Here is a 45,746-nt window from a genome sequence, read left to right on the forward strand (position 1 = left end):
AAATGACCCGAAATTGCCTCAAGTGTGAGAAATCCGCGTGGAAGACAGCAAACCCGCAGGCTGGCATGCTGACACTAAAGGCAAAACCCATGCCTGGACCAACGGTAACGCCGTTCTGCCCTTGGGCGATCTGCTGACCACTGACACCATGGCGCTCCTCTCCCTGAGCATTCACGCCGCAGGCCCGTATCTTGTGGAACCAGACGCTCAGACCACAATGATGAACCAATACGCCTGATCCCTCAGGCTTTCTGACGGGGCGTTCCTGCCTGCCAATGTATTTTATTGGGCTGAAGCAGGAATGCCTTTTTCAAGCCTTTATAAAAAGGAGGGTCCTCGAAACCCTCCTTTTTTGTCCCATCAGAATCACACCTCATTGAGAGTGCCGCGGATAGAAAAGGCGCGCTGGAGGCTTTTAACTCCCCTCCGGGTCAAGCTCATCATCTGAGCAATACCGATCACTTGCTTCCCTGCCCCCTCCGAAAAGGACTGCTTGGAAAATAGGTCCCGCGCCCTGATTGACTTTGGGGCTTGGGGCTACGCGGAGCGCATCTTCTCCCTGACAGCAAGCGTCATCCAAACAAAAACAGGGCCGGAACTGTGTCCGGCCCTGCTGAGCAAACCGTGGGATAAAAGCCGCTTTATCAGCTTTCCTGCGCGGCGCTGCGGCGGGCTTCCACTTCTTTTTTCATGGCTGCCTGCACTTTTTCAAAGGCCCGCACTTCAATCTGGCGCACCCGTTCACGGGAGATGCCATATTCATGCGCAAGGTCTTCCAGCGTAGACGGTTCATCCTTCAGGCGGCGTTCCGTGAAGATATGTTTTTCACGGTCATTCAGCGTGTCCATGGCAGAAGCCAGAAGCGCCTTGCGGCCTGAAAGCTCCTCGTTCTCGGCGTAGACTTCTTCCTGATTGTGCTGATCATCAACCAGACGGTCCTGCCACTCGCTGCTTTCATCCGTGCGCATGGGGGCGTTCAGGCTGTGATCGGGTGCCGCCATGCGGCGGTTCATGTTCACCACATCCTGCTCGGGCACGCCCAGCGTGGTGGCGATCTTGTTCACCTGTTCCGGCTGAAGATCCCCATCATCAATGGCCTGCATCTGCCCTTTCAGGCGGCGCAGATTGAAGAACAGTTTTTTCTGCGCGGCAGTGGTGCCCATTTTGACCAGAGACCAGCTATGCAGGATGTATTCCTGAATGGCGGCACGAATCCACCACATGGCGTAGGTGGCAAGGCGGAAGCCCTTGTCCGGATCAAACCGGCGCACGGCCTGCATCATGCCCACATTGCCTTCGCTGATAAGCTCGTTCACCGGCAGGCCGTAGCCGCGATAACCCATGGCGATCTTGGCAACCAGACGCAGATGAGATGTGACCAGCTTGTGCGCGGCGGTCACATCTCCTTTGTCCTTCCACAGATGGGAAAGACGGAGTTCTTCTTCCGGTGTGAGGATAGGGTACTTACGAATATCCTGAAGGTATCTTGACAGATTGTTTTCAGGACGAACATTGATAACAGAAGAAACCATGGGTCAGCACTCCCTTGAACCGGAAAGCTCCCTGCGGTGCAGTGGACTGGGGGCAGCCCATTAAAGAACCGTTTGGAAAGAGGCGAGTTCCGGCCAACAAGTGAAAAAGACTTACATCCTCTTCCTTCGCCCCCCGAAATGAGCAGCACGAGGGAAGAGACGCCCGCTCCGGCACCTATGATAGACGCACGGGAATGGTGAGCTAGGGTGCGCCCGAATCACCACACTGTCAAGAAAATCGGACGATCCTGTTTGATTAACGCAAATGTGAGCTATGCGTTTCCTGCCTGACCACGCGGGACTCGTGGCCGCAGAAAGACTTCTCTTTGCCTGCTCGCTCTTCCAGCTTTTCAGCGGCTGCTTGACCCTTCAGCCTACGGGGCTGACAAGGGATGAGTGGCCTGAAAAAACAGGCTTGGGAGCGCGTGAGGAAAAGCCATCAGGCTGCGAAACCAAACCTCCGCCTGCATTCCCAGACTCGCCCGACCAGCCTTTCAGAGTTTTCACACCGCCTTTTTCAGCGGTGTCATGCCCAGGGCTTCGCCCAGCGCCTGCATGTCCTCCGGCATGGGGGCTTCAAACAGCAGGGCCTCGCCTGTGCGCGGGTGCGTAAAGCCCAGACGGGTGGCGTGCAGCGCCTGCCGGGGGAAATCCAGCGCGGCGGCACGGCCTTCCGGCGTGAGCAGTTTGGCAGCGGCAGGAACGCGGCGCAGATAGACCGGGTCCCCTATCAGCGGGTGCCCGTTGGCTGAAAAATGCACCCGGATCTGATGGGTGCGGCCCGTGGCCAGTTTGCAGGTGACAAGGGCGGCCCCCATCTCAAACGCCTGCAAGGTGCGGTAATGCGTCAGCGCCCATTTGCCGCCGTGGGTAGTGATGGTCATGCGTTTGCGGTCGCGCTTGTCCCGCCCGATATCCCCTTCATAATCGCCCTCCGCAGGGTTGGGGCAGCCCCAGCAGAACGCCAGATAGGCGCGGTCTATGCGGCGGGCTGCAAAATCATCCGAAAGGGCAAGATGTGCCTTTTCTGTTTTGGCAGCCACCATCAGGCCGGATGTATCCTTGTCCAGCCGGTGCACAATGCCGGGCCTGCGCTCCCCGCCAATGCCCTTCAGGCTCTCGCCACAATGGGCGATCAGGCCGTTCACCAATGTGCCGGTTTCATTGCCCGGCGCAGGATGAACCACCAGCCCGGCAGGTTTGTTGAGCACAATGAGATCATCATCTTCATAAAAGATCTCGAACGGCACCGCTTCGCCCTGCGGTACGGCGGGGGTAGCGGGGGGAATGTGCAGCACCAGTTCCATACCGGCCCGCACGCTTTCCGCTGGTTCCGTAATCTGTTTTGCGCCGCACTGGAGATGGCCGCTTTCTATCAGCCCCTTCACACGGGAACGCGAGAGTGTGCCGGACTGTGCGGACACATAGCGGTCCACACGCTCGCCTGCCTGTTCGGGCTGCACGACAATTGTAAGCATAGACCCACCCGCCGGATGGGGAGCATGGCTGGCGCGTGACGGTGGCGCATCTTGCGGCGGGGCGCCCTCTTCCTGTGATTGAGAAGCTGGCTGGCTGGTTTCGGCTCGGGCGGGGGCCTCGCGCTTTGCGTCCTTGCCGCCTTTTTTGCTCCGGCCTGCTTTTCTGGGGCCGGGCATGCCTGCATCTGCATTATCATCCTCTGCCTGCACGTGCGTACGCCGCCGGGATGACCGTGCGCCGCCGGGTGCGGGCTGCGCCGCCCCGGCAGGGTGAGAGGCCTTTGTCTTATCGGGTGTCTGGTCTGGCGTGGGAGCAGGCGTGCCGGGGTTCTTCAAAAACTCATCCTGTCCTAAGGAGCAAGCGGGAGTCCTGCACAAAGCCTACTCACTTGGGCGACGTCAAGCATTTGCGGCAGGGGGCTATGGCTGGGCCATGTCTGATGGGATACACTCCCGGCATGAGTGATCTGCCCACCCCCACCCCTGCCGTTGCCCCGCCTGACCCGGTGGAAGCCCTGCAGGTGGCCTATGCCGCCATGGTGCGCAGGCGCGTGCTGCTGCTGGCGGTATTGGCGGTAGCCATTCTCGTCTCTCTGGCGCTGGATTTCTCGGTGGGGCCTTCTGGCCTGAGCCCGTGGCATCTGCTGCATATTCTGCTGCACCCGGAGGCTGCGCCGCCCATGGAGCGGGTGATTGTGTGGCAGATCAGGCTGCCTTACGCACTGATGGCGGTATGTGTGGGCGCGGCCCTTGGGCTGGCGGGGGCGGAAATGCAGACCGTGGTGGCCAATCCCCTTGCCAGCCCCTTTACGCTGGGTGTTTCGGCTGCCGCCGCATTCGGTGCATCGCTGGCCATTGTGCTGGGCTGGCATCTACCCGGTGTGGGAGAAAGCTGGCTGATTGCCACCAATGCCTTTGTGTTTGCTGTTGGCTCCGTAGGGTTACTGGATGTGGTGAGCCACCGCCGCCACGCCAGCACGGGCACGGTGGTGCTGTTTGGCATTGCGCTGGTGTTCACCTTTCAGGCGCTGGTCTCCCTTATTCAGTTTGTCGCCAATGAGGACGCGTTGCAGGAGCTGGTCTTCTGGACCATGGGCAATCTGACACGCACCACATGGCCCAAACTCGGCCTGCTGGCAGGCGTGGGCGCGGTGGTGGCTGTCTTCTCCTTTCGCTCCGCATGGAGCCTGACCACCCTGCGCATGGGGGAAGAACGGGCAGCCAGCCTTGGCGTGAACGTGCCCCAGATCCGCCGGGCGGCGCTATTGCGCATCAGTCTGCTTTCCGCGCTGGCCGTGGCGTTTGTGGGGATTATCGGGTTTGTGGGGCTGGTTGCCCCGCATATCGCCCGCCGTCTGCTGGGGGAAGACCACAGATTTTACCTGCCGGGCAGCATGCTGGCGGGGGCCCTTATTCTCTCGCTATCTTCCACTGTGGCGCGGGTGTTGGCACCGGGGGTTGTGGTGCCTACCGGCATTGTGACGGCACTGGTGGGCATTCCTTTTTTTGTGGCCATTGTGCTGCGTCGGCAGGGGATGTCCTGATCATGCGTCCTTCCCCGGAACATCCGCCCGCGCCCAGGCAATCATCCTCCCGCTCGCCAGAAACTGGGGCTGGGGGCGAGGAGAACTGTCAGGCCGCTCTCTCCGCCCCTGCTGCGTTCACGTCTGCTGAGGCACAGCCGGGCACAGCACACAGCGCGAGCACCTCGCCAAACACTGGCGACGCTGCCACAGCAAACGTGGATACGGCACGCCCGAACTCGGAAGGACCAGAGGCTGGGGCACCAGAGACGGGGGCATCAGACCGCAATGGGCTTGAAGCGCGGAATGTGACCGTGCGGTTTGGCAGGCGCACTGTGCTGCATGATGTTACGGCGGGACCCTTCACACGCGGCACCATTCACGCCCTGCTTGGGCCTAATGGCAGTGGTAAATCCACCCTGCTGCGCGCCATGGCTGGGCTGTTGCCGTCTTCTGCCTGCGTGACGTTGAATGGCGAGGACCTTTCTGCCATGTCCCTCACCGCACGCACGCGCAAATGTCTGTATCTGCCGCAGGATCTGCCAGCCCCCGTGCATTTGCCGGTGCTGGAAGCGTTGATGGCCGCCAGCCATACCGGCGGCGGGTTTCAGGCCCCACAGCACGATGATGCCGTGCGGGACGCGCTGGACCGGCTGACCCAGTTTGGCATTGCACCGCTGGCGTTACGCCCGCTGGATGAGCTTTCTGGTGGGCAGAGGCAACTGGTGGGGCTGGCGCAGGCGTTCAGCCGCACTCCGGAAGCGGTGTTACTGGATGAACCGCTGAGCGCGCTTGATCTGCACCATCAGTTTGCCGTGATGACCGTTTTGCGGCGGGAGACCACCGCCCGCCAGCTTGTAACGGTTATTGTGCTGCACGACCTGAATATTGCACTGAACCTGACAGATACCGTAACGGTTTTACACGAGGGGCACATCATGGCCTCCGGCCCGCCAGCGGATGTGCTGACCCCTGCCCTGCTGCGCGAGACCTATCGCATCCGTGCCCGGATTGAGCACGGTACGGATGAGCGCAGCTTTGTCAGCGTGGACGGCATTGCGTAAGGCTGAAAAAGCAACCTACGTGCCGCAGAAGGTATGGCGCACGCGCTCGGCAGGTTTTGCAGGCAGGGCGTAGCGTTCCCGGCCCGGCTGCTCCTGATAGGGATTGGCCAGCACGCTCTGCAATGTCTCAAACAGGGTGTAATCGTCCTCGGTAACAGCCTGCACAATCATTTCTTCCACCAGATGATTGCGCGGAATGTAGCAGGGATTCACCCGCCGCATGGTGGCGGCGCGTTGCGCTGGCGTGCATGACGGTTCCTGTTCCAGCCGGGCCTGCCACTGTTTGAGCCACGCGCCCAGCGGGGTGAGCGTATCGGGCAGCAACACGGCATCTGGCGTATTGGCCAACCCTTCCTGAAGCTCTGTCTGGCTGAGTGCGCGGAAAGTCTGGGTGAAATCAAGCTGGTCGTTCTTCATGGTTTCCAACAGAGTGCGCGCGAGGGCGATATCCCCTTCCTGCTCTGTCTTCAGCCCCAGCTTGGCGCGCAGGCCAGCCAGATAGGCGGTCTGGAACTGCGGTTCAAAAGCCCCCAGCGCGGTCTGGGCTATCTCGACCGCCGTGTCATCATTTTCAGCCAGAAGAGGCAGCAGGGCTTCAGCCAGACGGGTCAGGTTCCACAGCGCCATGCTGGGTTGGTTGCCGTAAGCGTAGCGGCCCCGTTCATCAATAAAGCTGAACACGGTTGAGGTATCATACTGCTCCATAAAGGCGCAGGGGCCGTAATCAATCGTCTCGCCAGAGATGGACATGTTGTCCGTGTTCATCACGCCATGAATGAAGCCCACCAGCATCCACTGCGCCACAAGCCGGGCCTGTGCAGCAATCACGCTTTCCAGCAGGGCCAGATACGGGTTTTCAGCCTGCGCGGCATCAGAATAATGGCGGCCAATGGCGTAATCCGCCAGCAGGCGCAGGCCGGCCTCATCCTCCCGCGCGGCAAAAAACTGGAAGGTGCCAACACGGATATGGCTGGCGGCAACACGGGTCAGCACCGCGCCGGGCAATGGTGTTTCGCGCAGCACGGTCTCGCCCGTGCGCACGGCGGCAAGAGAGCGCGTGGTGGGAATGCCCAGCACAGCCATGGCCTCGCTCACCACATATTCACGCAGCACGGGGCCCAGAGCCGCGCGGCCATCCCCCCGGCGGGAAAACGGGGTGCGGCCGGAGCCTTTAAGCTGGATCTCCCATGTTTTGCCTGCGCTATCCGTGACATCCCCCAGCAGCAGGGCGCGACCATCCCCCAGCCGGGGCACAAAGTTACCGAACTGATGGCCCGCATAGGCCAGCGCCACCGGCTGCACGCCTTCCGGCATGGCCTGCCCCGCCAGCATGGCGATACCCGCCGGGCTGGCCAGCCATGCGGTATCCAGCCCCAGCGCCTCCGCCAGTTTTTCATTCAGCTTTATAAGCTGTGGCGCTGCCACGGGGGAAAGTTCTACCTGAGCGTAAAACCGCTCCGGCAGGCTGGCGTACGTTTGTTCGAGAGAAAAATTGTTCATGACTCTGACCACCCAGCGTTGTGTCCTGCTTGCACGCACCCTTGGGCTGCACAGCCTCTACCCTACTGCCGCAACGCCTGCCCTGAAACCCCGAACGCACGAGATGCGCCTATGTTTGAACTGCGGGTTTTTGCTGATGCTCTCATCTCAGCCTCCTCCGCTGGTGCGTGACAGCGCGCAGCGTGATGACACGCAGACAATTTTTCAGCCAGACACCAGTTGAGGAATAGAAAAGCGATACCCGGTACACCGTTGGCGCACAGCAACGCAGACGTTATCCGTGCTGACAGATGTAAGTGCTGCCACTGGTTTGGCATTATGGATCGATCCATAATGCCTCATGCGGGTAATCAATCGTAATACGGAAGCGCCCGCAGATAATAGCATCATCTTTTTTATTTTTATGTCTAAATATAATTTTTGATTATGATAAATATTTTATCATATTGTATTCTTATATTTTCTTTTTTATATACTCATATATTATGTTGAAGTCTTATCGATCAAACATATGATTTGTATCTATGGAATAAGCCTCCCCATAAGGAGCAATATAACTCCCAGTTTGATGATCATGTCTATCATCTCCATTTCCTAGTCGGATATTAACATCACCGATAATGGGAAATTTAACATTTTTTCCATTTTCGTTATAATTATCGTGATAATTTTCATATTCATAATATTTTTTTCTTTTCCCATAAACATCAATGGTCTCAGGATCATGGGTAATAAAGTTTAGATCATTCATAATTTTTTCTTTTCTAAAAAAAGAATTGTAGTAATCTTTATTTTTAGGGGCTGCATTAATATCTGTTGTTGTTACTGTAAATGAGAAAAAAAAATATCATTATGACATGATGCGTTTTCATTTTGATTTCATGTGCCCAAATTTTTACGATCAGCCCCATCTACAGTGACCTAGGCCATACTGTAGTTAAGGTTGCTTTTAGGTTATCATAGTAAACGAGGAAAAGGCGAGCCTTGCATTAGGTGTTTAGTCCCGGGATTTGACGGGTTGGATTGATAATGAATTTTTCTGGCTCTGAAGTCCAGATTTGGCAGACATATTCGTAGGGCGTGAGGCCACTTAGGCTCTTGAGCCTTTGCCCCCGCAGCACCTACTACCGTCTACCCCATCCAGAGGCTCATCCTTTCCAGCCCGAAATTTCTATCAGGCCGTTCCGTAAACCACACAGGGCCAACGCGCTGTGTGCCCAATGTGATTTCCGGCACCTCAATCAGGCGCGTCCCCTGTATCAGGCTGTCACCGTTCTCGACAATCCGCCATTCTGGATGATGGGCATGCCATTTTTCAAAAACACTTTTTATAATATATGATTTTACACCCTCTCCTTTTACGGTGGGGATATGCTGTGCAGTCAGCCCGGCAGGTGTGGGAAACGCTGTTGCTCCCGTATCAAACAACAGAGGAACGGGTTCGCCATCTATCATGAGAGTCACCTCAGGAAAATCACTGCCACGCTCACCGTTCTGATTATGCACAAACGAGAGGGGAACACGCACTGCATGCGGATCTGGGTGCCAGTCTTGTGGTTCGAGCAGAATTTTTTTGGCGGGATAGTCAAATGTCCAGATAAAATGGGAAAGATAGCCCGCCCCAAGCATACCATCCGCAGCCTTCACGCCTGCATCAGCATCAAGAATAACAGCATCTGCCCCGCAAGGACGCGGCTGCGTTACGGAGGGCAAACCGGCACCTGTGCGAAATGAAATTCCGCCGACAAGACCCACCTTGAAATCAGGCTGTTTGCAGGTTGTTACTGTCCCGCCAAGACGGGAGACAATGTCTCTACGAAGAGCATACAGGCCGCCAAATCCGGCCCCTCCCGTATCCACAATCAACCGGGGTGTGTAGCCCGTCCGCGCAGTCGGTGTAACATAGAAATGTCCGGCTTCAAACATTGTGGGCACAAGCACTTCTTTTGTCTGAGCGTGCGCCATTGCAGCAAACATGCAGCCACAAAACACCAAGAAAACCTTTGATAATAAATGCGTCATTTGCAAACAGAGCTGCCTATAACTTTCACAATCCTGAGATGGGTCTGGCATGTTATCGTCCCCTGCCAACAGGCACCACATATGAAAAATTCATGGCTTTTGAAGCAGACTTTCCGCGCACCGTATTTCTTCACATTCCTTCAAAAAATCATAAGTTTATATTGTTATTTATTGACGAAAATGATTTATTTCTTCCGTCAAGGTAACACAGATGGACACCTTCTATAACACCAATATTTTGTTTCTTCCGCTCACATATGACCACTCTAGTATTCTTAGAGGTCGTTCCAATTCTGCTCCTCTCACCAACACCGAGTAAAATATGAAACTTAGTCAGAGTATCGCACGTCATGGAGCTGAGGCAGTTAAAACATATCGCACTGTCTCTGGGATCAGGCAGGACAACGAGGTTCCTGAGATATTTCTCGGCGGACAAATTGCGATTGGACTGAACCGTGATTTAAATTTTCAGGCTCACGTCGAAAGACCATATCTCACAATTATTAAAGAGCTAGGGGGCACAATAGACGACCAGTGCATTGAGAGTATGGGTAGTTTAAGAGCAGACGTTGCACTCTATCAGGAAGAAAAACCAATTGCTATCGTTGAGCTAAAGATTTGCGACGAAAGAGATCGCCGCGGATGGAAAGTGCTCGCTGATCTTGAAAAAATGAATCGATTATCGGAACAGACAAGAATTGCAATGTACCTTGGCGTTCTGCTCACCGACACGCACCAAGAGTGCAAAGATCGCAGGAAAAGTCTCGAGACGATACTAGGGCAAAAATTTGAAGCGGACTCAGGTCTCGAAGCTGCAGGCAAAGATGCCAAATGGAACTGGCAATTTATAGCTGGAAAATTTACGTGAAATCTAATGTTTTTATATATCCCATCATCGTTCATTGCTTCCACCGGGAAAGATTTTACAATCCTGCTCCGGTATTGAGTTAATGTTCGCAGACAGCCGCCTCCCTCCAGCCCCACAATGCCCGTCAACTTTCTTCATAGTGAACGGGTAGAACATCCTGTCATCCGAGTTCCTTCACGTTTTTTCTCAGTTTTCTGAAAATAGTCATAAACCTTCTTAAATCCATTCAGGCGAACAAGCTCCCTTATCCCGTCATTTGATTACCGCATAGCTCCGCTTTGTAGAGCCGCAACAAAAAGCCCCCTCAGTTATCTTGTAAGCGCAAGGGCGTGACGGATGGGGGCAAGATATCCTATTATATCTTGCAGAAGCGGACGGTGCATACTGCCACGTAGTGGACGCAAAAGATAACGCAAGGATGGTCATGGAAAATCAGGTTCATTCAATCTGGTCGCAACTGAATGGGTTGCTGCCTATTGTGTTGGGTTACGTCAGTCAGTTTGCGCTGGCGCTGCTTGTTCTTTTTGTTGGCTGGAAACTTGTCAACGCGGTCACGCGCGCCATGGGCCGCATGATGGAGGCAAGCCATATCGAACCCACACTCCGCGGGTTTTTGCTGAGTGTTGTGGGGCTGTTCCTCAAGGCCCTGCTGCTGATCAGCGTGGCCTCCATGGTCGGGATTGCGACAACATCCTTTGTTGCTGTTCTGGGTGCCGCTGGTCTGGCCGTGGGCATGGCGTTGCAGGGTAGCCTTGCCAACTTTGCGGGCGGTGTGCTGATCCTGCTGTTCCGTCCCTTCAAGGTTGGGGATTCCATTACAGCGGGTGGCAGTTCAGGCACCGTGACATCCATTGAAATGTTCCGCACTGTTCTGCGTGATGCAAATAATGAGATCATTTATGTTCCCAACGGAACATTATCAAACAACATTGTGGTCAACAGTTCTGAAACTGACAGGCTTCTGGGTTCGGTCACACTGCTGATTGATTACAATGATGATATTGATAAAGCCCGAGCCCTGCTGCTTGGCCTGACAGAGCAGGATGAACTGGTTCTTAAAAGCCCCGCCCCCTCTGTTTCCTTTTTACCAAAAGCTGCAAATATTCAGGTAACACTTGGGTTCTGGTGCGCCCCCGGAAACGTTGCCCCTCTGGTCGCAAAATATTCAGAGGCAGCCATCAAAGTGCTTCAGAAAGAAGGCTATCGCCTTGGGGTAACCGCACGCACGGCGGCATGATCCACCCGGGTTTCAGGACAAGCTCCTGAAACCCACCCCTCTTTCAGGTGGGCATGATTTGTGCAAGAAACATCTGAAAATACTTTCGCTTTCAAAAAAATTTAGAATATTCTCTTCCTGACACACACAATCATGCAGGAAGCAATACTCTTCAAATATTGCCTCTTACGAGGCACGTGACACCCTCATAAATTGATCACACGGGCATAGTTGATACGCGACTTTAAGCAAGGCTAAAGCACGCACGCTTCTTTACGGAAATATTCCTCCCTTCCAGAGGAAGCTCACACCTTTCAAAGAGCTCCGCACCACGCGGCATGGTTTACATCTTTTTTATGGGCTGAAGACACTCAGACCAACACTGCGAATGTGCGTATTGGCTCCGCAGACTCAACACCATTTCCCGAAGACATTCTCTAAAAAATAACTAAAAATAATATAGTTATCAATATCCATCTCACTTCAGGTTCTTGCATCCCTGACTTTTTACCCCATTCTGCCACACCACACAGACACGCATTTGTGACTCCATCCGGGTCTCCTAGCCTGTCACTTTAGCGCGGTATGCGTTGTTCTCATCTGAGTGCTGCTTATGATCCCTGTTCAGTTTGATCATGCAGGCGCTACTGGATGGGATCGTTCTCCCTTTCAAGCGGCCCGGCGAGCAGGGAGAGTGATTTTTATGACCACCTTTGAACTGGTCGATGCCCATCAGCGCGAGAGGGTAGGGTCATTCCCCTCCTTTGACCCTGCGCGAGGAGATCTGGAGGTCTTCCGGCGTGATCTTGCGGAAGGCACAACTGCTCTGTTGGGGTCTGATACTGTGGCGTATGAAGAAAGGGTGATACCCGGCCCCGCCAATGCCCCTGCGGTGCGGGTTCTGATCTTCCGGCCGCCCGAGGCCAATGGTCCCGCGCCGGTCATTCTGTACGTGCATGGGGGCGGCATGATTGCGGGTACGCCGGACATGCAGGCTGGCACCCATGCCAGAGTGGCCGCCGCAACAGGGGCGTTGATTGTGTCCGTTGATTATCGGCTCGCACCTGAAACGCCTTTTCCCGGCGGGCTGGAGGATGTGTATGCAGCGCTCCTGTGGCTGTCTGCCCATGCCACGGACCTAGGGGGAGACTCCAGCCGTATCAGCATCATGGGGGATAGCGGAGGCGGATGTCTGGCTGCCGCTACAGCGCTTCTGGCGCGGGACCGGAAACAGGTGCCGCTGCGGGCGCAGATCCTGATCTATCCCATGCTGGACCTGCGCACGGGCGGCCCGGACGCCCTAACGGATGACCCGACAACAGGCGAGTTTGTCTGGACACGAGCCCAGAACCAGCATGCGTGGTCTGCGGTGCGGGGCACACTGGCAGCGGATGATCCGGCATTTGGTTATCTCTCTCCCGCCTTCATGCGTAATCTGTCCGGCCTGCCGCCAACCTTCCTGATAACGGGAGCGCTTGATCTGTTCAGGGATGAGGACGTGACGTTTGCGCAGCGGTTATGGCAGGCTGGTGTTCCGACAGATCTGATTGTGTACGCCAATGCCGTGCATGCGTTTGATCTACTCCCCTCACCTTTGGCTGAGCGGGTGCAGCGGGACGTTGTGGAAGCCATCCGCCGCCTGACCTGAAAGGCTGGGATGAGATAAGGAAGGACACATGGTTTCTGAACACACTGAAACCAAGCCAACGCCACGCGCTGCATGGTTTGCCCCCAAACGCTTCGGCTATGGCGCAGGCACCCCTATTACATGGCAGGGATGGGCTACCCTGGGCCTTTTTCTTGCCGTGACGCTGGGTTCCTCTTTTGCGCTTCCTTTCCTGCCCTTCCGCCACACGACCTCCTTACTGGTTGGCGTTATTTTGCTTGATATTATTGCAACGGCCCTCTTTTTCTGGGTCTGTCGCTCCCACACGCAAGGGGGATGGCGCTGGAGATGGGGCGAGTCTGACTGACGGCGCGTGCTCTGGCCCTGTCTGTGCGAACATGGTAGGTAAATGCCCACTTTGAACGCAGCCGCGCAGGTTTGTTTCTTACCCGCCTGATTTTTGCCCGTAAGCAACACGCCTGCACGACACAGACCCAGACGGACACCACACGTCCAGCACACCAAGGCCGCGGAGACGCCAGAACTTATGAGCACGACGAGAGAGACAGTCTTCCAGATCACCCCTAAGACCGATGCTGTCAGCCCGGAAGAACGCGCTGCCTTGCTGGCGAACCCCGGCTTTGGTCGTGTCTTTTCTGACCATATGGCCGTTGTGACCTACACCGAGGGCAAGGGCTGGCACACGCCGCAGATTCTGCCCCGCCAGCCGCTGGTGCTGGACCCCGCTGCTTCTGTGCTGCACTACGCGCAGGAAATTTTTGAGGGTATGAAGGCCTACCGCGCCCCCAACGGGGATGCGCAACTGTTCCGCCCGGACGCCAACGCCCGCCGCTTCCGCAAATCTGCCGAGCGCATGGCCATGGCGGAAGTGCCGGAAGAACTGTTTCTGGACGCCGTGAACCAGCTTGTGAAAATTGATGCTGGCTGGATTCCGGACCCGGAAGTGGGCACGCTGTATCTGCGCCCCTTCATGATTGCCACGGAAGCCGCGCTGGGTGTGAAGCCCGCTTCTGAATACAAGTTTATTGTGATTGCCTGCGCTGCTGGGGAATATTTCTCCAAAGATGCGGGGCCAGTAAGCGTGTGGGTTGAAGAACGCACGGTGCGCGCCTCTCGTGGCGGCACGGGTGAAGCCAAATGTGGTGGCAACTATGCCGCCAGCCTGACCGCCCAGCAGGAAGCCAAGGAACACGGCTGCCATCAGGTGCTGTTTCTGGATGCCGCAGAACGCAAGTGGATTGAAGAAATGGGCGGCATGAACATCATGGCCGTTCTGGATGATGGCACCCTGCAGACCCCGCCGCTGGAAGGCACCATTCTGCCCGGCATCACCCGTGATTCCCTGCTGACACTGGCACGGGACAAGGGGCTGACGGTGAAGGAAGAACCCTACGCCATTGACCAGCTTTACGCGGATGCCAAATCTGGCCGCCTGCGTGAACTGTTTGCCTGTGGCACCGCAGCCGTGGTCACGCCCATCGGTACGTTGAAAAGCGCCGAAGGCACGCATGTGATCAACGGCCAGACGGGCGATGTGACGGCTGACCTGCGCAAGACGCTGTGTGATATTCAGTTTGGCCGTGCGCCAGACCCACATGGCTGGGTGCACAAAGTCGGCTGAGGCGGCTAGCTACTCTCAACAGCAGACCAGAATGAAAAATGTGCGCAATGCTTCTGCCCCATTGGGTAAAGAGGCATTGCTCACACCATTTGAATGATCTGAAAAATCGACTTCAACGCACACATTTCGTCAGGTGAAATAACTGAATATCCGGGCGAATGCGCCCTTTAGGCAGCAGGATATTTTCAAGATCAGTCACAATAACCGCATCTGGCGCTGGTTTCCGTTTTTCCGGCGTAAAAGCTGTAATATGCAGCCCGTCTTTCAGAAATATGAGCTCTGTGAACGCTTTTTTATCGGGCAGGGAATACGCAAAAACTCTCCCGCTTGATCCCTGATCGAGAATCAGGATTTTCCTGTTCCCATCTTTTTCATAGAGTTCTATCTCGTTGTAGTATCCTGATTGGGTGATACTTTGAGGCACCACCTTAAGACCGATATTTTCTGTGCCCTCAGACGAATAAACAGCATTCTCCCAATGACAATCTGCGGCCTCTGAATGGTTCAAAACTAAAAATGAAAACACCAGAAAATATAAGATTATGATTTTTATATTTTTTAATTTGAAAACGAAATTATCTTTCTTCTGTTTCACAAAAAAATACCTTCTATTTTCAATAAATCTTCCGCAAGAACGTTTTCTTTCACCATTATAGGCCTGTACCCTGAAAGGTTCTAGGGAACTGGCAGGCTTTGAATGATAGGACGGACTGCATAGCTGTTTGTGATGAACTGGAGACAGTCGGAACCCTATTGACCAGACTCACGAAAGTGCGGGCTGTTGCCACACGATCATTTTATCCCATTTACTCACGTAATGTCCCGTCATAATAATTTAAGGAGAGATTTAATGAGCTTTAGAACGAAGTGGAAAGCACGAGAGCTACAGGCTCGTCATACACGTGGAAGCGAGCGTGATTATGATTGGCTTGGCGAAGCTCACAGAAAATATCCAGAAGCCTTTGAAAAAACCATGTCGTTTATTAGCTCTGTAGAGAGTGATGCCCAGAAGGTGGGGATTGAGTCAGGAAAGATTATTTCTTTATCCAATGGTGGCATGCTGTTTTTGATAGTCTTTGCGATAAGTAGCTGGACGACACATCATGCAGGAGATGACTGGCTTACCTCTCGTATCGTATGGGTCGATCGTGCATTTGGTCTGGTTTTTTGCGGGAGTGTGATGTTTGTCATATTGGAAATGGTACGCTTTTTTGCCAACACAACCGCAACTTTCAATCCGCAAATAATGGATCGGACAAAAGAAAAATGGGATGAAATATTATCAAGAAAACCAGCAAAAGACTTTGTTTCAAAGCAGATAGATCTTTTTATAGCACGCGAACGAGCTAAAAATGTGCGTCTATTGACCAGCAATGCGTCTGGCAACTGGACAGGCAGCAAGTTTTTTGTGGCACTCCAGTGCGCTTGCGTTGTGATGTCTACCATTGGTGGTTTTGTATTACTTGAAGCGAATGTCGCAACCTCACGACAGGTCGCTAAAGAAAAACCAGCTCAAGAAATGATGTGCCGACCAGTGGAAAACACGCCTTAGAACCGCTGAAAAGCCCCTCACCCTATGAATAATAATATGGACTTATAAAAATTTATCACCGGTCCCGTTTCTTATTATACCACCAGTCCTTCCACAGGGAGACGGCTGATATTTTCTAGAGAGGAATGGCGGCGTCTAGCGTTATAAAATCTGTTTACGTGCTGAAAATGGAGAAGCGCCCCCAAACCGTCTCCGCCATTACAGCGGAGAGTGAATGGCGGCTTCGTGCTCAATCTCGCACTGCTTTGTATCGGGCTTAGGGGCCGTGGCGCGCAGGGCGGCCAGTTCCGCGCGGGCGGCGTCCATATCGGCGCGAAAAGCGGCGCTGCCATGCATGGCCGCGACCTCGGCGGCCCCTGCCAGATAGCCTTCCTGCACATCGCTCTCCCAATGCACACCGCACACAATGCGGCTTTCACCAAATACGCGGCCGCGTTGCAGAATGGCGGTGCTGCGGTCTGGCAGCAATTCGGTCAACACAAGGGCAAGGCTCCACCCCAGCATGGTATGGCCGGAAGGATAAGCGCCGGTCTTGGCAATATCTTCCCGATCCTCTTCCGTGCAGATGGCGTTATCCGTGCCCACAAAGGGGCGGGTGCGCCGCCAGTAATCCTTGCCTTTCCACATATCGGGCACTTCCGTATTGCCCATATTCCGCAGCAGCGCGACCAGATGCGGCGCTTTGGCGGCATCAATCACAAAGCCTGCCGCACAGGAAAAACTGTTGAGCAGATCAGGAAGCTGCAATTTTGCATCGGAGGCTGCCAGCGCCCAACGCGCATCATTCTTCCAACCACGGGTGACAGCAAAAGCTTTTTCGTCCGTCTGATGCCGCAGGCTCCCCGGCTGAGGCGGCGGCGGCAGATACTGTGTGGGGTCCGGCTGCGTATCTGGCGTGAGATACGGCGAGGACCGCGATGCCTGCGGCTGTGAGTGCGCGGCGCCATGCCCGTGCGGAAGCGCAGTGTGCGTCTGCCGTGTGACTGGTGACGGGTGAGGCTGTGCGGAATGCAGAGAATCTGCCTGTGCCGGGACGAAAGTGCACAAGGGCGCTCCCAGAGAAACCAGAGAAAGAATAAGAACCCTTGCCCTGACACCGTGACCTTGCACCACGCTAAAAAGAGTCTGCCTGACTGGCACGGGGGCTGACTGTCCGTTTCCTGTTCTCAAAACCGCGCTTCCTCTTCTACCGCCCTGCGGCTGATCCTGCCGGGGCAGTACGGGCAGCCGTTTGAACGTCTCACATCCTTTATCTGCCGCCCTCCCATCATTTCCGAACCCCTTGGGGTTCATACATGCAGGGTGTGTGGCGAAAGGATTTTACAGCATGTGAACGCGCCCTCTATGTGAAAGTTTTGAGACAGGTGCCCCTTTCTTCACGTTATGCCGGATTATCCACCCTTATCTTGTGCGCCAGATACTGGTAAAATCTGACTGGCTTTTAGAGACTTCAGGACACAGCCGGTCTGACCCACAGCAATCAGGTGCAACGCAGAGTATGACAATTGTTATCATGACCGTTGGCACGGAAGGGGATGTGCGCCCCCACATTGCCCTTGGTGAAGGGCTTCTGGCCCGTGGACATGCCGTAAGGCTGGCGGCGGACCCCGGTTTCAAGGCCAACATTACCAAGGCAGGGCTGGAGTTTGCTCCCCTGACCGCCGATTTTGCCGGAATGATGCGCCATAACCCTCAGGCTCTGGATGGCCGCAGCGGCCTGGCGGCGGCACGTGTAGTCGTGGCTGAAACACGCCGCATGGCGCAGGACTGGCCCGCTCAGGGGCTGAAAGCAGCTGAAGGCGCAACCTTGCTGATTGGCTCTGGCAATGTCTCGTTATTAGCCGCCAGTCTGGCCGAGCGGTTGCAGGTACCTTTTGTGCAAACCCAGTTGCAACCGCTGGAAGCCAGCCATGCGCTGCCGCCTGTGTGGTTCAGGCCCCGCCTCCTGCCCGCATCTGTTACGTTTGCGCTGCACCGCACCCTGCGCCAGACAGCGTGGCTTCTGCTGCGCCATACAGCAAATGACATGCGCAAAGCACTGGATTTGCCCCCTTACCCCCTGAAAGGACCATGGCATGACCCCAAGGCCACCGGCGGGCGTATCCTGTTTGGGTTCAGCCCGCATGTGGTGCCACGCCAGCCGGAATGGCCTGCGCGCATTGCCATGCCTGGGTATTTTGTATCTGCAAAAAATGCTGACTATACGCCGGATACAGATCTGGCCCGGTTTTTGCAGGCGGGAGACAAACCCGCCTATATCGGCTTTGGCAGTATGCTGAGCGGAGAAGCTGAAACATTGGCCGCCACAGTGCGGGACGCCGTGCAGCGTGCGGGCCTGCGCGCTGTGGTAGGGAGTGGCTGGTCCAACCTCAGGCGGTTTCTGCCAAATTCCGCACATATTCATGTCGTGGATCATGTTCCGCATGAATGGCTTTTTTCACAAATGCGGCTGGCGGTGCATCATTGCGGAGCAGGCACGGCCGCCGCCGCAGTGCGCGCCGGTATTCCCACCGTGCCCGTACCCTTTGTGGGGGACCAGTATTTCTGGGGCTGGCAATTACACCGCATTGGCGTTGCCACCCCCACGCAGAACCTGCGCAGCCTGACCGCACATACACTGGGTGATGCCATGCTTCAGGCAACATCCCCGCACATGGTGGCCAATGCCAGCCGCCTTGGCACGCAGGTCCGGGCGGAAAATGGTGTGCAGAATGCCATCACACAGCTTGAGAAATGGAATGTTCTATAAGGGTTTTTGAAAAACTCTTCGCCTGTGTGGTTTCACGGCTGACTGTTCAGGCAGCCTTTGGCTCTCCTCTGGTTCTGCTGCTCATGTTCCAGAAAATGCTCTGCAATAAACGCTGCATTTTCTGCGTCCAGCATTGCCATATGGGTGCAGGGCACATCCGTCACAACCAGCCTGCCTGTTATGTAACGCTGCCAGAAAGCGGGATTATCTACCACATCTTCCGCGCCGCGCTGCGTGGCTCGCATAAACAGCAGATCTGCCTGCACCTGTTGGGGCTGCCAGTTGCGCATCATTTCCAGATTATGGCTGACCACATGCCGCATGGCTTGCAGGATGGTTGCAAAGGCCGCATCATCCAACGCAAAAGCCTGTGCTTCCGGCAGCATGATCTCTACAATCCGGTCAGCCAGATCTTCCAGCGTGTTTGGCATAGTCTCAGAAAAATCAAGCCCCAGCATGGCAATAGCATTTTTGACAAGCCATGCATCCTCCATACGGACAAGGCCCTGCCCTGCCTCCAGCGCAGCCAGATCATGCAATGGATACGTATCCAGCATAACCAGCGCGGAAAGGCTCTCGCCTTCTGCCATCAGGCGGGCGGCCACGGCATGCGCCACCAGTCCCCCCATAGACCAGCCGACAAAACTGTACGGCCCGTGCGGCTGAAGAGCGCGGATCTGCTCCAGATAGAGGTCAGCCAGTTGCTGAATGGTTTGAGGAGGATTGAGGCCACGTAAAAGCCCCATATCCTGCAAGCCATAAACGGGTCTTTCAGCAGGAATATGTGGCAGCAGGGCAGTAAAACCCAGAGACACACCCAGAATGGGCGGAAAACAGAACACCGGCTGGCCTGTGCCTTCAGCCCGCAAGGGTACAACTGTTTCCTGAAAAATGTCTTCTACAGCATGCTGTTGCTGCAAAAGGGGAGCCAGCCGCGCAATGGTTGGCGCACCGAACAGGGATGCCACGGGCAGTTCATACCCCTGCTCCGTCAAGGCCGTGGCAACCTGCACGGCAGCAAGACTGTCTCCGCCAAGATCAAAAAAATTTTCGGAAATGCCAAAATCTTTCCGCCCCAGAATTTCAGCCCACAGGGTGAACAGAAGCTGTTCTTCCGCGGTTTGCGGCACTTCCTGCTGCGGCGTATGCGCAGCCTCCTCTGGCTCCGGCAGAGCTTTTCGGTTCAGCTTACCAGAAGCCGTAAGCGGCAGGGCGGAAAGCACCACAAAGCGGGAGGGTACCATCTGCGCAGGCAGACGCCCGTTCAGATGCGTGCGAAACAGAGCGAAATTTCGGGCTTCTTCCTCTGGCGTGATGCTCTCCGCCTGCGCGAAGGCCGCGGGCACCAGATAGGCCACCAGAACCGGTCCCTGTGCACGAGGCCAAACCCGTACTGCGGCCTGTACAATTCCCGGCAACGTGAGCAACGCGGCTTCAATTTCCGCAGGCTCGGCCCGCACGCCTTTTATCTTGATCTGGGCATCTGTGCGCCCCAGCACGGTAATCACGCCATTTGCCTGCCGGATGGCGCGATCTCCGGTAAGATAAAGGCGGCTCTGCAGTGTGTGATGAAAGGGATCTGGCCGGAAAACAGCCTGTGTCAGATCTGGCCGGTGCAGATAGCCGGTGGCCATGCCTGCGCCGCCAATTGCCAGTTGCCCAGCCACACCCACAGGGAGCAGGCTGCCCGCCGGGTCCAGAACATAACACTGCGTATTGGCCAGCGGTCTGCCCGCCGGAATGGGCTGCCCCCGCACGCCATCTTCTGCCGTAACCTCGTGAAGGCTGGACCAGATTGTAGTCTCGGTAGGGCCGTAAACATTATAGACAGAACGCGCCTGTTTCAGAAGTGTTCGGGCCAAGGGAAGAGGCAGAGGTTCACCACCGGAAAGCACCCGCACCTGCGCCAGACTGCCGCCATGCCCTGCCCCCACCAGCATCTGCCACAAGGTTGGCGTTGCCTGCATGAAGGTGATGCCATGCTGTTGCACAGCAGTAGCCAGAAGTGCCGGGTCTGTCACCGTCTCGCGCCTGGCGATAACCAGATGCGCACCGGCCTGAAGCGGCAGCAGCAGTTCCAGAATGGAAATATCAAACGTGACAGAGGTAACGGATAACCAGCACTCCTGCGTGCTGAACGCCAGTTTCTCCTGCATGCTGCACAGCAGGTTGGTCAGCGCTGTCCATGGCACCACAACGCCTTTTGGCGTGCCGGTAGTGCCAGACGTGTAAATGACATAGGCCGTGCCCTGCGCCACCACAGGCACCCGCTGAGTATCTGGCATGGAAAACTGTGTTGCAGGAGAACCATCTTCCGCCAGCCCCAGAACGGCGGCTCCATCGGGCAGGCCTGTTGGCAGACTGTCCTCGGTCAGGAACAGGGCGGGCTGGGCATTGGCAATAATGGCCGCATTACGTTCACGCGGACCACATTTATCAAGCGAAAGCCATGCAGCGCCCGTTATCATGGCGGCAAGCATGCCGATCACCTGTCGGCGGTCTCGGGGCAGCATCAGGCCCACCACATCACCGGGGCCAATGCCGCAGGCCGCCAAACGCTCCGCCACATTCTGCGCGGTTTGTAGCAGAACCGCGTACGGCACGGAGCCCAGCCTGTCTGTTACCGCCGGGGCTGTCGGGGTGTAGGCTGCGTGGCGCGCCAGATCTGCCACCAGAGCCTGCGGCCCCCAGTTGCGGGCCGTTGCGGCCTCATCCGCCAGCAGGGCGGTGCGCTCTGCGGCATCAACCAGAGGATAGGCCCCGATGGGTTGGGTGGGATCTGCAAGAATGGCTTCTATCAAACGCATGATATGCCGCAGATGCTGCGCCAGCATCGGGCCATCATACATCTCCGGGTTGGCATAAAGAGACAGCGCCAGCCCTTGCCCATCCTGACGGTCAAAAACAAAAAATGTCAGATCTTCCATTACCCCGTTGCTGAGGTTACGGTTCCGTGCCGGGCTACCGCCAAAGGAAAGGTGATAGTCAAATGGCTCAATATTGATACCAATACGTGAGAGATGCTGCTGCGTATCATGAAAGCCGAGGCTGCGCCGCAGATCCTCATACCGGAAGGCCTGATGCCGGAGCGCTCCGTGCAAAGCGCGCCGCACCTGAAGCAGAAGATCTGAAAAACCCAGTGTATAAGCCATGGCAAACCGCAACACCACGGCATTTGCGGCCATGCCGGGCACGCGCCGCATTTCACGGTCCGTACGTCCCGTCACCGGCATACCCAGTGTGAGGTCTTCCTGCCCTGTCAGGCGAAAAACATATGTGCTTAGCAGGGCTGTCAGCATTTGCGGCAGGGTCACCCCGGCCTGCTGCGCCAGAGACTGCATCCGCTCCGCCGTGGATGGAGGAATAAGGGCGCTGCGCTCTACAAACCCCAGCCGCTGCAAGGAGGCCTCCGGCGATGCGGGGGGCAAAGGGGACGCCAGCGTAACGGCCTCCGGCGGTGCGGCAAGCTGCTGCTGCCAATAGGCTTGATCTTTCTGCCGGCGCGGACTGGTGCGGTAGGCTGCTTCCTGCGCCACCAGCCGCTCAAGCGGCAGGAACGTGCAGGGCGCGGGCTGTCGTCCGTCCGCCATGGCGCTGTACAGTTCAGCCACGCGCGCCACAATCAGGCCACCTGAAAAACCATCCAGCGCAATATGATGGCAGCAGTGAAACCAGATGAACCTGTCAGCAGAAAGTTTGAACAGAGCACAGGTCCATAACGGATCTTCAGCCAGATCAACCGGCTGGCTGATGCGCTCCATCATCCAGTGTTGCGCCTGGGCAGCAGCATCTGGCCGGGTGGAGAAATCCATAAACGGCAGCGGGCAGCGCAGTGCGGGCAGGATAACCTGATAAGGCCCATCCGCCCCCATGCGGATGCTTACCCGTGTGGTTTCTGCCTCCTGCGCCACCTGTGCAAGGGCTGTGCGAAACAGGGCAGGATCAACCGGGCCGAGAATTTCCACCGCTTCTGCAATGTTGAACGTGCCCCCCTGCGTGCGCAGCAGGCTCCCCATCCAGACGCCGCGCTGGGCTGTGGTAAGGGGCAAACGGGTTTCCGGCACGGTCTTCATGACAGGCTCCCTGTATCAAAACGCAAAGATGCGCACCGGGATCACGCTGTTCTCTCTTTGCTTGGCAGTCACACAGTTGGCGTATCATCCCTTTTTGAAGAGAAAAATCTTTTCTTGGCCAGAATGGTATTTTTTTGAAGCAATAGGCTTATTTGTAAGAAAATTCTTAATTTTCAAGGGCTTTCCCGGTTTTCTCTTCATGGTTTGTTAACCTTTGGCTCTTGTTTGGTTTTAAAACAGGTACCTTGCGTTGAATGGTTCTGGTGTGTATTCAGTAGCTGTCACTGGATACTCAATAAGAGTCGCAGGCCCCATGGGCACGCGGCTCCTGACAGGAAAAGCCGTGGAACCCAACCTTGTTCAATTCAAGAAAGGCGTGCTGGAACTGTGCGTGCTGGCCCTGCTCTCACGCGCAGACTCTTACGGCTATGACATTGCCAGCCGCCTTTCAGACGCCATAGACATGGGGGAAGGCACCATCTACCCCCTTATGCGGCGCATGCAGAAAGATGGTCTTGTTTCAACGTATTTTGTTGAATCATCCTCAGGCCCGCCCCGCAAATACTATACGCTGACAGAAAACGGACGGCACAGCCTTGAAGCACAGCGTTCAGCCTGGGTGACATTTACGCAGGCAGTTTCCGCCATTCTGGCCCCCCTTGCACAGGGGGAACCCACCCCCAATGCAAACAGCGCGGCAGGAAACCAAAATGCTGCTTCTTCCACCCCTGCCGGGACAACCGGACACAGCCCCCTTACCGTACAGAAAACATTCAGGAACACCCAGCCATGATACAGGCACCTACAAGCAAACAGATGTTCCTTGACCAGCTACGGGCCGGGCTGAAAGGCCTGCCGCGCTCCGTGATTGAAGAAACTGTTGCTGATTATGAAGCCCATTTTGAAGCCGGACGCGCCGCAGGCCGCACGGAAGCCGATATTGCCAGCCGCCTTGGTGACCCCGCCCGCCTTGCACGGGAATTACGGGCAGAGGCTGGCGTACGCCGGTGGGAGGATGAACGCAGCCTGAGCAACGCGCTGGGGGCCATTCTGGGCATTATGGGGCTGGCCGCCCTTGATCTGCTGGTAGTCCTGCCCGTTCTGCTGGCTGTTGGCTCCTGCGTGTTTGCATTTGTGATTGCAGGGGCCGCCGTGTGTCTGGCCGGTAGCCTGCTACTGCCTTTTGCCCTGATAGACCTGACCCCGCTTTCCGGAGCGGACTGGTTGCAGGGGGTTCTGCTCAGCCTTGGGCTGGCCTCTGGCGGGGCGTCTGTTGTGGCGTTCTGCGTGTTGCTGACCATTGGCATTGTCAATCTGCTGGTGGGCTATGGCCGCGCCCATTACCGCCTGATTGCCCCCACCCATACCGCCTGAGATATAATATAAGGACAGTTTCCCATGATCCGTGGCCTTACCATGATTGCCGTTGGCGGAGCCGTTGTTTCAGCACTCTGCTTTGGCGTTGCCGCCTCCCGCGGGCCGACAAGCTTTTCCTTTGCGGATATTGAATGGGCCGACAGCGCCCCCCGTGGCCCGCAGATTTCCCGCACGCTTGCGTGGGAGGGCGGGCCGGACCTTACCATCAACCTGCCTGCCAGCATTATCATCCGGCAGGGACCAAAAGCGGGAATTACCGTTAGCGGGTCAGAACGGATGGTAAACCACATTGTGCTGAACGGCACCACGCTGGATACGGATGAGAACACCCCCAACCATCATTACAGATTGCGCGATGCCAAGGTAACGCTGACCATTACCGCGCCAGCCCTGACCAAACTGACCCTGAACGGTTTTGGCTCCGTGGACTGGCAGGGCTATGATCAGAAAACACTGGACCTGATCATTAACGGGGCAGCCCGTGTCAAAACCCATGGTCGGGCGAAAAATGTGACGCTGAGCATTGATGGCGCAGCCTCTGTCAACATGGCGGATATGGACATAACCAATCTTGATCTTTCCATGGATGGTGCGGGCTCTGTAAAAGCTGGCCCCACCGGCCGGGCAAAAATCTCCATTGACGGTGCAGGTTCCGTGAAGCTGACAAAAGTGCCTCAGTCTTTCAGCAAGGAGATTGATGGCATTGGCAGTGTATCTCTGCCCCAAGGCGCGCCGGAACCTCCCACCCCACCCAAGCCGCCACAGCCATCAGACAAAAGTGATCAGAACGAGGAAGACCTCTCCTTCTGAGTGCCCCACCCCACAGGAGATGTTGCCATACCAGTTTCCTGTGGGGATGAGGGCGAGCACCACGCGCAACCCTGTGCCAGCTAAGGAATGACCGTCCACTGTACTGTGAAAATATGGTGGTTTTGCTGAAGGATAAAGAAAGCCGATCACAACGGTACAAAACCGGAAATTAAGATCTTTACAAAAAAGGCATTTTTTATAATAAGCGTAATGCATTACTTTTTAGTAAGGATTTTGCGTCTAAAATGAAGATGTCTTCTGTTGCTGGGTGCCTGTCTGCACTCCTGCTGCTCTCTGCCTGCGCTTCTTCCGGCAATGAGTCCATCAAGAATGAAACGTCGGAAACCGTTGATCAGAAAATCAAGGACGGCGTGACGACCAAGCAGGAAGTCAAAGCCCTGTACGGGGACCCTCTTGAAACCAGTTTCACGGATAGCGGGCACGAAGTCTGGAAATACGTTTTCGCCAAAACCCGCGCGAACGGCACCAACTTCATTCCCTATTACGGCGCATTCGCCTCCGGAACACATGGGAAAGCCAAGACACTGTCCATCATCTTCACGGATCAGGTTGTCTGGCACCACTCCCTTGCGGATTCACAGATCCAGACCCATCAGGGTATTGGTGGCTGATAGCTCTTACAGCAAAAAGGGAAGAGTGGCGTTGCCCTCTTCCCTTTTTTTGTGTCTGCCAGAATAAAAACCTGCCTGATGCGCACGGCAGGCGGGGGCATGATCAGATCTGTGTTGATCTGGAAAACAGATTGATCACCAGCACGCCCAGCATGATCAGAGCGATCCCGATAATGGCGGGCAGATCAAGCGACTGCTTGAAAAAAACAAAGCCTATGGCTGAAATCAGCACAATGCCCACGCCTGACCAGATGGCATAAACCAGCCCGGTGGGAATGGTCCGCATGGTTTGGGAGAGCAGGTAAAAGGCGCAGCAATAGCCCGCAATACTCAGGGCCGCTGGAACCCAGCGGGTAAAGCCATCACACGCCTTGAGGCAGGATGTGGCAAATACCTCGCACACAATGGCGCCCATCAGATACAGGTAAGATTTATCAATCACGCACGCGCCCTCGCTTCGGCCTTATGCTTCCATACAGAGCTGTTGAGACACCCGCCAGACACGCCCGGCATTTTTCAGAACGATATGCGGGAATGCAGGCCGAACACCAGTTCATCCGCCACTTTATGCCCCGGCCATTTCTGGCTTTCCAGCCCGCCGGAGGGGTTGAAAACATACTGGAAATCCGGCTGGAGCACGAACCATGGCTGGACCTCGGCCTGATAGGTGAGTTCCATATGGTTTTCCGTTCCGGGCGCATGCTGGCCCAGTGCGCGGTAATAGGCCCGCGCGCCGGAGCTGGCACGGCCAAGCCCCCAGCCAAGCCCCAGAGTATCATTCTCCCTGCCCGCAAAAGGTGCTTTGAGGTTCACCCCGGCATCCACCGCGTAACTGATCATGTTGCGGTCTCCCCCATTGCCGGTGGCGCGGGCAAAAACGCCCAGCGAGGTGGGTGATTTACGGTACGGGCGCCAGACCATCTGGTCCACAATGCCGTACAGCAGCCAGTTGCCCCGCACCATGCGCGGCTGTGTGACCTCACCTCGCGCATAGGCTGCGCCCAGAGACTGACCCTGCACATCATGCCGCCAATCGGGAAAGCGGGCGGTATCATAATAACCGCCCAGTTTGTACACACCGGGCAGGCCGTGGCCGCTGCGTTTCCGGTTGGGGTGGTCCTCATCCGGTTCCGGGTTCAGGGCGTATTGCACCTCTCCAATCAGCAAAGCGCCGGTGTTCATGTTGAAGCGGCAGCCGCAGGCATCATTGGTGGTCTGGCTGGTGGCGTCATGCACGTTGCCCTGCCCCTGATTCTGCACGGTAAAGGAGTTCCACTGGTTTCCCGGCGGGTTATCATCCGCTGCGGCAAACATCAGCGTCACGTTTTCCGCTGGCCGATAGCGCAGCCTTATGGCGGGCGAGGCCAGAGGCCAGAGGCCAGGATGGCCCCCCGGCATACAGGTTGGATGAAGGCCCCATGGGCCAACTGAAATTGGCGTTCAGATACAATGCGCCATAGGTGGTGATAAGAAACTCGGTATCCAGATCCTGCTGGCCGATCTTGATATCCAGCGTGTCATCCCAGAAGGCCTGCTCATACCACAGTTCAAACAGACGGGTGGAGCGGTCAGCCTCGATGCCGCTTACGGGATTATAGGTGTTCAGGTGATCCTGCGTGATGGAACGCCCATGGATCTGCAACGCGCTTACGTTGAACACAGCATCCTTCAGGCCGATCATCTTCTCCAGATCAACCGTAAGGGTGGGCATGGTTACACCATTGAAGGATGGGCCGGTGCCGGGGCCGCGTTGCCCTGCGCCGGGCACGCCGCCTGTCAGGTTGCCCCACAATTCATCCACTTCCTGCAGATCGAATGTGACACCATACCGGGCCAGCCAAGGGCGCAGCCCGCCCATCCGGCCCAGCAGGTTATCATCCATGTCGGAATCCGTGTCGGTAATCTGGTCATTATCCGTATCGGGCGGTGTGGGTGGCGGCGTAGGCACGGCGTGCTTGCCCCGGCCAATACGCGGGTGCGTGGCCTTGCCAGGCGCCATGCCCACACCACGCTGCGCGCCGGGCTGGCGGCGCATGCGGGTGGAAGCTGGCCCGATGCGCTGCACCATAGGCCCGGAATCCCCCAGCCATTCCTGATCAAGCTGAACCTGAGACGGATCAACCGGCTGCGCCAACGCCTGTGGGACCGAGACAAACAGCGTACTTCCCAACAGGCAGACACCCACGACCGATTTGCAGCCCGCCTTACCCGTACGCCCGAAATATCTGTCTGCCGCCACTCTTATCCCTACCGCTGCCTGTGCCCGGCGGTACTCTACTGCACTTTGCCTTGCCTGTCTTAACGCAGAAGGACGGGGGCTGTTCAGCTTCCTGTCAGGTTGGCGGGGTATGCCTGCCCTGTTGCTTAACCCGCCACAATGGCGGGAAGGCTGCATTTGCTGAGTGAGGTTCAACCCGGACATGAGGCTTTCTGCCTGTTGCTCTGCCCTTATGGTCTCCGTGCCGCTGGTGTGTGTGCCCTTGCAGAACGGGCGGGCACAGGCTCCTTCCCACACAAGCTGGCAGGCGCATACCACACATGCGTTCAACACAACCAACGCTGAGCCTGCGCTGGCGGAGGAGAGCGGGCATGCTGGTGGGGCTTTGCCTTTTCCCTCCGCACTGGCGCTGGCATGGCGGCTGGACCCCAACCGCAATGAACTGACCGTAAACCGCAGAACGGCGGAATCCCGTGCCAAAGCAGCAGGGTCATGGTTTGCGGGGGGGCCGATTGTGTCTGGCTCCTACTTTGATGACCATTTTATTGGCAGCAATGAAGGCTACACGACCTATCAGGGGGAAGTGAGCGTGCCGCTCTGGCTGCCGGGGCAAGGCAGCGCCACGCGATCCGTGGCGCAGGCGGAAGCTGAGGGGGCGGAAAAACAGGCCTCCGTGGCCCATATGGCGCTGGCCGTGCGCCTGCTGGACGCCACAGCCGCCGCCCTGCTGGCCCAGAAACGCGTGGCCACCACCGCCGCCTTCCATACCGCCGCCAGCCGGATCAGCGCCGATGTGGCGCATGCCGCCCGCCTGGGGGAAATGACGCAGGCAGACCAGCAGATGGCGGATGCCACACGGGACACCGCACGGACCGATTACGCCATGGCGCAGGAAGAAGCCCAGAACGCGGCCGCAGCCCTTGAAGCCCTGCTGGGCACCCCGGAAATACCGGACATTCTGGCCTATACCGCAACGGAAAGTGCTGCCCTGCGGCTGGCCAACACCAACGCCGTAGAAGAAAATGACCCCCGCGTGCAGGCAGCCACCAAGGAGCGGGACGCCGCCCGCGCCGCCATGCAGCTTGCCCGCCGCTCCTTCATGCCCAACCCGGAACTGGGGGTTGGGGGTATTCATGAAAAACAGTACGGCAGCCCGTGGGACAACCGCGTAGGCGTGAACTTTACCATGCCCCTGCCCAGCGCCGTGCATAGCGCGCCGTTGCTGGCGGCGGCACGCAACCGGCAGGCAGCAGCGGACAGGCAGGATATTCTGGCCCGCCGGATGGTGCGGCAGGAAGTGGCGCAGGCACGCGCCCGCCTGCAAGCCACGCTCGCTGGCCTGAAAAGCGCTCGTGCCGCCGCGCAGGCGCTGGAAAACCGGGCCACCCTGCTGGAACGCTCCTGGCGGCTGAAGGAAACCCCACTGGATGAAACCATCCGTGCCCGGCAGGCGGCCTATACCGCCGCCATGGCGCGGGATAGAGCAGAAATTCTCTGGCACGCCGCCATTGTCCGCGCCCTGATTGCCACGGGTGATCTGCCGGGGTTGGCGTACGCAAGCGCCACACAGCACCACCTTTCGACCATTGGCGGGGCCATGCCACAGCAGGCAGGTTGGTCCGCGCAAACTTCTGGTGCTGGTGCTGGTGCTGGTGCTGGTGCTGGTGCTGGTGCTGGTGCTGGTGCTGGTGCTGGTGCTGGTGCTGGTGCTGGTGAAAATGATCTCTACGGGGCGGAAAACGCAAGTGGCGTGACGGAAGCTGCGGGCAGCGCCACCCAGCGCAACGGTGGGCTGCGTATTCCCGCTTCTCTGGACACGCCGCAGCCTGATGATGCCGCCGCCCCATGAGTGTTTTCCGTCTGACAATGCCCAACCGGTTCGGCACGATGTGCGGCACACCAGTTCTCATCTTTTCGCCAACGCCAACCTGCTGCCGCACGGTTCCGCGCTTTTTCCATGAACACGGGTTTTTCTGATGTGTGCTTTTCCCCTCGGTGTTTTTCCACTTTTCCGAAGCGGAGCAACGGGCAGACTGTCAGAAGGCCGCACCCCTGACGTTGTTCAACCCGTATGCATTGGCGTCTTGCGTCTTGCACGCCTGTCTTCCTTACGTAACCTACTGCTGCGAGGAAGCGTGTTGCCAGAAAGAAAGCCAGACCCAACAGACGGAACAGGCTGGATGCGTTCTGTTTGTGCCGCCGCCCTGTGCGCCACAGTGTGGCTTGTCGCCCCCATGCCTGCCCATGCTGAAGATGCTCCCACCGCATCAGGCGGAAGCCAAGCCACGCCCAACGCACCCACTGCAACGGAAGATGCCGCCCAAAAACCGCTGACACTCTCTGCCGAGGCTGTCCGGAATGAGGGAATACGCTGTGTTGCCGCTATGCCCGGTACGCTGGCCCATATGCTGCCTGCCATGGCGCGGGTGGTGCCGGATACTACGCATACGGTTGCCATTCATCCGGCGGGCAGCGGCAAAGTTCTCTCCATTGCTGTATTGCCAGGGCAACCCGTGCGAAAAGGGCAGGCGCTGCTCCAGTATCAAAACCATGCGCTGCACATTGCCCGTTTGCAGGAAACCCAGACCCGCACGGCGCTGGTGGCCGCTCTGGCTGCACAGAAGGAAGCTGCTGAAGCCTATGGCCGCGCCCGTGCGCTGGCAGGCACCACCGTTTCCGCCGGAGAAAGCCAGAGGCGGCAGGCTGCCCTGCAACTTGCGCGGGAGAACGTGGCGGCACGGCAGGCGGAACTTGGTGTGCTGGAACACAGGTTTCAGGAAGAATATACCTCCGCTACAGAAGAACATGCGGCACAAGATGAGACATCCACCCTGGTGGCGCCATTTGATGGCACAGTCACCAGCCTGAACGCAGCCATTGCCGCAGATGTGGACCCCACCCTTGTGCTGTTGACGGTCAGTGATACCCAGCATGTCTGGATTGTGTCCGATGTTGCCCCGCAGGATGCAGCCCTACTGGCCACAGGGGGCGTTCAGCACACGCTTCTGCCCGCCCAGGACGGAAGCGAGCCGCCGCCAGCCCTGATCTCCCGTATGGAAACCATTGATACCGGCACAGACCCCGCAACCGGGCTGGTACGGGTGCTCAGCCGTGTGCCGAACACCAACTCCACGCTCCGGCCCGGCATGGTGCTGAACAGCCTGCTGCAAACCACCCAGCAGGCCAGTGGGCTTGTTGTCCCGGCCGAGGCCGTACAGACCCTTGATGGTCAGGACACGGTTTTTGTCAAAACAGCCGAAGGGACATTTCGCCCCACGCCGGTAACGCTTGGCATGGAAGAAAACGGGCAGGCCCTTATACGCTCCGGCCTGAAGGCGGGGGATCAGGTGGTCACCCACGGCAGCATTGCCCTGAAAGGCATGGTGGTTCTGGCTGGCATGGATGCGGACTGATACTGTGAAAAATCTGTTTCATAGCCTATTGAAAGCCCGTTTCCTGCTTTTGATCCTTCTGGTGCTGATTCTGGCTGGTGGCATTGGCGCAACGCTTGGCCTGCCGGTGGAAGCCGTGCCCGATATTTCCCCCCAACAGGTGCTGGTAACCTCCATCGCCCCCGGCCTGGCCACGGAGGAAGTTGAAAAGCTGATTACCTTCCCGGTGGAAAGCAGCATGGCGGGTATTCCGGGCATCAAGGATTTACGGTCAGTTTCTCGCTCTGGCGTGTCTGTTGTTTATGTGCAGTTTGACGATGGCACAGACATCAATCTGGACCGCACCCGTGTAAGTGAACGCATGACGCAAGCCCGTGCGCTGATAAGCATGCCCAACGTGACCCTGAACATGGGGCCACTGACCACGGGCCTTGGCGAGATTTTTCAGTTTGAACTGAAAGGGCGTGGTTATTCCCTGATGGATCTCAACCGTATCCTGACATGGACAGTCGCACCCCAGATCAAACTTGTGCCCGGCGTTGTGGATGTAAACATTGGTGGCGGCGCTGAGGAAACATGGGCCGTAACGCTGGACCCCGCCCGTCTGCTGGCGTATGGGCTTTCCGTTGGAGATGTTTACAAGGCGATTGAGAGCAGCAACGCGGCCTCTGGCGGCGGGTGGATTGAACACCATGCCGAACAGCAGATTGTGGTGGGCCGTGGGCTTTTACGCACGCTGGATGATTTTGGAGCCATTGCCGTTAAAACCAATACGGGTGGCGCGCCCATCCGCCTGCGGGATCTGGGCCGGATCAACCCGCAGCCCCGTACCCGGCTGGGCGCAGTCACCCGTGACGGAAAAGGCGAAATTGTTACAGGCATTGTAATGATGGAGCGCGGCGCGAGTTCCGGCGCAACCTTACGCGCGTTGAACACTGCGCTACCCGGCATTATCCACTCCCTGCCCGCCGGGGTGACACTGGAACCGTTTTACAGCCGCGCCTCCCTCACCCACCGCACCATTGCCACCGTAAAGGAAAATCTGGCTCTGGGGGCAACGCTGGTGGTGATTGTGCTGCTGGCGGTATTGGGCAACCTGCGGGTGGCGCTGCTGATTGCCTCAGTCATTCCATTTGCGCTGCTGTGCGCCATGACAGGCATGCGGCTATTTGGTATTTCCGCCAATCTGCTGAGCCTTGGCGCCATTGATTTCGGCATGATTGTGGATAGCTCCCTTGTGGTGGTGGAGCATATTCTCAGCCGCCGCCAGCGTGAGGGGCATGTTCCGTTTGCTGATCTTGTGGTGTCCGCCACGCGGGAGGTTGCGCGGCCTGTCAGCTTTGCCATTCTGGTGATCATCATGGTGTATCTGCCGGTGCTGACACTGGAAGATATTGAAGGCCACATGTTCCGCCCCATGGCGCAAACGGTGATCATGGCGCTGGCGGCCTCGCTTTTATACTGTCTGCTGTGGGTGCCACTTTTGAGCACTCTGGTTCTCTCCCGCATATCCGTTCCAGCGGAAACGGTGCTTATCCGCCGCCTGCGCGCCCGATACCACCCCCTTTTGCGCCGCTGTCTGCGCAGGCCACGGCTGGTAACGGGCCTGATGCTGGGCACCTGTGGCGCGGCCGCCATTATGGCGTGGCATCTGGGCAGCGAGTTTGTACCCCAACTGGAAGAAGGCGCGCTGGTGGTGCACAGCCTGCGCCTGCCCAGCCTCTCCCTTCCAGCCGCATTGGAAAGTGTGCAACAGGAAGAGCGTATTTTAAAAAGCTTTCCGGAAGTCAAAACCGTTATAAGCAACACGGGGGCAGCCGCCATCCCGACTGACCCCATGGGCCAGAACGAGACAGACACTTTTGTTCTGTTAAAAGAGCATTTTGCGGGCCGAAGCCAAGCTGCATTGGTGGACGCCATGAACACCCGTCTGCAACAGGCTCTGCCAGATGCCCTGTATTCCTGGACGCAACCCGTGCAGATGCGCATGGATGATCTGCTCTCTGGCGTACGTACACAGATTGCTGTTTCCATTTATGGGGAAGATCTGCGCACGCTCTCCCATCTTGGCGAGCTGGTGGTCAAAGCCATGCAGGGCGTACGCGGCGCTGCGGATGTTATGGCCGGGGATGAAGGGAGTGTTCCTTTTGTGCAGGTTCTCATCAACAGGGAAAACGCCGCCCGCCTGAACGTGCGCGAGCAGGATATTCTGGACATGGTGGAAGCCATAGGCGGGCATATTGGCCGTCCTGTTACGCAGGGCAACGCCATGATCGCCACGCAGGTGCGGCTCGCCTCTACGGCAACCGGCTCTCTGGATGCTATAAAGGCGCTCAGACTCCGGCGGGTAGATGGAAAAGGGGATGTCCTGCTCTCACAGGTTGCGGATATTGTGCTGAAGGATGGTCCGCCGCGCATCAGCCGGGATGCCATTCACCGCCGCATGGTGGTGGAAGCCAATGTGCGCGGGCGGGATCTGGCCTCCTTTGTTGCGGAGGCACAGGCAACGGTCAAACGGATTGTTCCGCTGCCCCGTGGTTACACCATTCAGTGGGATGGTCAGTTCAGGAATCTGGAATCTGCCTCCAAAAAGCTGGCGGTGGTGGTGCCCATTTCTCTGGCGCTGATCTTCATTCTGCTGGTAGCGGCCCTTGGCTCCGCACGTTTGGCGGCTCTAGTGTTCTGCAACCTGCCCGTGGCGGCCTCTGGCGGTATTTTTGCGCTGGTGCTGCGGGGCCTGCCGTTCAGTATTTCCGCAGGCATTGGCTTTATTGCACTGTTTGGCGTGGCGGTGCTGAATGGTGTGGTGCTGATCAGCACGGCGGAGGCCATTCGCCGCCGGGGTATCGGCCCTGCCCGTGCAGCCCTGACCGCTGCGCATGAACGCTTCCGCCCGGTTATGGCCACCGCCCTTGTGGCGAGCCTTGGCTTCTTCCCCATGGCGTTTTCTGCCTCCGCCGGGGCGGAGGTGGAGCGGCCACTGGCCAGTGTGGTTATTGGCGGGTTGGTTTCCTCCACAATGCTGACCCTGCTGGTACTGCCTCTGCTTTATGCCCGGTTTGGTCCTGCGGCAGAGAAAACGAGAGCGAAAGAAGGATATTCTGTCGATACTGTGTGACGTTTCCTCAAATGCGTTTCAGGTTTTTGCAAAAAAATGAAGTTCATAAAACCTAATCTGCACATGGAAGCTTTTTTGTCGCGGTATCAGATAAGCTTCCAAATTGGCGCAGGATCACCCGAAAGCCCGCAAAAAACGGCCCGACAAGCCTGCGGAAGACCGATGTGAACATGCCGGTGAGACGACACAGGCAGCCCGGAAGCAGGAAGGGGAATAAGCGGCCACCAGCTTTACGGAAAGGCGGAATATTCTATACTCCGTTGGCCACTTCCTCTTTCCATGCTGCACCGGATCAATGCCCCACCCCTGCCTGAAAAAACTGTTTGCTGCAGCGTTGTGTCTGGTTATCAGTGCGCCGGGGGTGGCGCTGGCTTCTCTGGTTCCTGATATTACGGTCATCCAGCCGAAGATAGCGCCGCACTTTACAACGGGGCATCCGCTGAATGAAGCCGCCATCATGGCGTTTGCGCGGCAGCACCCGGAAAGCTGTCAGGCCATGCTCCGGCAGATTTCTGACCAGCTACCGCCTGATAACCAGATTTTTTTCTATACATCCTTTGTTCAAAAACTGGTGCACCCAGCCAACGAAGATCTGCTTCTGTGCAAATTACGCGCCCTTACCTTTCTGGCCAGCAGACAGGCTCAAGCAGGCACACCGGAGGCCGCACTCGCCAATTATGATGCCATTCTGAAAATGGCCATACCAGCAAAGTCTCTTGCAGGAGAACGGATTGTGCAGGCCACACTGCTGCGCAAAGCGTCTCTCCTTACCCAGACTGGCCAGATGGAACAGGCGCAACGCCTCTTCAACCAGTTGCTTGATGCCCCATTTCCGCAAGACCCGGTAGAAAAGACCCTATGGGTGGAAGCCTTTGAAGGCCAGATGCGCGTTTTTCTGGCACAGAACAACGCGGCAGCAGGTAGCGCAGCGTGTGATAGCGTGATTGCCGCCCCGCACCCTGCCGAGGATGATACCGCACAGGAACGTTATGCCATTGCGCTGTATTACAAAGCCGTTTTTCTGGCCAGACAGGTTGCCCTACTGCACCGCGCCCATACGGATGCTCCGGCGGAACAGGCAGCAAGTACGCAGGCTTTGACCACGCTTGATACGCTACTGACCACCTTCCTGCACACGCACGATCTGGCCATACAGCATACGCTTGCTTTTGCACTGGGCACAAAAGCCTCACTGCTTGTTCTGGAGAAAAAACCTGACCAGGCGGTGGCGGCTCTTGATACCCTCATCACCATTTTTGCCAGCAATCCGGACTCCGCACTCCAGAACGCCGTGGCAGACGCGTATGGCCGGAAAATTTCCCTCCTGAGAAATGCCGGGAAATATCAAGATTCCATAAAGACTTTCTCCGTTTTTGATCGTACCATGGGGCAGAACACCCAGCCATTTGTGCAACAGACACGGCTGGCGGCGGTGGATGCTGCGGCGTGGTCTGAACATGCACTGGGCCATACACAGAGGACGCTGGACCTACTCAATTATGGGTTGGATCTGATGGCCCACGGGGAAGCACCGGAGGATAGAGAAAAGCAGGTTTCCTTCGCGTATGAAAAAACGGAAAACCTGCGCGAACTTGGCCGAAATACCGAGGCTTTTTATCAGAAGATCGACCTTCTCCGCGCCTTTTACAACCGCTTTCCCACCCGCATCAATGTCACGCTTCTCTGGACACTGAAGGATATTTACGAGACCGCATCTGGCACCGATAACTGTAACGCGGCCCAAGCCCTGTTTGATGATCTTCTGGCACAAGGCGAGCAGGATACTGCGCCAACGCGCCACACGCTTTTTCTGCAAACGCTCTATGCCAGAGCGTCACTTTCCTATTTTTGTAACAGAAAAGCGGATGCCTTTCAGCAGTTTGGCAGCTTTATAACCACGTTCAGAGCGCAGCCTGACCAGTTCAGCCAGATTTTGCCTTATCTTGCCCTGCACAGGCAGGGCGTTATTCTGGCACACCAGAACAGGAACGATGCCGCCATGGCCGTTTATGATCAGGCTCTGGCTGACCCCGCCCTACTGGGAACCCCAGAGCTTAGCGTGGCGGCAAACAGAATCCTGCTTGCAAAATCCTTTTTATATTCAAAAGAAAAGCAATGGGAAAAGGTCATACCGCCTCTTGATCTACTGATGGAGCGGGAGGCACAGAAGCCTTCTGCGCGCTCCGATTATCTTCTGGCCGCCAGCAACAGGATGGATGCGCTCAACCATCTGCACAGGCCACAGGATGCTGTCGCCCTTGGGCAGGAGGTTCTGCGCCAAATGCAGCCTGTACGGTTCTCTCCAGACCTCCGCTATCTTGCCTCGGTTCTGGACAATATGGCCGATGCCCAGCAGGCATTGAAACAGCCGGAACAGGCTCTGGCGACATATAACACACTGATAACGCGCTTCTGGTCCATGCATGCCAGCCCGGTGCCCCGCACCATGGCGCGGGTGCTCTACCGCAAAGCCCGGTTGTTACAAACGCTGGGCAAACCTGCCGCGGCAAACGCCACATTGGACAGGCTGATACAGACGTTTCAGTATAGCCCGCAGCCACAGATACAGGCTTGGGTCATCAAGGCGTGGGATGAAACCCACCCTCACCTTTTTCTGCCCTGATGCCGCCTTGCCTGCCGGCACACAGGGCACAATGTGCTCGGACCGTACGGAGACCATCGCCATGCGTATTCTGATTGTGGAAGACGAACCCCATCTGGGCGCTGCCGTGCAGGAGCGCGTGCGGCAGGCAGGCCATACGGTGGACTGGTTTACCACACTGGATGACGCACACGCCGCCCTTGCCGCCGTACGGTATGACTGCCTGCTGCTGGATCTGGGCCTGCCAGACGGCAGCGGCCGCACCCTGCTGCGCGAGATCCGCAACACGCCTTCCCCCATGGCCATTCTGATCACCACGGCGGAAGACCAGATCAGTGACCGGATTGCCGGGCTTTCAGAAGGGGCGGATGATTATCTGGCCAAACCGTATGATCTGGAAGAACTGGTGGCCCGCATTGCCGCCGTGGCACGGCGATACCGGCCACTGGTGGATAACCGGCTGGCGGTGGGAGACATTGAAATTGATCTGGACCGCAAACGCCTGACCCGCGCTGGCCAGACCATAGATCTGACCGCACGGGAATGGGCCCTGCTGGAACTGCTGGCCCGCAGGCCGGGGGCCATCTGCTCCCGCGAGCGGATAGAAGATGCGCTGTACAGTCTGGAAGAAGAAGTGGGCAGCAACACCATTGAAGTGTTTGTCAGCCGGGTGCGCAAAAAACTGGGGGCGGACCTGATCCGCACCGTGCGCGGACGCGGTTACTGCCTTGAACCATCACAAACAGCATGACGCACGCCATGCCCCCTTCCTCTGCCGCCACCACGCCAGCCTCCGTGCGCCAATGGCGGCTTTCAACCCGGCTGGTGCGTGGCGTTATTGGTGTGGTGATTGGCTGCCTTGCCATTGTTGTGCTTCTGACCGGGGCTTTTACAAAATTCGAGATTACCGAACGGCTGGATGACTCCCTTCAGGAAGTGGCGGAGCGGTTGCAGTTTGCCGTTCTGGTGCTCAACCAGCAGGGCAGCGGGCATGATGTCGCCCATCTTTCCAACATCATGCCCACTTCTCTGGCATATCAGATTACGGATGCGCAGGGCCATGTGCTGCTGCGCTCCTCCAACGCGCCGGAGAGCGGATTTGTCACGCCGCCGCAGGCGGGTTTTTTCATGCAGCATCGGTTTAGGGTGTATGTCACCCCGGCAGCCCAGCCTGACCGCTTCATTATGGTGGGAGAGCCCCGCGTGCACCGGGCGCAGGCCACGCACCATGCCATTCTGATTGCGGTTCTGCCCATTCTGGGCGCCATACCGTGCATCTGGCTGCTGGTGGTGTGGATTGTGCGCCGCAGCCTGCGCCCGCTGGTGCGGCTACAGGGTGAAATTCGGGAACGAGGCGGTGGCAACCTGAACCCCGTGCCGCAACTGGATCTGCCGGTGGAGCTTTCCACCATTCAGGCTGCCGTCAACCTTCTGCTGGAACGACTGCACAAGGCACTGGCCGCCGAGCGCGCCTTTGCCGGCAACGCCGCGCATGAACTGCGCAACCCCATAGCCGCCCTGCTGGCGCAGGCACAGATGCTCCGTGGTCAGTTGGCGCGACAGGCGAGCACCGCCACGCTTCCCCTGCCTGCGAACACAATGGGACAAATCGCGCCTGCCACCTTGCCCGCTGACACACTCTCCCCTGCTGGCACTGGCACTGGCACTGGCACTGGCACTGGCACTGGCACTGGCACTGGCACTGGCACTGGCACTGGCACTGGCGTGATGCCGCAAACTGCGTTGTCTGCAAGCGAAAAAGCAGAGCAAACCGCCGTGGAGGACGCAACACACCGGCTGGACGCCATGATCAGCCAGATTCAGCGCCTGAGCCGCATTGTGGAAAAACTGCTGCAACTCTCCCGCGCGGTGGCTGGAACGGGGTTTCGGCGGGACAAGTTTGATCTGCTGCCCGTGTTGCACGTAATGGCGGATGAACTGGACCGCCCCCAGAACAGTGATAACCCGCGCCTGATTCTGGAAACCGGCTGCTGCACCCATCTGAGCGTGCGGGGAGACATGGATGCTACCGGAATCCTGCTACGCAATGTGCTGGAGAACGCCTTGCGCCATAGTCCGCCGGATTCTCCCGTGCGCGTCAGTCTCGCTTTGGCGGACTCTCCTATGGGAAAGGACATCATTTCTCGCACGCAGGCTCAGGGCACGACGGGTTCCAGCTTGGCGGCATTACGACAACAGCCGGAAATGGCAGACGCTGTTATTTTGACTGTAGAGAACGCCTCGCCCGCTTTGCCGGACGCCACACTCAGCAAACTGACAGACCCGTTTGTGCGGGGCGGCTCTCAGGCCGAAGGCAGCGGGCTTGGGCTGGCCATTGCCCGCACCATCGCCAGACATATGAACGTGCCGATGCAGCTTGCCTCCCCCATACCGGGGCAGAAAGACGGCTTTATGGTGCAACTGATTTTCCCGCAGGATGCGGCGTAGGTCAGTTCCACACAGCTTTCCTTCATCAGGACGGCAGTAGCTGACAGAAAGGCGGCAGAGAATCGCCTGAAAAGGCGTCACGCCGCTGACAGAACGCTCTTGCCACGCATGGCGGCATTCCTGTGTGAGTGGGAATACTGTCTCGTGGTCAGAAAGCCGCCTGTACAGCCCATGCCCCATGACCGTGAGCCGAGAACCGAGAACCGAGAACCGAGAACCGTGTGCCGTGTGCCGTGTGCCGTGGCAACTGGCAACTGGCAACTGGCAACTGGCAACTGGCAACTGGCAACTGGCAACTGAAAACTGAAAACTGGCAACTGAAAACTGAAAACTGAAAACTGAAAACTGAAAACTGAAAACTGAAAACTGAAAACTTTTGACTGGAAAAAGGGAGATGTGAAGCCCTGATGAGGAAACATCAGAGCCCCCTTCCGACCGCAGGCGCAAAACGGCGCGGACCTGCCTGAAGAAGGGCTCACGTCACCCTTTTCGTCCGTTATCTGGCGCTCTTATTGGGCCACGGGTGCTGGCGGCGTAATGCGCACCAGAATGTAGGGACGTTCCTGCATGTCCTTGCCATTATGGAAGGCAGGCAGGCGGGCCCACTGGCCCACCGTCAGCAGGATGGAATTGCCATCAAACGCCATGCTGTCTGGCGCGATCAGACGGGCATCCTGCGCCACGAGAGAAAGCGTGCCATCTGGTGCGCGGCGGACAATGGCGTGGCGTTCAATGTCTGTCACATACAGGCTGCCATCCGGGGCGGTGGCCATGCCATCCATGATACCCACTTCACCTTCATCCTTGACCGCGCCTTCAAGCGTGGCTTCCGGGGCCGCGCTGTCCGCCAGCACAGCGGTGGGGGCACTATAGAGGCGGCGGGAGGACAGCGGAGACCAGTAAAGGCGTGTGGAATCCGTGCTCAGGGCCACGCCATCCACCCCGCCCTGCGGCACGGTGGGGTGGTCTGCATCAAAACGGCCAAGACGCCCATCGGCCTCCATTACAAAACCGGGCACGGGGCTGACGGAAACCGTATCAGCCAGAATACGCCGCGCCTGCCCGCTGGCCAGATCAACCACAATCAGGGCCGGGTGAGTGGTCTGCGAGGTATCACTGATAAACGCCGTACCTGCGCTGCCGTGGGTAAGGTCAATCCGCACATCATTCACGTGGCTGTCTGCCCGCACGGCGGGCGCGGTCAGCGCATAACGGCGCACAATGGTGTTGGTGGTGGGGTCAATATGCAGCAGGGCGGGTTTTGCCTTGGCCTTGCTGCCAGCGCGCACGCCTTCATCCAGCAGCCAGAGCTGGCCGTTGCCATCCACCGTCATGCCTAGCGGGGAAATGAGCTTGCCTTGCGCCTTCGCACTGGGGAACGGTGTAAGCTGGCCCGGTGTCCATGTGGCCAGAACCGGACCTTTATGACGCTGCGCACTGGTGGGGAAGGACAGCACAATCCGCCCATCTGGCAGGCGTGCAATGCCGGACGCCTGTTCATCCGCAAACCGGTCTACCACGGTCAGGTTGCCGGTGGTGTTCCAACCATGCACCGTGGTGTCTTCCGCCAGCGCCGTGCCAGACACAGCCCCCAACGCCACAGCCCCCAGAAGCGCACAGCACAGCCGCCGCGCGGAACGGGACCGCACCCGTTTACGAGCAAGAGCGTGGTTTGTGGAATGTGGGGGAAGCAGCATCATATCTGGCGTTCTTTCTTGATGAAGGCGACGTGGCCTCTCAGCGGTGCAAGGCTGGCGGGAACAATGGAGGACTGAAAAGACTCAGGCGACGCCCAGGACGGGACATCTGGGTGGAAAAGATCACCCTTTTTAGCACAACGTAACCAAACTGATCTGACGGTCTTGCTGAACTGGGTTGCTGGTAGTGCGGCGCGCCAAACGTCCGCACCTTTTCTGCCTCGCACGCTTTTCGGCCTGTTTGGAACGGGTTTCTCCACGCTCCCCACTGCAACGAATTTTCAGGCCATCCTCTGCACTGGCGTGGCAAGCAACGCCTGCCACGCCAGTGCGGAAAGAGGAGCGCCGGTTCACCCCATTCTGGCCTCGCCGGATACTTTACCTCAGGCGCTGATGCGTTCCAGACCACCCATGTAAGGACGCAGTACCTCTGGCACGGTGATGGAGCCGTCCTCGTTCTGGCCGTTTTCCATAACCGCAATCAGTGTGCGGCCCACAGCCAGACCGGAACCGTTGAGCGTGTGCACAAACACCGGAGCTTCACCCTGCTGCGGGCGGAAGCGGGCATTCATACGCCGGGCCTGAAAGTCCCGCGTGTTGGAGCAGGAGGAGATTTCACGCCACGCGCCCTGCCCCGGCAGCCAAGCTTCAAGATCAAACGTCTTGGCTGCACCAAAGCCGGTGTCTCCCGCGCACAGCAGCACACGGCGGTAGGGAATACCCAGCTTTTCCAGAACGGTTTCGGCACAGCGCGTCATGCGTTCGTGCTCGGCAACACTGTCTTCCGGGGTGGTGACGGACACCATTTCCACTTTTTCAAACTGGTGCTGGCGCAGCATGCCGCGCACATCGCGCCCGGCAGACCCGGCCTCGCTACGGAAACACTGGCTTAGCGCCGTCATGCGCAGGGGGAGCGTCTTGCCGTCCAGAATATCTCCGCTCACGGAGGCCGTCAGCGGCACTTCCGCTGTGGGGATCAGCCAGCGGCCATCCTCCGTGCGGAAGGACTGATCGGCAAATTTGGGCAGTTTGTCCGTGCCATACATGGCGGCATCATTCACCAGCACGGGCACCTGTGTTTCCGTATAGCCGTGATGGTCCACATGCAGGTCCAGCATGAACTGGCCAAGTGCACGGGCCAGCCGGGCCAACGCGCCGCGCAGCACCACAAAGCGCGCACCAGAGAGCTTGCCTGCGGTGGCAAAATCCATCTGCCCCAGCGCTTCGCCCAGTTCAAAATGCTGGCGGGCGGTGAAGGCGAAGTCCGGCTGTGTGCCCCACACATGCTGCACCACGTTTGCGCTCTCATCCGGGCCATCGGGCACGGTGGGGTCAAGCCGGTTGGGCAGCGTCGCCAGAAGGGTCGCGGTCTGGCCTTCCAGATCGGTTACGCGGCGTTCCAGCTCTTCCATGCTCTCACGCAGGGTAGTGCCTTCTGCCTCAAGCACGGTGCTGTCTCCACCTGTGCGTTTGAGGGTGCCGATCTCACGCGCCAGCGCCTTGCGGCGGGCCTGCTTTTCCTGCAACGCGGTCTGGGCCTGCCGCCGTTCCTCATCCCACGAGAGCAGTTTCTGCGCTACGGGTTCCAGCCCCCGGCGGGCCAGGTCGGCATCAAAAGCGGCAGGGTCTGCGCGCAGGGCGCGGATGTCATGCATGGGTCAGAAAGCCCCTTGGTGAGTTGGTTGCGTCTTGCTTCAGTCCTGCTCCGGCTGTGGAGCATCCAGCGGGCGTTTGGGCTCCACAAGGCGGGCGGACAGAATGGAAATCTCGTAAAGGAGAACGAGCGGCACGGCCAGCCCGATCTGGGTAATGACATCTGGCGGCATGAGAATGGCGGCAATGACAAACGCCGCCACAATGGCGTACCGGCGGAAGCGCCGCAGCATGTCAGACGTGACAATGCCAACGCGGGCCAGCAGCGTAAGCACCACCGGCAGTTCAAACGCCACGCCAAACGCCATGATGAGCTTCATGACGAGTGAGAGATATTCAGACACCTTGGCCTGAAGTTCGATCTGCACCCCGCCACTGTTACCCGGTGTCTGAAAAGACAGGAAAAACCGCCATGCTATGGGGAATATGAAGTAATAGGCCAACGCTGCACCGAGCACGAACAGCACGGGTGTTGCCAGCAGAAACGGTGCAAAAGCGCGTTTTTCCGAGCGATAAAGGCCGGGGGCAATAAAGATCCAAGCCTGAATGGCAATAACCGGAAAGGACAGAAACGCAGCCCCGAAGAATGCCACCCGGATATAGGTAAAGAAGGCTTCATACAGCGCGGTGTAGATCAGATGCGGCTGCTCGCCCTGCTGGCGCATGATCTCACCCAGAGGGCGGGCCAGAAACAGGTAGATATCGCCCGCATAATGGTAGCACAGGGCAAAGCACACCAGAAACGCAGCCCCGGACCACAGCAGCCTGCGGCGTAGTTCAAGAAGATGGTCAATCAGCGGCATGGGCTGATCGTGAATCGGATCGTCGTGCAGGGTCTCGTTCTCCGTCATGACTGACTATCCGGCTGGGCGCTCGGGCTGGCGTCCGCTCCATGAGCGGTGGGGGTGGCGTGCATGGCGGCGTGGGCTTCTGGCGGCATGTAAGCGGGTTTTTCCTCCACTTCGGTGGAAGTGACCGGAGGGGCAGAACCGCTTGCGGCCTGCGCAATGGCGGCATCTGAACCTGTATGATCCCCTGCCGCGGGGCCACCCGGGCCGGGTGCTACGCTGCGGCCACCATGCAGCACACGCACGGGTGGCAGAATGGCGGGCGGAAACAGTCGCTCCCGCTCCCGCACAATGCGGCGCACAATACCGGGAGGCAGTTCTGGCGGCGCATCTTCCAGCTCTTCCAGCACGGAAGGGCTATCATAGTCGTAAAGCGCACTCTGGCCGCCGGGCACGGGCGGCAGGCTGGGCAGCCCGACGCTGCGTTCCTCCAGCATGGCGGAAGAGCCCGCGGGAGCCCCCGATGTGTGCGCAGGTGCTGCATCCAGCGCGCGCGGGCCAGCCGGTGCACGCATGACTGGCCCATCAAGCGGGGAGGATTCAAATGTGCGTTTCAGCGAGCCATCGGAATCAATGGCCTTCATGATCCGCCCGCGCACGTTCAGGTTGCGCAGGTCCCGCATGTGCTCCCGCACCTCGCCCAGATCGGCCTCGCGCACCATTTCATCAACATGGGACTGAAATTCTCCCGCCAGATTACGGGCTTTCTTGACCGCCTTCGCCAGCCCGCGAATAGCCACCGGCAGATCCTTCGGGCCGATCACCACAAGAGCAACCGCACCGATCAGGGCAATCTCGGACCAGGCAAAATCAAACATCGGCAGGACCACTCAGCAGCATAACGCCGGAAGAAGGGAGTTTCTTCCCACAGGCAGGGCTCTTGTTTTCACGCATGCAACAGCCCACCCCACCCTGCCGGGTGCTGGTGGGTCTGACACACAGACGCCGTTGGTCTATCACGACCGCTCCGGCGGGAAAACCGTTCCCTCCGCAGGCGTATCCTGCGCACTCCCCTCCGGCCCAGCATCGGCGGGACCACTGGTGCCACCATCGGGGGCCTCACGCGGGCTATCCGGCTCTTCAAAGGCGGAGAACGCATCGTCCTCCACCGTGTTTTCGTCGACCGCGCTCAGGTCCGGGTCTGTCTCCACAAGGTCTCCCACCTGCGGCGCGGAGGTATCGGACTGAGCGGTAGAAACGTCATCCTCATCGCGCGCTTCCGGATGGTCGGTGCCTTCTGAGTCCGGCTCGCCCATGGGTGCTTCCGTTGCCTGTCCGCTGGCAGCGGCTGTCGCGCCGGAGGGCTCGGAGGATTCCGCTAATGCCGTCGCCGCTGCGGAGGCCAGACCACGTGTATCTGAAGTCTGTCCCTCCGCCTCGGGCGCATCCTCCTGCTGATCGCCTGAGGGTGTCCCGTCCTGCTGAGCGGCCGCCTGAGCGTCTTCCTCATCGTCCGGGGCGGAGGCGGGCGCATCAGCGGACGGCAGGCGCGGGTCTGCTTCCAGATTGGGCACATCCACCAGCAATTCTTCACGCCGGGGAAGGTCCGAGAGAGCACGCAGACCAAAATGACGCAGGAAGTCGGGCGTGGTGCCCCACAGCACCGGGCGGCCCGGCACTTCCTTACGCCCACGCGGCGCGATCAACGAAGCCTCAATCAGCGTATCCAGCACGTTCTGCCCAAGGCTGACACCACGAATTTCTTCAATTTCCACACGGGTGCAGGGCTGATGATAGGCGATGATGGCCAGTGTCTCCATCACCGCACGCGGCAGGCGGCGTGGACGTTCCAGCACACGGGTAAGCGCCGGGGCCAGATCTGGCGCGGTGCGGAACTGCCAGCCCCCCGCCACTTCAACGGGTGCAACGCCCCGGCCTTCATACCGGGCCACAAGGGCGGCCAGCACGGCGTTCACAAACGCAGCCAGATTGTCCACCCCATCAGGAATAAGCTGCCGGGCTTCCAGCAACTCCGCCACCCGGCGGGTGCTGACAGGCTCCGTTCCGGCAAAGATCAGCGCCTCCGCCAGCCTTACGGCATCATCCGGCACCGTGAAGGATGGCTCCAGCATCGGGTCGGGTAATTTTTCTGCTTCTGCTTCTGCTTCTGCTTCTGCTTCTGCTTC

The 45,746-nt window shown here is 57.9% G+C and carries 34 protein-coding genes and 3 pseudogenes; 21 read left to right on the plus strand and 16 right to left on the minus strand.

The window, feature by feature from the left end:
• Positions 1-37: 37 nt before the first annotated feature.
• Positions 38-238, plus strand: coding sequence for a hypothetical protein (locus AD944_RS07060; protein ID WP_045542016.1), 201 nt, complete (start codon positions 38-40; stop codon positions 236-238).
• A 406-nt stretch (positions 239-644) separates the two neighbouring features.
• Here AD944_RS07060 and rpoH read toward each other — a convergent pair whose 3' ends face one another.
• A complete protein-coding gene (rpoH, locus tag AD944_RS07065; protein ID WP_045542018.1) occupies positions 645-1,532 on the minus strand; it encodes an RNA polymerase sigma factor RpoH in 888 nt (295 codons plus the stop codon).
• 503 nt (positions 1,533-2,035) lie between these two features.
• Positions 2,036-3,010 carry an RluA family pseudouridine synthase gene (locus AD944_RS07070; protein WP_045542021.1) on the minus strand — a complete coding sequence of 325 codons (975 nt, stop codon included), beginning with the start codon at positions 3,008-3,010 and terminating at the stop codon, positions 2,036-2,038.
• Positions 3,011-3,468: 458 nt separating this feature from the next.
• On the opposite strand from AD944_RS07070, the gene AD944_RS07075 reads away from it, so the two are divergent.
• Both AD944_RS07075 and AD944_RS07080 read left to right on the plus strand, forming a co-directional pair.
• The gene (locus AD944_RS07075; RefSeq protein ID WP_045542022.1) at positions 3,469-4,554 is read left to right on the plus strand and encodes a FecCD family ABC transporter permease; all 1,086 of its coding nucleotides are present in this window, start codon (positions 3,469-3,471) and stop codon (positions 4,552-4,554) included.
• 287 nt (positions 4,555-4,841) lie between these two features.
• Positions 4,842-5,597 (plus strand): ABC transporter ATP-binding protein, encoded by a 756-nt coding sequence (locus AD944_RS07080; protein ID WP_045542023.1) that lies wholly within the window; start codon positions 4,842-4,844, stop codon positions 5,595-5,597.
• Positions 5,598-5,612: 15 nt separating this feature from the next.
• Here AD944_RS07080 and AD944_RS07085 read toward each other — a convergent pair whose 3' ends face one another.
• Positions 5,613-7,097, minus strand: a complete 1,485-nt coding sequence (locus tag AD944_RS07085; RefSeq protein ID WP_045542019.1) for a protein adenylyltransferase SelO — start codon at positions 7,095-7,097, stop codon at positions 5,613-5,615.
• On the opposite strand from AD944_RS07085, the gene AD944_RS07090 reads away from it, so the two are divergent.
• Positions 7,096-7,320, plus strand: a complete 225-nt coding sequence (locus AD944_RS07090) for a hypothetical protein (RefSeq protein ID WP_045542020.1) — start codon at positions 7,096-7,098, stop codon at positions 7,318-7,320. The genes AD944_RS07085 and AD944_RS07090 overlap by 2 nt on opposite strands.
• A gap of 273 nt (positions 7,321-7,593) precedes the next feature.
• On the opposite strand, the gene AD944_RS07095 is transcribed toward AD944_RS07090, so the two are convergent.
• From AD944_RS07095 to AD944_RS07100, 3 genes and pseudogenes are all read right to left on the minus strand, one after another.
• Positions 7,594-7,848 carry a hypothetical protein gene (locus AD944_RS07095; protein ID WP_045541699.1) on the minus strand — a complete coding sequence of 85 codons (255 nt, stop codon included), beginning with the start codon at positions 7,846-7,848 and terminating at the stop codon, positions 7,594-7,596.
• Positions 7,849-8,086: 238 nt separating this feature from the next.
• Positions 8,087-8,206, minus strand: a pseudogene (locus AD944_RS17395) (IS481 family transposase); the annotation flags it as partial.
• 22 nt (positions 8,207-8,228) lie between these two features.
• Entirely contained in the window at positions 8,229-9,062 is an 834-nt protein-coding gene (locus AD944_RS07100; protein WP_145912789.1) for a hypothetical protein, read from the minus strand.
• Positions 9,063-9,441: 379 nt separating this feature from the next.
• Here AD944_RS07100 and AD944_RS07105 point away from each other — a divergent pair, with 379 nt between their 5' ends.
• The 5 genes from AD944_RS07105 to AD944_RS07125 all read left to right on the plus strand — a co-directional run bounded on the left by AD944_RS07105 (position 9,442) and on the right by AD944_RS07125 (position 14,451).
• On the plus strand, positions 9,442-9,987 hold the full coding sequence (locus AD944_RS07105; protein WP_045541700.1) for a hypothetical protein: 546 nt from the start codon (positions 9,442-9,444) through the stop codon (positions 9,985-9,987).
• 418 nt (positions 9,988-10,405) lie between these two features.
• On the plus strand, positions 10,406-11,224 hold the full coding sequence (locus AD944_RS07110) for a mechanosensitive ion channel family protein (RefSeq protein ID WP_179946464.1): 819 nt from the start codon (positions 10,406-10,408) through the stop codon (positions 11,222-11,224).
• 682 nt (positions 11,225-11,906) lie between these two features.
• Positions 11,907-12,851, plus strand: a complete 945-nt coding sequence (locus AD944_RS07115; protein WP_045541701.1) for an alpha/beta hydrolase — start codon at positions 11,907-11,909, stop codon at positions 12,849-12,851.
• 28 nt (positions 12,852-12,879) lie between these two features.
• Entirely contained in the window at positions 12,880-13,176 is a 297-nt protein-coding gene (locus AD944_RS07120) for a hypothetical protein (protein WP_045541702.1), read from the plus strand.
• Between the two features lie 180 nt (positions 13,177-13,356).
• Complete coding sequence (locus AD944_RS07125; RefSeq protein WP_006558853.1) at positions 13,357-14,451, plus strand: branched-chain amino acid aminotransferase; 1,095 nt, start codon at positions 13,357-13,359, stop codon at positions 14,449-14,451.
• A 112-nt stretch (positions 14,452-14,563) separates the two neighbouring features.
• Here AD944_RS07125 and AD944_RS07130 read toward each other — a convergent pair whose 3' ends face one another.
• Positions 14,564-15,046 (minus strand): hypothetical protein, encoded by a 483-nt coding sequence (locus tag AD944_RS07130; protein ID WP_045541703.1) that lies wholly within the window; start codon positions 15,044-15,046, stop codon positions 14,564-14,566.
• 255 nt (positions 15,047-15,301) lie between these two features.
• Here AD944_RS07130 and AD944_RS07135 point away from each other — a divergent pair, with 255 nt between their 5' ends.
• Positions 15,302-16,003 carry a hypothetical protein gene (locus tag AD944_RS07135; RefSeq protein WP_045541704.1) on the plus strand — a complete coding sequence of 234 codons (702 nt, stop codon included), beginning with the start codon at positions 15,302-15,304 and terminating at the stop codon, positions 16,001-16,003.
• A 198-nt stretch (positions 16,004-16,201) separates the two neighbouring features.
• Here AD944_RS07135 and AD944_RS16345 read toward each other — a convergent pair whose 3' ends face one another.
• Positions 16,202-17,050: an acid phosphatase gene (locus tag AD944_RS16345; RefSeq protein WP_236709152.1), complete on the minus strand. Its 849-nt coding sequence runs from the start codon at positions 17,048-17,050 to the stop codon at positions 16,202-16,204.
• 451 nt (positions 17,051-17,501) lie between these two features.
• Between AD944_RS16345 and AD944_RS07145 the strand changes: the two genes are divergently transcribed.
• Positions 17,502-18,752 (plus strand): glycosyltransferase, encoded by a 1,251-nt coding sequence (locus tag AD944_RS07145; protein ID WP_061474808.1) that lies wholly within the window; start codon positions 17,502-17,504, stop codon positions 18,750-18,752.
• A 32-nt stretch (positions 18,753-18,784) separates the two neighbouring features.
• Here the strand turns inward: AD944_RS07145 and AD944_RS07150 are convergent, their stop codons facing one another.
• On the minus strand, positions 18,785-22,825 hold the full coding sequence (locus tag AD944_RS07150; protein ID WP_045541710.1) for a non-ribosomal peptide synthetase: 4,041 nt from the start codon (positions 22,823-22,825) through the stop codon (positions 18,785-18,787).
• 313 nt (positions 22,826-23,138) lie between these two features.
• Here AD944_RS07150 and AD944_RS07160 point away from each other — a divergent pair, with 313 nt between their 5' ends.
• The 4 genes from AD944_RS07160 (at position 23,139) to bamE (ending at position 25,644) form a co-directional block, all read left to right on the plus strand.
• Positions 23,139-23,618: a PadR family transcriptional regulator gene (locus AD944_RS07160; protein ID WP_081938999.1), complete on the plus strand. Its 480-nt coding sequence runs from the start codon at positions 23,139-23,141 to the stop codon at positions 23,616-23,618.
• Positions 23,615-24,199 carry a DUF1700 domain-containing protein gene (locus AD944_RS07165; protein WP_035379028.1) on the plus strand — a complete coding sequence of 195 codons (585 nt, stop codon included), beginning with the start codon at positions 23,615-23,617 and terminating at the stop codon, positions 24,197-24,199. Before AD944_RS07160 ends, AD944_RS07165 begins: the two co-directional genes overlap by 4 nt.
• 24 nt (positions 24,200-24,223) lie before the next feature.
• Positions 24,224-25,012 (plus strand): GIN domain-containing protein, encoded by a 789-nt coding sequence (locus tag AD944_RS07170; RefSeq protein ID WP_052427105.1) that lies wholly within the window; start codon positions 24,224-24,226, stop codon positions 25,010-25,012.
• A gap of 245 nt (positions 25,013-25,257) precedes the next feature.
• Positions 25,258-25,644, plus strand: a complete 387-nt coding sequence (bamE, locus tag AD944_RS07175) for an outer membrane protein assembly factor BamE domain-containing protein (protein WP_052051255.1) — start codon at positions 25,258-25,260, stop codon at positions 25,642-25,644.
• A 103-nt stretch (positions 25,645-25,747) separates the two neighbouring features.
• Here bamE and AD944_RS07180 read toward each other — a convergent pair whose 3' ends face one another.
• Both AD944_RS07180 and AD944_RS07185 read right to left on the minus strand, forming a co-directional pair.
• Complete coding sequence (locus tag AD944_RS07180; RefSeq protein WP_254907103.1) at positions 25,748-26,086, minus strand: DMT family transporter; 339 nt, start codon at positions 26,084-26,086, stop codon at positions 25,748-25,750.
• Positions 26,087-26,160: 74 nt separating this feature from the next.
• Positions 26,161-27,712, minus strand: a pseudogene (locus AD944_RS07185) (carbohydrate porin).
• Between the two features lie 352 nt (positions 27,713-28,064).
• On the opposite strand from AD944_RS07185, the gene AD944_RS07190 reads away from it, so the two are divergent.
• From AD944_RS07190 to AD944_RS07215, 6 genes are all read left to right on the plus strand, one after another.
• Positions 28,065-29,711 carry a TolC family protein gene (locus AD944_RS07190; RefSeq protein WP_248845812.1) on the plus strand — a complete coding sequence of 549 codons (1,647 nt, stop codon included), beginning with the start codon at positions 28,065-28,067 and terminating at the stop codon, positions 29,709-29,711.
• A gap of 331 nt (positions 29,712-30,042) precedes the next feature.
• Entirely contained in the window at positions 30,043-31,275 is a 1,233-nt protein-coding gene (locus AD944_RS07195; RefSeq protein WP_052427106.1) for an efflux RND transporter periplasmic adaptor subunit, read from the plus strand.
• Positions 31,265-34,372: an efflux RND transporter permease subunit gene (locus tag AD944_RS07200; RefSeq protein ID WP_045541715.1), complete on the plus strand. Its 3,108-nt coding sequence runs from the start codon at positions 31,265-31,267 to the stop codon at positions 34,370-34,372. Before AD944_RS07195 ends, AD944_RS07200 begins: the two co-directional genes overlap by 11 nt.
• A 295-nt stretch (positions 34,373-34,667) precedes the next feature.
• Positions 34,668-36,995, plus strand: coding sequence for a tetratricopeptide repeat protein (locus tag AD944_RS07205; protein ID WP_045541716.1), 2,328 nt, complete (start codon positions 34,668-34,670; stop codon positions 36,993-36,995).
• 61 nt (positions 36,996-37,056) lie between these two features.
• Positions 37,057-37,725, plus strand: a complete 669-nt coding sequence (locus tag AD944_RS07210; RefSeq protein WP_045541718.1) for a response regulator transcription factor — start codon at positions 37,057-37,059, stop codon at positions 37,723-37,725.
• 8 nt (positions 37,726-37,733) lie between these two features.
• Positions 37,734-39,422: a sensor histidine kinase gene (locus tag AD944_RS07215; protein WP_169796360.1), complete on the plus strand. Its 1,689-nt coding sequence runs from the start codon at positions 37,734-37,736 to the stop codon at positions 39,420-39,422.
• A 509-nt stretch (positions 39,423-39,931) separates the two neighbouring features.
• On the opposite strand, the gene AD944_RS07220 is transcribed toward AD944_RS07215, so the two are convergent.
• The 5 genes and pseudogenes from AD944_RS07220 to scpB form a co-directional block, all read right to left on the minus strand.
• The gene (locus AD944_RS07220; RefSeq protein WP_145912794.1) at positions 39,932-41,119 is read right to left on the minus strand and encodes an L-dopachrome tautomerase-related protein; all 1,188 of its coding nucleotides are present in this window, start codon (positions 41,117-41,119) and stop codon (positions 39,932-39,934) included.
• A 383-nt stretch (positions 41,120-41,502) separates the two neighbouring features.
• The gene (gene serS / locus AD944_RS07225; protein WP_045541721.1) at positions 41,503-42,774 is read right to left on the minus strand and encodes a serine--tRNA ligase; all 1,272 of its coding nucleotides are present in this window, start codon (positions 42,772-42,774) and stop codon (positions 41,503-41,505) included.
• Positions 42,775-42,813: 39 nt separating this feature from the next.
• The gene (gene tatC, locus AD944_RS07230) at positions 42,814-43,623 is read right to left on the minus strand and encodes a twin-arginine translocase subunit TatC (protein WP_035379019.1); all 810 of its coding nucleotides are present in this window, start codon (positions 43,621-43,623) and stop codon (positions 42,814-42,816) included.
• Complete coding sequence (gene tatB, locus AD944_RS07235) at positions 43,620-44,438, minus strand: Sec-independent protein translocase protein TatB (RefSeq protein ID WP_082741169.1); 819 nt, start codon at positions 44,436-44,438, stop codon at positions 43,620-43,622. Before tatB ends, tatC begins: the two co-directional genes overlap by 4 nt.
• Positions 44,439-45,127: 689 nt before the next feature.
• Positions 45,128-45,746: pseudogene (scpB, locus tag AD944_RS07240) on the minus strand (SMC-Scp complex subunit ScpB); the annotation flags it as partial.

Origin of the sequence: Acetobacter tropicalis, from assembly GCF_001580915.1 — a bacterium.
In the GTDB taxonomy this organism is placed as follows: Bacteria; Pseudomonadota; Alphaproteobacteria; order Acetobacterales; family Acetobacteraceae; genus Acetobacter; species Acetobacter tropicalis.

Excerpts from the sequence above, each read along its gene's own strand:
- AD944_RS07090 (WP_045542020.1), top strand. The coding sequence starts at position 7,096 with ATGACTCTGACCACCCAGCGTTGTGTCCTGCTTGCACGCACCCTTGGG.
- bamE (WP_052051255.1), top strand. The coding sequence starts at position 25,258 with ATGAAGATGTCTTCTGTTGCTGGGTGCCTGTCTGCACTCCTGCTGCTC.
- AD944_RS07160 (WP_081938999.1), top strand. The coding sequence starts at position 23,139 with ATGGGCACGCGGCTCCTGACAGGAAAAGCCGTGGAACCCAACCTTGTT.
- AD944_RS07210 (WP_045541718.1), top strand. The coding sequence starts at position 37,057 with ATGCGTATTCTGATTGTGGAAGACGAACCCCATCTGGGCGCTGCCGTG.
- AD944_RS07100 (WP_145912789.1), bottom strand. The coding sequence starts at position 9,062 with ATGGCGCACGCTCAGACAAAAGAAGTGCTTGTGCCCACAATGTTTGAA.
- AD944_RS07070 (WP_045542021.1), bottom strand. The coding sequence starts at position 3,010 with ATGCTTACAATTGTCGTGCAGCCCGAACAGGCAGGCGAGCGTGTGGAC.
- AD944_RS07125 (WP_006558853.1), top strand. The coding sequence starts at position 13,357 with ATGAGCACGACGAGAGAGACAGTCTTCCAGATCACCCCTAAGACCGAT.
- AD944_RS07220 (WP_145912794.1), bottom strand. The coding sequence starts at position 41,119 with ATGCTGCTTCCCCCACATTCCACAAACCACGCTCTTGCTCGTAAACGG.
- AD944_RS07195 (WP_052427106.1), top strand. The coding sequence starts at position 30,043 with ATGCGTTCTGTTTGTGCCGCCGCCCTGTGCGCCACAGTGTGGCTTGTC.
- AD944_RS07075 (WP_045542022.1), top strand. The coding sequence starts at position 3,469 with ATGAGTGATCTGCCCACCCCCACCCCTGCCGTTGCCCCGCCTGACCCG.
- rpoH (WP_045542018.1), bottom strand. The coding sequence starts at position 1,532 with ATGGTTTCTTCTGTTATCAATGTTCGTCCTGAAAACAATCTGTCAAGA.
- AD944_RS07200 (WP_045541715.1), top strand. The coding sequence starts at position 31,265 with ATGCGGACTGATACTGTGAAAAATCTGTTTCATAGCCTATTGAAAGCC.
- AD944_RS07215 (WP_169796360.1), top strand. The coding sequence starts at position 37,734 with ATGCCCCCTTCCTCTGCCGCCACCACGCCAGCCTCCGTGCGCCAATGG.
- AD944_RS07150 (WP_045541710.1), bottom strand. The coding sequence starts at position 22,825 with ATGAAGACCGTGCCGGAAACCCGTTTGCCCCTTACCACAGCCCAGCGC.
- AD944_RS07105 (WP_045541700.1), top strand. The coding sequence starts at position 9,442 with ATGAAACTTAGTCAGAGTATCGCACGTCATGGAGCTGAGGCAGTTAAA.
- AD944_RS07135 (WP_045541704.1), top strand. The coding sequence starts at position 15,302 with ATGAGCTTTAGAACGAAGTGGAAAGCACGAGAGCTACAGGCTCGTCAT.
- tatC (WP_035379019.1), bottom strand. The coding sequence starts at position 43,623 with ATGACGGAGAACGAGACCCTGCACGACGATCCGATTCACGATCAGCCC.
- AD944_RS07115 (WP_045541701.1), top strand. The coding sequence starts at position 11,907 with ATGACCACCTTTGAACTGGTCGATGCCCATCAGCGCGAGAGGGTAGGG.
- AD944_RS07170 (WP_052427105.1), top strand. The coding sequence starts at position 24,224 with ATGATCCGTGGCCTTACCATGATTGCCGTTGGCGGAGCCGTTGTTTCA.
- AD944_RS07165 (WP_035379028.1), top strand. The coding sequence starts at position 23,615 with ATGATACAGGCACCTACAAGCAAACAGATGTTCCTTGACCAGCTACGG.
- AD944_RS07095 (WP_045541699.1), bottom strand. The coding sequence starts at position 7,848 with ATGAATGATCTAAACTTTATTACCCATGATCCTGAGACCATTGATGTT.
- AD944_RS07145 (WP_061474808.1), top strand. The coding sequence starts at position 17,502 with ATGACAATTGTTATCATGACCGTTGGCACGGAAGGGGATGTGCGCCCC.
- serS (WP_045541721.1), bottom strand. The coding sequence starts at position 42,774 with ATGCATGACATCCGCGCCCTGCGCGCAGACCCTGCCGCTTTTGATGCC.
- tatB (WP_082741169.1), bottom strand. The coding sequence starts at position 44,438 with ATGTTTGATTTTGCCTGGTCCGAGATTGCCCTGATCGGTGCGGTTGCT.
- AD944_RS07110 (WP_179946464.1), top strand. The coding sequence starts at position 10,406 with ATGGTCATGGAAAATCAGGTTCATTCAATCTGGTCGCAACTGAATGGG.
- AD944_RS07120 (WP_045541702.1), top strand. The coding sequence starts at position 12,880 with ATGGTTTCTGAACACACTGAAACCAAGCCAACGCCACGCGCTGCATGG.
- AD944_RS07085 (WP_045542019.1), bottom strand. The coding sequence starts at position 7,097 with ATGAACAATTTTTCTCTCGAACAAACGTACGCCAGCCTGCCGGAGCGG.
- AD944_RS07205 (WP_045541716.1), top strand. The coding sequence starts at position 34,668 with ATGCCCCACCCCTGCCTGAAAAAACTGTTTGCTGCAGCGTTGTGTCTG.
- AD944_RS07190 (WP_248845812.1), top strand. The coding sequence starts at position 28,065 with ATGAGGCTTTCTGCCTGTTGCTCTGCCCTTATGGTCTCCGTGCCGCTG.